56 protein-coding genes and 1 tRNA gene (1 of these 57 cut by a window edge) are annotated in these 55,819 nt (G+C 65.8%); 44 read left to right on the top strand and 13 right to left on the bottom strand.

Going from position 1 to position 55,819, the window contains the following annotated elements:
* The 5 genes from trpE to moaC all read left to right on the top strand — a co-directional run.
* A protein-coding gene (gene trpE, locus HLH29_RS02835; protein ID WP_338030161.1) for an anthranilate synthase component I crosses the window boundary here: on the top strand, positions 1-1,181 show its 3' portion. The gene continues 388 nt to the left of window position 1, outside the view; 1,181 of the gene's 1,569 nt are visible here — the last part of the coding sequence; its start codon lies off the left edge, out of view; its stop codon occupies positions 1,179-1,181.
* 144 nt (positions 1,182-1,325) lie between these two features.
* The gene (locus HLH29_RS02830) at positions 1,326-1,922 is read left to right on the top strand and encodes an anthranilate synthase component II (protein ID WP_182964505.1); all 597 of its coding nucleotides are present in this window, start codon (positions 1,326-1,328) and stop codon (positions 1,920-1,922) included.
* Between the two features lie 6 nt (positions 1,923-1,928).
* Complete coding sequence (gene trpD / locus HLH29_RS02825) at positions 1,929-3,044, top strand: anthranilate phosphoribosyltransferase (protein ID WP_182964504.1); 1,116 nt, start codon at positions 1,929-1,931, stop codon at positions 3,042-3,044.
* A gap of 2 nt (positions 3,045-3,046) precedes the next feature.
* A complete protein-coding gene (gene trpC / locus HLH29_RS02820) occupies positions 3,047-3,907 on the top strand; it encodes an indole-3-glycerol phosphate synthase TrpC (protein WP_182964503.1) in 861 nt (286 codons plus the stop codon).
* Between the two features lie 3 nt (positions 3,908-3,910).
* A complete protein-coding gene (gene moaC / locus HLH29_RS02815) occupies positions 3,911-4,432 on the top strand; it encodes a cyclic pyranopterin monophosphate synthase MoaC (RefSeq protein ID WP_182964502.1) in 522 nt (173 codons plus the stop codon).
* Here moaC and HLH29_RS02810 read toward each other — a convergent pair.
* Positions 4,411-5,829, bottom strand: a complete 1,419-nt coding sequence (locus HLH29_RS02810) for a short-chain fatty acyl-CoA regulator family protein (RefSeq protein ID WP_182964501.1) — start codon at positions 5,827-5,829, stop codon at positions 4,411-4,413. The two genes, moaC and HLH29_RS02810, sit on opposite strands and share 22 nt — an antisense overlap.
* A gap of 274 nt (positions 5,830-6,103) precedes the next feature.
* Here HLH29_RS02810 and pdhA point away from each other — a divergent pair, with 274 nt between their 5' ends.
* The 7 genes from pdhA to HLH29_RS02775 all read left to right on the top strand — a co-directional run bounded on the left by pdhA (position 6,104) and on the right by HLH29_RS02775 (position 13,335).
* Positions 6,104-7,129 carry a pyruvate dehydrogenase (acetyl-transferring) E1 component subunit alpha gene (gene pdhA, locus HLH29_RS02805; protein WP_182964500.1) on the top strand — a complete coding sequence of 342 codons (1,026 nt, stop codon included), beginning with the start codon at positions 6,104-6,106 and terminating at the stop codon, positions 7,127-7,129.
* Positions 7,130-7,132: 3 nt separating this feature from the next.
* Positions 7,133-8,476, top strand: coding sequence for a pyruvate dehydrogenase complex E1 component subunit beta (locus HLH29_RS02800; RefSeq protein ID WP_182964499.1), 1,344 nt, complete (start codon positions 7,133-7,135; stop codon positions 8,474-8,476).
* 12 nt (positions 8,477-8,488) lie between these two features.
* The gene (locus tag HLH29_RS02795) at positions 8,489-9,757 is read left to right on the top strand and encodes a pyruvate dehydrogenase complex dihydrolipoamide acetyltransferase (protein ID WP_182964498.1); all 1,269 of its coding nucleotides are present in this window, start codon (positions 8,489-8,491) and stop codon (positions 9,755-9,757) included.
* 101 nt (positions 9,758-9,858) lie between these two features.
* Positions 9,859-11,268, top strand: a complete 1,410-nt coding sequence (lpdA, locus tag HLH29_RS02790) for a dihydrolipoyl dehydrogenase (RefSeq protein WP_182964497.1) — start codon at positions 9,859-9,861, stop codon at positions 11,266-11,268.
* Between the two features lie 127 nt (positions 11,269-11,395).
* Positions 11,396-12,385 carry a lipoyl synthase gene (lipA, locus tag HLH29_RS02785; RefSeq protein ID WP_182964496.1) on the top strand — a complete coding sequence of 330 codons (990 nt, stop codon included), beginning with the start codon at positions 11,396-11,398 and terminating at the stop codon, positions 12,383-12,385.
* Positions 12,385-12,879, top strand: a complete 495-nt coding sequence (locus HLH29_RS02780) for a type II toxin-antitoxin system RatA family toxin (protein ID WP_182964495.1) — start codon at positions 12,385-12,387, stop codon at positions 12,877-12,879. Before lipA ends, HLH29_RS02780 begins: the two co-directional genes overlap by 1 nt.
* 99 nt (positions 12,880-12,978) lie before the next feature.
* On the top strand, positions 12,979-13,335 hold the full coding sequence (locus tag HLH29_RS02775; RefSeq protein WP_182964494.1) for a hypothetical protein: 357 nt from the start codon (positions 12,979-12,981) through the stop codon (positions 13,333-13,335).
* 124 nt (positions 13,336-13,459) lie between these two features.
* On the opposite strand, the gene HLH29_RS02770 is transcribed toward HLH29_RS02775, so the two are convergent.
* From HLH29_RS02770 to HLH29_RS02755, 4 genes are all read right to left on the bottom strand, one after another.
* Positions 13,460-13,966 carry a CinA family protein gene (locus tag HLH29_RS02770; protein ID WP_182964675.1) on the bottom strand — a complete coding sequence of 169 codons (507 nt, stop codon included), beginning with the start codon at positions 13,964-13,966 and terminating at the stop codon, positions 13,460-13,462.
* A 27-nt stretch (positions 13,967-13,993) separates the two neighbouring features.
* On the bottom strand, positions 13,994-14,473 hold the full coding sequence (locus tag HLH29_RS02765) for a phosphatidylglycerophosphatase A family protein (RefSeq protein ID WP_182964493.1): 480 nt from the start codon (positions 14,471-14,473) through the stop codon (positions 13,994-13,996).
* Complete coding sequence (locus HLH29_RS02760; RefSeq protein ID WP_182964492.1) at positions 14,470-16,410, bottom strand: lytic transglycosylase domain-containing protein; 1,941 nt, start codon at positions 16,408-16,410, stop codon at positions 14,470-14,472. The genes HLH29_RS02765 and HLH29_RS02760 overlap by 4 nt, the downstream gene beginning before the upstream one ends.
* 111 nt (positions 16,411-16,521) lie before the next feature.
* Positions 16,522-17,112, bottom strand: a complete 591-nt coding sequence (locus HLH29_RS02755) for a YjbE family putative metal transport protein (RefSeq protein ID WP_182964674.1) — start codon at positions 17,110-17,112, stop codon at positions 16,522-16,524.
* A 236-nt stretch (positions 17,113-17,348) separates the two neighbouring features.
* Here HLH29_RS02755 and purB point away from each other — a divergent pair, with 236 nt between their 5' ends.
* From purB to HLH29_RS02705, 10 genes are all read left to right on the top strand, one after another.
* The gene (gene purB / locus HLH29_RS02750) at positions 17,349-18,701 is read left to right on the top strand and encodes an adenylosuccinate lyase (RefSeq protein ID WP_182964491.1); all 1,353 of its coding nucleotides are present in this window, start codon (positions 17,349-17,351) and stop codon (positions 18,699-18,701) included.
* Positions 18,702-18,726: 25 nt separating this feature from the next.
* On the top strand, positions 18,727-19,461 hold the full coding sequence (locus HLH29_RS02745) for an NRDE family protein (RefSeq protein ID WP_182964490.1): 735 nt from the start codon (positions 18,727-18,729) through the stop codon (positions 19,459-19,461).
* Between the two features lie 154 nt (positions 19,462-19,615).
* Entirely contained in the window at positions 19,616-20,380 is a 765-nt protein-coding gene (gene purC, locus HLH29_RS02740; protein ID WP_182964489.1) for a phosphoribosylaminoimidazolesuccinocarboxamide synthase, read from the top strand.
* Positions 20,377-20,619 carry a phosphoribosylformylglycinamidine synthase subunit PurS gene (gene purS, locus HLH29_RS02735; protein ID WP_114728364.1) on the top strand — a complete coding sequence of 81 codons (243 nt, stop codon included), beginning with the start codon at positions 20,377-20,379 and terminating at the stop codon, positions 20,617-20,619. The genes purC and purS overlap by 4 nt, the downstream gene beginning before the upstream one ends.
* A complete protein-coding gene (locus HLH29_RS02730; protein WP_182964488.1) occupies positions 20,616-20,993 on the top strand; it encodes a Rap1a/Tai family immunity protein in 378 nt (125 codons plus the stop codon). The genes purS and HLH29_RS02730 overlap by 4 nt, the downstream gene beginning before the upstream one ends.
* A complete protein-coding gene (gene purQ / locus HLH29_RS02725; RefSeq protein WP_182964487.1) occupies positions 20,990-21,691 on the top strand; it encodes a phosphoribosylformylglycinamidine synthase subunit PurQ in 702 nt (233 codons plus the stop codon). Before HLH29_RS02730 ends, purQ begins: the two co-directional genes overlap by 4 nt.
* A complete protein-coding gene (gene purL, locus HLH29_RS02720; protein ID WP_182964486.1) occupies positions 21,688-23,901 on the top strand; it encodes a phosphoribosylformylglycinamidine synthase subunit PurL in 2,214 nt (737 codons plus the stop codon). The genes purQ and purL overlap by 4 nt, the downstream gene beginning before the upstream one ends.
* A gap of 28 nt (positions 23,902-23,929) precedes the next feature.
* Positions 23,930-24,163 carry a BolA family protein gene (locus HLH29_RS02715; protein ID WP_182964485.1) on the top strand — a complete coding sequence of 78 codons (234 nt, stop codon included), beginning with the start codon at positions 23,930-23,932 and terminating at the stop codon, positions 24,161-24,163.
* Positions 24,164-24,219: 56 nt separating this feature from the next.
* Complete coding sequence (grxD, locus tag HLH29_RS02710) at positions 24,220-24,555, top strand: Grx4 family monothiol glutaredoxin (protein WP_182964484.1); 336 nt, start codon at positions 24,220-24,222, stop codon at positions 24,553-24,555.
* A 139-nt stretch (positions 24,556-24,694) separates the two neighbouring features.
* Positions 24,695-25,027, top strand: a complete 333-nt coding sequence (locus tag HLH29_RS02705) for a hypothetical protein (protein WP_182964483.1) — start codon at positions 24,695-24,697, stop codon at positions 25,025-25,027.
* Positions 25,028-25,065: 38 nt separating this feature from the next.
* Here the strand turns inward: HLH29_RS02705 and HLH29_RS02700 are convergent, their stop codons facing one another.
* Entirely contained in the window at positions 25,066-25,485 is a 420-nt protein-coding gene (locus HLH29_RS02700) for a YraN family protein (RefSeq protein WP_246373702.1), read from the bottom strand.
* 98 nt (positions 25,486-25,583) lie between these two features.
* Between HLH29_RS02700 and cls the strand changes: the two genes are divergently transcribed.
* Positions 25,584-27,002, top strand: a complete 1,419-nt coding sequence (cls, locus tag HLH29_RS02695) for a cardiolipin synthase (protein ID WP_182964482.1) — start codon at positions 25,584-25,586, stop codon at positions 27,000-27,002.
* Here the strand turns inward: cls and HLH29_RS02690 are convergent.
* Positions 26,993-27,694 (bottom strand): endonuclease/exonuclease/phosphatase family protein, encoded by a 702-nt coding sequence (locus HLH29_RS02690; RefSeq protein ID WP_182964481.1) that lies wholly within the window; start codon positions 27,692-27,694, stop codon positions 26,993-26,995. The two genes, cls and HLH29_RS02690, sit on opposite strands and share 10 nt — an antisense overlap.
* Entirely contained in the window at positions 27,691-28,761 is a 1,071-nt protein-coding gene (locus tag HLH29_RS02685; protein WP_182964480.1) for an AI-2E family transporter, read from the bottom strand. The genes HLH29_RS02690 and HLH29_RS02685 overlap by 4 nt, the downstream gene beginning before the upstream one ends.
* Positions 28,762-28,974: 213 nt before the next feature.
* Here HLH29_RS02685 and HLH29_RS02680 point away from each other — a divergent pair, with 213 nt between their 5' ends.
* From HLH29_RS02680 to HLH29_RS02655, 6 genes are all read left to right on the top strand, one after another.
* Complete coding sequence (locus HLH29_RS02680) at positions 28,975-29,835, top strand: sulfurtransferase (protein ID WP_182964672.1); 861 nt, start codon at positions 28,975-28,977, stop codon at positions 29,833-29,835.
* A 47-nt stretch (positions 29,836-29,882) separates the two neighbouring features.
* Positions 29,883-31,064, top strand: coding sequence for a cystathionine beta-lyase (gene metC / locus HLH29_RS02675; protein ID WP_246373727.1), 1,182 nt, complete (start codon positions 29,883-29,885; stop codon positions 31,062-31,064).
* Between the two features lie 128 nt (positions 31,065-31,192).
* The gene (surE, locus tag HLH29_RS02670) at positions 31,193-31,978 is read left to right on the top strand and encodes a 5'/3'-nucleotidase SurE (protein ID WP_182964478.1); all 786 of its coding nucleotides are present in this window, start codon (positions 31,193-31,195) and stop codon (positions 31,976-31,978) included.
* Between the two features lie 208 nt (positions 31,979-32,186).
* Positions 32,187-32,522 (top strand): helix-turn-helix transcriptional regulator, encoded by a 336-nt coding sequence (locus HLH29_RS02665; protein ID WP_182964477.1) that lies wholly within the window; start codon positions 32,187-32,189, stop codon positions 32,520-32,522.
* Positions 32,519-33,103, top strand: coding sequence for a DUF1700 domain-containing protein (locus HLH29_RS02660; protein WP_182964476.1), 585 nt, complete (start codon positions 32,519-32,521; stop codon positions 33,101-33,103). The genes HLH29_RS02665 and HLH29_RS02660 overlap by 4 nt, the downstream gene beginning before the upstream one ends.
* 75 nt (positions 33,104-33,178) lie before the next feature.
* Positions 33,179-33,964, top strand: coding sequence for a GIN domain-containing protein (locus HLH29_RS02655; RefSeq protein ID WP_182964475.1), 786 nt, complete (start codon positions 33,179-33,181; stop codon positions 33,962-33,964).
* A gap of 57 nt (positions 33,965-34,021) precedes the next feature.
* On the opposite strand, the gene HLH29_RS02650 is transcribed toward HLH29_RS02655, so the two are convergent.
* Both HLH29_RS02650 and HLH29_RS02645 read right to left on the bottom strand, forming a co-directional pair.
* Positions 34,022-34,498 carry a phosphate-starvation-inducible PsiE family protein gene (locus HLH29_RS02650; RefSeq protein ID WP_182964474.1) on the bottom strand — a complete coding sequence of 159 codons (477 nt, stop codon included), beginning with the start codon at positions 34,496-34,498 and terminating at the stop codon, positions 34,022-34,024.
* Positions 34,499-34,584: 86 nt separating this feature from the next.
* Entirely contained in the window at positions 34,585-35,763 is a 1,179-nt protein-coding gene (locus HLH29_RS02645) for an outer membrane beta-barrel protein (protein WP_246373725.1), read from the bottom strand.
* A gap of 405 nt (positions 35,764-36,168) precedes the next feature.
* Between HLH29_RS02645 and HLH29_RS02640 the strand changes: the two genes are divergently transcribed.
* The 6 genes from HLH29_RS02640 to HLH29_RS02615 are packed head-to-tail and all read left to right on the top strand — an operon-like array spanning position 36,169 to position 44,066.
* A complete protein-coding gene (locus tag HLH29_RS02640) occupies positions 36,169-36,258 on the top strand; it encodes a potassium-transporting ATPase subunit F (RefSeq protein ID WP_182964472.1) in 90 nt (29 codons plus the stop codon).
* A gap of 4 nt (positions 36,259-36,262) precedes the next feature.
* A complete protein-coding gene (gene kdpA / locus HLH29_RS02635; protein WP_182964471.1) occupies positions 36,263-37,969 on the top strand; it encodes a potassium-transporting ATPase subunit KdpA in 1,707 nt (568 codons plus the stop codon).
* 17 nt (positions 37,970-37,986) lie between these two features.
* Complete coding sequence (kdpB, locus tag HLH29_RS02630; RefSeq protein WP_182964470.1) at positions 37,987-40,062, top strand: potassium-transporting ATPase subunit KdpB; 2,076 nt, start codon at positions 37,987-37,989, stop codon at positions 40,060-40,062.
* Between the two features lie 13 nt (positions 40,063-40,075).
* Positions 40,076-40,690 (top strand): potassium-transporting ATPase subunit KdpC, encoded by a 615-nt coding sequence (kdpC, locus tag HLH29_RS02625; protein WP_182964469.1) that lies wholly within the window; start codon positions 40,076-40,078, stop codon positions 40,688-40,690.
* 2 nt (positions 40,691-40,692) lie between these two features.
* Positions 40,693-43,380, top strand: a complete 2,688-nt coding sequence (locus HLH29_RS02620; protein WP_182964468.1) for a sensor histidine kinase — start codon at positions 40,693-40,695, stop codon at positions 43,378-43,380.
* Positions 43,377-44,066 carry a response regulator gene (locus HLH29_RS02615; protein ID WP_182964467.1) on the top strand — a complete coding sequence of 230 codons (690 nt, stop codon included), beginning with the start codon at positions 43,377-43,379 and terminating at the stop codon, positions 44,064-44,066. The genes HLH29_RS02620 and HLH29_RS02615 overlap by 4 nt, the downstream gene beginning before the upstream one ends.
* Here the strand turns inward: HLH29_RS02615 and HLH29_RS02610 are convergent.
* Positions 44,039-45,325 (bottom strand): cation:proton antiporter, encoded by a 1,287-nt coding sequence (locus HLH29_RS02610; RefSeq protein WP_182964466.1) that lies wholly within the window; start codon positions 45,323-45,325, stop codon positions 44,039-44,041. The genes HLH29_RS02615 and HLH29_RS02610 overlap by 28 nt on opposite strands.
* Positions 45,326-45,470: 145 nt before the next feature.
* Here HLH29_RS02610 and HLH29_RS02605 point away from each other — a divergent pair, with 145 nt between their 5' ends.
* From HLH29_RS02605 to HLH29_RS02595, 3 genes are all read left to right on the top strand, one after another.
* Complete coding sequence (locus HLH29_RS02605) at positions 45,471-46,316, top strand: aldo/keto reductase (protein WP_182964465.1); 846 nt, start codon at positions 45,471-45,473, stop codon at positions 46,314-46,316.
* A 142-nt stretch (positions 46,317-46,458) separates the two neighbouring features.
* Entirely contained in the window at positions 46,459-47,961 is a 1,503-nt protein-coding gene (gene sthA, locus HLH29_RS02600) for a Si-specific NAD(P)(+) transhydrogenase (RefSeq protein WP_182964464.1), read from the top strand.
* Positions 47,962-48,131: 170 nt separating this feature from the next.
* A complete protein-coding gene (locus HLH29_RS02595) occupies positions 48,132-49,643 on the top strand; it encodes a YifB family Mg chelatase-like AAA ATPase (protein WP_182964463.1) in 1,512 nt (503 codons plus the stop codon).
* A gap of 508 nt (positions 49,644-50,151) precedes the next feature.
* Here HLH29_RS02595 and HLH29_RS02590 read toward each other — a convergent pair.
* Positions 50,152-50,225: transfer RNA gene (locus HLH29_RS02590), tRNA-Gln, on the bottom strand.
* Between the two features lie 249 nt (positions 50,226-50,474).
* Here HLH29_RS02590 and HLH29_RS02585 point away from each other — a divergent pair.
* On the top strand, positions 50,475-51,527 hold the full coding sequence (locus HLH29_RS02585; protein WP_246373700.1) for a Ppx/GppA phosphatase family protein: 1,053 nt from the start codon (positions 50,475-50,477) through the stop codon (positions 51,525-51,527).
* Positions 51,524-52,315 (top strand): RlmE family RNA methyltransferase, encoded by a 792-nt coding sequence (locus HLH29_RS02580; protein WP_182964461.1) that lies wholly within the window; start codon positions 51,524-51,526, stop codon positions 52,313-52,315. The genes HLH29_RS02585 and HLH29_RS02580 overlap by 4 nt, the downstream gene beginning before the upstream one ends.
* Positions 52,316-52,520: 205 nt before the next feature.
* Here the strand turns inward: HLH29_RS02580 and HLH29_RS02575 are convergent, their stop codons facing one another.
* Positions 52,521-53,435 carry an ROK family protein gene (locus HLH29_RS02575; RefSeq protein WP_182964671.1) on the bottom strand — a complete coding sequence of 305 codons (915 nt, stop codon included), beginning with the start codon at positions 53,433-53,435 and terminating at the stop codon, positions 52,521-52,523.
* 125 nt (positions 53,436-53,560) lie between these two features.
* Between HLH29_RS02575 and HLH29_RS02570 the strand changes: the two genes are divergently transcribed.
* From HLH29_RS02570 to HLH29_RS02555, 4 genes are all read left to right on the top strand, one after another.
* The gene (locus tag HLH29_RS02570) at positions 53,561-53,806 is read left to right on the top strand and encodes a sulfurtransferase TusA family protein (RefSeq protein ID WP_182964460.1); all 246 of its coding nucleotides are present in this window, start codon (positions 53,561-53,563) and stop codon (positions 53,804-53,806) included.
* Positions 53,807-53,947: 141 nt separating this feature from the next.
* Positions 53,948-54,178 (top strand): exodeoxyribonuclease VII small subunit, encoded by a 231-nt coding sequence (locus tag HLH29_RS02565; protein ID WP_114728417.1) that lies wholly within the window; start codon positions 53,948-53,950, stop codon positions 54,176-54,178.
* A gap of 7 nt (positions 54,179-54,185) precedes the next feature.
* Positions 54,186-55,121 carry a polyprenyl synthetase family protein gene (locus tag HLH29_RS02560; protein WP_182964459.1) on the top strand — a complete coding sequence of 312 codons (936 nt, stop codon included), beginning with the start codon at positions 54,186-54,188 and terminating at the stop codon, positions 55,119-55,121.
* A gap of 5 nt (positions 55,122-55,126) precedes the next feature.
* Positions 55,127-55,819, top strand: a 693-nt coding sequence (locus HLH29_RS02555; RefSeq protein ID WP_275944132.1) for a 1-deoxy-D-xylulose-5-phosphate synthase N-terminal domain-containing protein, incomplete at its 3' end; no start/stop codon positions are given.

Here is a 55,819-nt window from a genome sequence, read left to right as displayed (position 1 = left end):
GGATGACCCTGCCGGCGGGGCTGCCGCCGATGACGGCCGGCCTGTTCGGCTATCTGGGATACGACATGGTGCGGCAGATGGAGCATCTGCCGAATACGCCGCCCGACGATCTCGGCCTGCCCGAGGGGGTAATGATCCGCCCCGGCCTGTTCGCCATCTTCGACACCGTGCGGGACGAGCTGATCCTGGCGGCGCCGGTGCGGCCGAGCCCGGATCGTACGGCCGAGCAGGTGTGGCAGGCGGCGGAGGACCTGATCGCGCTGGCGCGGCGCACCCTGTCGGAACCATTGGCGCTGCACGAGATCCGGCCGGACTATACCGGCCCGCTGGAGCCTCCGCGTTCGAACTTCACGCGCGAGGCGTTCTGCGACATGGTCCGGCGCATCCAGGAATATATCGCCGCCGGCGATGCCTTCCAGGTCGTGCCCAGCCAGCGCTTCTCGACCCCATTCACCCTGCCGCCGCTGGCGCTGTATCGGTCCCTGCGCCGCATCAATCCGGCGCCGTTCCTGTTTCATCTGGCCTTCGACGGGTTCACCCTCGTCGGCTCCTCGCCCGAGATCCTGGTGCGCCTGCGTGACGGGCGGATGACGGTGCGCCCCCTGGCCGGTACCCGGCCGCGTGGCCGAACGGCGGAAGAGGATCTGGCACTGGAGCGGGACCTGCTGGCCGACCCGAAGGAACTGGCCGAGCATCTGATGCTGATCGACCTGGGCCGCAACGATGTCGGGCGGGTCTGCGCGATCGGCAGCGTCAAGGTCACGGAGAAATTCGTGATCGAGCGGTTCAGCCACGTCATGCATATCTCGTCGAATGTCGAGGGGGAATTGCGGCCGGGGCTGGAGGCGCTGGATGCGCTGGTCGCGGGGTTCCCGGCCGGCACGCTGACCGGGGCGCCGAAGATCCGGGCGATGGAGATCATCGACGAGGTCGAGCCGACCCGGCGCGCGACCTATGCCGGGTGTATCGGTTATTTCGGCGCGAATGGCGAGATGGATACCTGCATCGGCCTGCGGATGGCCGTGGTCAAGGACGGGCAGATGCATGTGCAGGCCGGCTGCGGCGTGGTGGCCGACAGTGTGCCCGATGCGGAGTACGAGGAAACGCAGCACAAGGCCCGCGCCCTGTTCCGCGCGGCCGAGGCGGCGGTGCGGTTCGCGCGCGGCGGCAATGCGGACTGACCGCTTCGTCCAGTCAGGTCATAAAATTACACGCTCCGCACTTGTTTTCGTAACAAACGACCCATTTTAAGACAGCATGTATTATTTCGATGAAATTTTGAACTGTTGTTTGACCGGGCTGGAACAGAAGGCCATCATGTCGCCATGATCCTGCTGATCGATAATTACGACAGTTTCACCTTCAATCTCGTCCATTATCTGGGTGATCTGGGGGAGGAAAGCGACGTACGCCGCAACGATGCGCTGACGGTCGATGAGGCGATGGCGCTGAAACCCGAGGCGATCGTGCTGTCGCCGGGCCCCTGTTCGCCCAACGAGGCCGGGATCTGCTGCGACCTGATCCGCCGCGCGGCGGGGCATGTGCCCATTTTCGGCGTCTGCCTGGGCCACCAGGCCATCGGGCAGGTGTTCGGCGGCACGGTGGTCCGGGCGCCTGTTCCCATGCATGGCAAGGTCAGCCCGGTCTTTCATGATGGCAGCGGCGTGTTCGAGGGGCTGCCCAGCCCCTTCCAGGCGACCCGCTATCACAGCTTGACGGTCGATCCTGCCACGCTTCCGTCCGATCTCGTGCCCGTTGCGCACACCGAGGACGGCGTCATCATGGGGCTTCGCCATCGCAGCCTGCCAGTGTTCGGGGTCCAGTTTCATCCGGAGAGCATCGCGTCGGAGCACGGGCACGCCATCCTGGCCAATTTCCTGGCGATCGCGCGCGGGCTCAATACGCCGCGAAAGGCGGCCTGACCCAAGATGGATGGCACGCCGTCCCTGCCTGTCGCCCCGGCCGACGCCTTTCGGGCCCTTCTGAGCCGACTGGCGCGCGGCGAGACCCTGAACGAGGCCGACGCCGAACAGGCTTTCGGCCTGATCATGGATGGCGGCGTGCCCGACATGCTGATCGCGGCATTCCTGATGGCGCTGCGGGTGCGGGGAGAGCAGCGCGCCGAACTGCTGGGGGCGGTGCGTGCCGTGCGTGCGCGCATGCGGCGGGTGGCCCCGGTGCCGGCGGGCACGATCGATGTCTGCGGAACCGGCGGCGACGGGCTGGGCACGCTGAATATCTCCACTGCCGTTGCCTTCGTGCTGGCAGCGCTGGGCGTGCCGGTGGCCAAGCACGGCAACAAGGCCCTGTCGTCACGGTCGGGCGCGACCGATGTGCTGGGGGCGCTGGGCGTTCTGTTGTCGGACGATCCGGCCGTGATCGCCGCACGGCTGAACGATAACGGACTGGCCTTCATGGCGGCGCCGTCGCACCATCCGGCCATGCGCTATGCCGCACCCGCGCGTACGGCGCTGGGGGTGCGGACGCTGTTCAACCTGATCGGTCCCCTGAGCAATCCGGCGGGTGTTACGCGTCAGCTGGTGGGGGTGTTCGATCGGTCGTGGCTGCGCCCGGTCGTCGAGACCTTGCAGCTTCTGGGGGCGGAGCGCGCATGGGCCGTCCATGGAACATGCGGCGTGGACCAGGGTGTGGACGAGCTGACGCTGGCCGGCCCCACCGCGATCGTGGCGTTGCAGGACGGGGTTCTGTATGATTTCACGCTGGAACCCGCCGATGCCGGCCTGAAGCCGGCACCGATTTCGGCGATTACCGGAGGAGGGCCGGTGGAAAACGCGGCAGCCCTGGAGGCTTTGCTGGCCGGGGCCCACGGGGCCTATCGGGACACCGTTCTGCTGAACGCGGCGGCGGCGCTGCATGTCGCCGGCCGTGCAGACATTCTGAAAGAGGGAAAAGTGCAGCCCGCATCGCTGCGGGCATTGGTCGCTGACGCGGCCCGTGTTCTGGATGACGGATCTGCACTGGCTGTTTTGAAATCCGCGCGCGGCGGCCGGCCGTCCGCGCGGGACGAAGTCATACAGGGTTGATCATGAACGATACCGCGACGAATCCCGCTCAGAACGAGTGCGGCACCGCCTCGGACCCGGATGGGCTTCCGGATGTCCTGGCGCGCATCTGCGCCCGGACCAGGGTCGATGTCGCGCAGCGAGCGACTGTTACCCCTCTGAAAGAGATTACGGCCCGGGCCCGCGAGGTCACCACGCCGACCCGTGGTTTCGGCCAGGCGCTGAAGCAGCGGACGGCGGACCGTCAGATCGGGCTGATCGCGGAAATCAAGAAGGCCTCGCCCTCGGCCGGTATTCTGCGTCCTGACTACGACCCTGCCGGCATCGCCGCCGAGTATGAAAAGGCCGGCGCCGCCTGTATCTCGGTCCTGACCGAGGGGGCATGCTTTCATGGCTGCGCGGAAGATCTGCAGCGGGCGCGCGATGCCTGTTCGCTGCCGATCCTGCGCAAGGATTTCATCCTCGATCCCTGGCAGGTGCATGAAAGCCGCCTGATCGGCGCGGATTGTATCCTGCTGATCCTGACGGCCCTGACCGACAGCGAGGCGGCGGAACTGCTGGATATCGCGCGCGGGCTGGACATGGACGTTCTGGTCGAGGTGCATGATGAGGCCGAACTGAACCGGGCCCTGGCGCTGGATACGTCGTTGATCGGAATCAATAACCGCAATCTCAAGACGTTGAAGACGGATCTTGAGACGACGCTTCGGCTTGCACCGCTGGTTCCGCCGGACCGGATCGTGGTTTCGGAAAGCGGGATCGGCACGCACGAGGATGTCGTCCGGCTCAACGATATCGGGGCCAGTGGTTTTCTGGTCGGCGAAAGCCTGCTGCGCCACCCGTCGCCGGGTGAGGCGGCCCGCATTCTGCTGGGCGGCGCCTGAACCATGCCGGTTCAGGGCGGCCTGACCCATCTGGATGCAAATGGTCACGCCGTGATGGTGGATGTGGCCGACAAGGCGGTGACAGTGCGGCAGGCGGTCGCGCGCGGGCTGGTCATCATGCGGCGGGAAACGCTGGATCTGATCCTGTCGGGTGGCATGAAGAAGGGCGATGTTCTGGCTGTCGCGCGTATCGCGGGCATCATGGCGGCCAAGAAGACGTCGGATCTGATTCCGCTTTGCCATCCGCTGGCTCTGAGTTCCGTGCGCGTGGAACTGACCCCGACCGAGGATGGAAGGGGGATCGAGATCGAGGCAAGTGTCGGGACGGCCGCGCAGACAGGGGTGGAAATGGAGGCCCTGACGGCGGTCAGCGTCTGCGCCCTGACCCTTTACGATATGTGCAAGGCTGTCGACCGCGATCTGACGATCGAGCATATCCGCCTGATCACGAAATCCGGTGGACGCTCGGGGCTCTATCAGCGCGCGGAAGCGGAGGCGCCGGGTCAGGCGCCTGCCGCCGGCTGAAAGAAGAAACCGCTCTGCGGCATCGCGCGATGCTCGCAATCGGCGCGGACGCATGACCGGCAGCCGGGGCCGATCGAGATGAATGTGCGCGGATCATGCAGGTTCAGCATCGACGAATAGACGACCTCGTCCGCATGGGCGACGGAGCAGCCCAGCACGATCGCGCGTTTCGGCTGGCGGTCGAAGAATGACTGAGGGTGGGAGACGACAGCCCGCGCCACGCTGATGAAGAGGCCGCCTTCAGTGTCCTGCGAAATCTGGATGATCAGCTTTCCTGCGGCCGAGAAGCTTTCGAAGACGTTCCAGCGTGGGCACAGTGCCCCGAAGCGGGCGCGGCTGAAGCGGTTGGCGCTGTAGCTTTTCAGGACGTTGCCCGCCACATCCGCCTTGATGAAATAGAATGGAACGCCCTCCGCGCCCGGACGCTGGAGGGATGAGAGCCGCTGGCATACCTGCTCGAAACTGGCCGAGAAGGTCGTTTGCAGGCGATCGAGATCGTGTTTGAAGGCCTTGGCTTTTGCCGCGAACAATTCGTACGGCATGATAAGTCCGCCCGCGAAGTAATTGGCCATGGCCGCGCGGGCGATCGAGCGCGTGTTCTCGTCGGACAGGAGCGGGTGGCGTGCGGCCTCGTCGATCAGCGTGCAATATCCCAGATGGGCGACCAGCCGCGCCATGCAGAATGTCCGGGTGGGGCCGGGCAGGCCGGGCACGAAATGGGCGGTTTTTTCAGTGGTGTCGAAATGGCATGGGCTGCTGTTGGCGACGGTGGGTTCGGCCGGCGTGGTGGAGACCGTGACGCCGAAGCGGTCACGCAGGTGGCGCTCCAGTCCGGTTCCGATCGTATCCGTGTCCAGCCGCGCGGTTTCGTACAATTGTTCGGCCGCGCGGTCGAGCGTGTCGAAATAGTTCCGTTCCGCCTGCACCCAGTCGCCGACGATCTCGTAGGCCGACGAGAGTTTGGACCATGCGGAGGCGCGCTCGGCTTCCGTCCGTTTGTCCGGCTGGGCCTCGCTCCCCTGCTCGTGCATGGTCCTGGCCGAGCGATAGAGTTCCAGAAACATCTTCACGAAGGCGGGATTGTCCCTAATGGCGCCATGGATCTCGCGTTCCGGTAGCGAGGAGCGGAACATCGGGTCGCTGGATGCCTCCCGCAGAAGGCGGAGCATCCGGATCTCGCCGTCATCACCGAAATAGCTCGGGGCGACGGAGAACATGTCGCACAGTGTCACCAGCAATCGCGTCGGGACCGGCTTGGCGTTGTTTTCGATCTGATTGAGGTAACTCGCGGAAATGGCCAGGCGCTGGGCCATCATCCTCTGCGAGATCGCATTCGCGATCCGCAATGCACGCACGCGGTTGCCGCAAAACATCTTTCGACCGCTGGTGTCGCTCACGTTCACTCCGTTTACCATACTCGTCCGGTTTGTTTCCGACCTTACACCTCTTTCCGCCTTTGAGGACGGGTCTCCGCACGGTAAATAAGGTAGCGAATATCGTAAATCTGCCGTCGGATTCCGCCATCGCCGTCGCATGTCGGCCTATCGGGAAAATCTGCATTCCCGATCCGTAAACACGGCAAATTGAGTGAACATCACCAGACCGGAGCGCCAGAGGGTGGGACAATCATCCTTCTCTGGCGCCGCGGTGCGCGAAAAAGGGAGAGAAACCATGGGCGATAAAAAACCGTCCGGCACTGGCGCGGGCGTCTCCAATCCCGACCGGAACAATGCGATCTTCACCACGGACGAGCTGAAGCACGCCTTTTACGACATGGTGCTGATCCGCCGGTTCGAAGAGCGCGCGGGCCAGTTGTATGGCATGGGTCTGATCGGCGGCTTCTGCCACCTGTATATCGGCCAGGAAGCCGTGGTCGTCGGCGTTCAGATGGAACTGAAGCAGGGCGACAAGCTGATCACCTCCTATCGCGACCATGGGCAGATGCTGGCCGCCGGCATGGACCCGCGCGGCGTCATGGCCGAGCTGACGGGGCGCGAGGGCGGCTATTCCCGCGGCAAGGGCGGGTCGATGCACATGTTCTCGCGCGAGAAGAATTTCTATGGCGGCCACGGGATCGTCGGTGCCCAGGTTGCGCTGGGGATCGGTCTGGCCTTCGCGAACAAATATCGCGGCACGGACGAGGTCTCGATCGCCTATTTCGGCGAGGGGGCGTCCAACCAGGGCCAGGTCTATGAGAGCTTCAACCTGGCGGCCCTGCACAAGCTGCCCTGCGTGTTCGTGATCGAGAACAATCATTACGGCATGGGCACCAGCGTCGAGCGCGCCTCGGCGTCCAAGGAACTGTGGCGCAATGGCGAGCCCTGGGGGATTCCGGGGCGCAAGGTCGACGGCATGGATGTCGAGGCCGTGCGTCAGGCCGCGCGCGAGGCCGTGGAATATTGCCGTGAGGGCAAGGGGCCGTTCCTGCTGGAAATGGCGACCTATCGCTATCGCGGCCATTCCATGTCCGACCCCGCGAAATATCGTCCGCGCAGCGAAGTGGACGAGATGCGCAAGAACCATGACCCGATCGACCGGGTGCGTCGTGAACTGCTGACGCTCGGTGTCGAGGAGGCGGAACTGAAAGCTCTTGAGGACAAGGTGAAGGCGATTGTGGCGGATGCAGCCGATTTTGCGCAGAGCAGCCCGGAACCCGATCCGTCGGAACTGTGGACCGACGTGCTGGTGGAGGGCTGAACGATGACCACCCAGATCCTGATGCCCGCTTTGTCGCCGACCATGACAGAAGGCAAGCTGGCCCGCTGGCTGAAGACGCCTGGCGACCATATCGCCGCCGGCGACGTGATTGCCGAGATCGAGACCGACAAGGCGACCATGGAAGTCGAGGCCGTCGATGAGGGCACGCTGGCCGACATCCTGGTGCCGGAAGGCACCGAGCATGTGGCGGTGAACACGCCGATCGCGAACCTGCAATCGGAAGGCGCGGATGCCGCGCCGGCGGCGGCGCCAAAAGCGGCTGTCCCGGCCGCGGCGCAGACCGCACCGGCAGCTCCGGCCCAGGCGGCACCGGCAGCACCGACGGTCGCGCCCGACAAGGAGTGGGGCGAGACGGTCGAGATCACGGTGCGCGAAGCGTTGCGCGACGCGATGGCCGCCGAGTTGCGGCGGGACGAGGATGTGTTCCTGATCGGCGAGGAAGTCGCGCAGTACCAGGGGGCCTACAAGGTCTCGCAGGGCCTGCTGGACGAATTCGGCGAGAAGCGCGTGATCGACACGCCGATCACCGAACATGGCTTCACCGGCATGGCGGTCGGTGCCGCGCTGACGGGGCTGAAGCCGATCGTGGAATTCATGACCATGAATTTCGCGATGCAGGCGATCGACCACATCATCAATTCGGCGGCCAAGACGCGCTACATGTCGGGCGGCCAGATTTCCTGCCCGATCGTCTTCCGTGGCCCGAACGGCGCCGCCGCCCGCGTGGGCGCCCAGCATTCGCAGTGCTATGCGAGCTGGTATGGCCATGTGCCCGGCCTGAAGGTGGTGGCGCCCTGGTCCTCGGCCGATGCCAAGGGGCTGCTGCGGGCGGCGATCCGCGATCCGAACCCGGTGATCGTGCTGGAAAACGAGATCCTCTACGGCCAGAAGTTTCCGTGCCCGATCGATGACGATTTCATCCTGCCGATCGGCCGCGCGAAGATCGAGCGCGAGGGGACGGACGTGACCATCGTCGCCTTCTCGATCATGGTCGGCACGGCGCTGGAAGCCGCCGCGATCCTGGCCGAGCAGGGGATTTCGGCCGAGGTGATCAATCTGCGGACCATCCGTCCGCTCGACACCGAGACGATCGTGGCCAGCGTGAAGAAGACCAGCCGTCTGGTCTGTGTCGAGGAAGGCTGGCCCTTCGCCGGTATCGGCGCGGAAGTGGCGATGCAGGTTATCGAACATGCGTTCGATTATCTCGACGCGCCGCCGGCGCGGGTTGCCGGCGCCGACGTGCCGATGCCCTTTGCCGCCAATCTGGAAAAGCTGGCCCTCCCGAACCCGACCTGGGTGGTGGATGCGGTCCGCAAGCTGGTCTGAGGAGCACGCGCCATGTCCGTGAACATCCTGATGCCGGCTTTGTCGCCGACCATGACCGAGGGCAAGCTGGCCCGCTGGCTGAAGAAGGAAGGCGAAGCCATCGCCTCCGGCGACGTGATCGCCGAGATCGAGACCGACAAGGCGACGATGGAGGTCGAGGCCGTCGATGAAGGCACGCTGGGGCGCATCCTGGTCGAGGCCGGCACCGAAGGCGTGAAGGTGAATGCACCGATCGCCATTCTGGTGGCGGAAGGCGAGGCGGTGCCGGATGCGGCGCCGGCTGCTGCCGCGCCTGAGGCGGCCCCGGCCGCCCCTGTGGCGACGCCGGTTGCGACGCCTGCCGCGTCGGTCGCCGTTCCGGCCCCGGTCGCCGAGGTTGCACTGAAAGCAGGGCGGGTCTTCGCCTCGCCGCTCGCCCGGCGTATCGCGGCCCAGAAGGGCGTCGACCTGGCCCAGGTGAAGGGTAGCGGGCCAAATGGGCGCATCGTGCGCCGTGACGTCGAAGCGGCCGTGGCCGCGCCGGCTGCCGTGCCCGCCGCTCCGAAGGCCGCGCCGCGACCGACGCCGGCGGTGGCGATCGACGTACCGCATACCCTCGTGCCGAATTCTTCGGTGCGCAAGGTCATCGCGCGCCGGCTGACCGAGGCGAAATCGACCATTCCGCATTTCTACGTCGCCATGGACGTGGAACTGGATGCGCTGCTGGCCCTGCGTGCGCAGCTCAATGCGTCCTCGCCGGCCGAAGGGGCGGGGGCGTTCAAGCTGTCGGTCAACGATCTGCTGATCAAGGCCGTCGCCGTCACGCTGCGGCGGGTGCCGAAGGTCAACGCGTCCTACACCGAGGATGCGACCATCCTGTATGACGATGTCGATATCTCGGTCGCGGTGTCGGTGCCCGACGGGCTGATCACGCCGATCATCCGCAATGCCGACCGCAAGTCGCTGAGCCAGATCAGCAACGAGGCCAAGGAACTGATCGCCCGTGCCCGCGCCGGCAAGCTGAAGCCGCACGAATTCCAAGGCGGCTCGTTCTCGATCTCGAACATGGGCATGTACGGGGTCAAGGAGTTCTCGGCCATCATCAACCCGCCGCAGGCCGCCATCCTGGCCATCGCGGCGGGCGAGAAGCGGGCGGTGGTGAAGGGGGATTCCATTGCGATCGCCACCGTCATGACCGTGACGCTGTCGGTCGATCATCGCGTGGTCGACGGCGCGCTGGCGGCCGAATGGGTGGCCGCCTTCCGCTCGGTGGTCGAATCGCCGCTCAGCCTCGTGGTCTGAACCGAAGTGGCCCGGTTCGTCCGGGCCACGGATCTTTTCTGAACCGGCATCCTTGCGGCCGGCGCTTGTCCGGCCGCCACCTGCTCCGGGAACGTACATCAATGAACAAGACAGAATTCGATCTCGTCGTCGTCGGCGGCGGTCCCGGCGGGTATGTTGCCGCGATCCGGGCCGCGCAGCTTGGGCTCCAGACTGCGTTGGTCGAGGCCAATCATCTGGGCGGCATCTGCCTCAACTGGGGCTGCATCCCGACCAAGGCGTTGCTGCGCGCGTCCGAGATCAATCACCTGCTGCACCATCTGGGCGATTTCGGCTTCGCGGCCGACAATGTGCGTTTTGACCTGCAAAAGGTGGTCAAGCGCTCGCGCCAGGTTGCCGGGCAGCTTTCCTCCGGCGTCGGGCACCTGCTGAAGAAGAACAAGGTTGCGGTCTTCGACGGGTTCGGGGCGCTGGCGGGCAAGGATGGCAGTCGCCGCCTGCTGTCCGTCACCAAGGACGGCAAGCCGGTTGCGACGCTGAGTGCGAAGAACGTCATTCTGGCGACCGGTGCGCGTGCCCGCGTGCTGCCGGGGCTGGAGCCCGACGGCAAGCTGATCTGGTCCTATCGCGAGGCGATGGTGCCGACCGAAATGCCCAAATCGCTGCTGGTGATCGGCTCGGGCGCGATCGGCATCGAATTCGCCTCGTTCTACCGCAACATGGGCGCCGAGGTGACGGTCGTCGAAGTGCTGGACCGTATCCTGCCGGTCGAGGACGAGGAAATCAGCGCCCTGGCGCACAAGGCGTTCGTCAAGCAGGGCATGACCATCCTGACGGGTGCGAAGCTCGGGCCCATCACCAAGGGCGCCAACAATGTCAGCCTGGCGGTCGAAGCCGGGGGCAAGACGCACGCCATCACCGTCGATCGCGTGATCTCGGCCGTGGGTATTGTCGGCAATGTCGAGAAGCTGGGCCTGGAAGGCACCGCCGTTACCGTCGACCGGACGCATGTGAAGGTCGATGCGAAATGCTTCACCGGCGAGCCGGGCGTCTACGCCATCGGCGATCTGGCCGGGCCGCCCTGGCTGGCGCACAAGGCCAGCCATGAGGGCGTGATGTGCGTCGAGGCGATCGCCGGGAAGCATGTCCACCCGATCGACCCGCTGAACATTCCCGGCTGCACCTATTGCCGCCCGCAGATCGCCTCGGTCGGGCTGACCGAGGCCCGCGCGAAGGAAGCCGGGCACAAGGTGCGTGTCGGCCGCTTCCCCTTCATCGGCAATGGCAAGGCCATCGCGATGGGCGAGCCCGAAGGGCTGGTCAAAACGGTGTTCGATGCCGAAACCGGCGAGCTGCTGGGCGCGCACATGATCGGCGCCGAGGTGACGGAAATGATCCAGGGCTATGTCATTGCCCGGACATCGGAACTGACCGACGCTGAATTGAAGGAAACGGTCTTTCCGCATCCCACCATTTCGGAAGCGATGCACGAGGCGGTGCTGGCCGCCTATGACGGGGCATTGCATATCTGAATGGAGAGGCCGGGAGGCAGCTCCTGAGCTTTTGATCGCGGGTGCGCGGGCAGGGGGGATGTTTGCTTGACGCGCCCCCCGCGACGTTCCACTTCTGGCTGTCCGTTTGCTTTATGGGTTCTGCCGTATGTCCACGCGTCTGGTGATCGACCACAGAAAAGGCGGTGCGCTGCTCCGCCATCCCGAGAAGGCGCATCGCCCGGACAATCCCATCGCCCGCAAGCCGGAGTGGATCCGCGTCAAGGCGCCGAATCACCCCGTCTATCACGAGACCCGTGCCCTGATGCGCGAGCAGAAGCTGGTGACGGTGTGCGAGGAAGCGGCCTGCCCGAATATCGGCGAGTGCTGGTCGCAGCGTCATGCCACCATGATGATCATGGGCGAGATCTGCACCCGCGCCTGTTCCTTCTGCAATGTCACCACCGGCATGCCCAACCCGCTGGATGACGGCGAGCCCGAGCGCGTGGGCGAGGCCGTGGCCAAGCTTGGTCTGCGCCATGTCGTCATCACCTCGGTCGATCGCGATGACCTGCCCGATGGCGGGGCCACGCATTTCGCCCGCGTCATCGGCGCGGTGCGCGCGGCGTCGCCCACCACCACGATCGAGATCCTGACCCCCGATTTCCTGCGCAAGCCCGCTTCGCTGGAAGTGGTGGTGGCGGCGCGCCCCGACGTGTTCAACCACAATCTGGAAACCGTGCCGCGGCTGTACACCTCCATCCGCCCCGGTGCGCGCTATTATCAGTCCCTGCGGCTGCTGGATGACGTGAAGCGCCATGATCCGTCGATCTTCACCAAATCCGGCCTGATGGTCGGGCTGGGCGAGGAGAGGCCCGAGATCCTGCAGGTGATGGATGACCTGCGGGTGGCGGATGTCGATTTCATCACGCTGGGCCAGTATCTGCAGCCGACGGTGAAGCATGCGCCGGTGAAGCATTTCGTCACCCCGGACGAATTCGCCGATTATGCGGCGATGGCGCGGGCCAAGGGCTTCCTGCAGGTCAGCGCCTCGCCGCTGACCCGTTCGTCCTACCATGCCGATTCCGACTTCGCCGAACTGCGCGCCGCGCGCGAGGCGAAGCTGGTGGCGGGGCGGAGCGGGGCGGAGCGCGCCTGATGCCGACGCATGCGGAACGTCGCCTGATTGCCTACGCGCCGGAGCAATTGTTCGACCTTGTGGCCGATGTCGACAAATATCCGCAGTTCCTGCCCTGGTGCGCCGCAGCCCGCGTGCGCACCCGCACCGCGACCGAACTGGTGGCGGACCTGACGATCGGCTTCGGCCCGTTTCGCGAGACCTTTACCAGCCGGGTGGACCTGGAGCACCCGACACGCATTCGCGTCCGCTACGAAAAAGGGCCGTTTCGGTACCTGAACAATGTCTGGACCTTCATGCCGGATGCGCGGGGCTGCCAGGTCGATTTCTTCGTCGATTTCGAGTTCCGTTCGCGTCTGCTCCAGGCCGCGATCGGGGTGGTGTTCAACGAGGCGGTCCGGCTGATGGTCTCCGCCTTCATCCGGCGCGCGCGCGATATCTATGGGGCCCCCGTGACCGACAAGACATTGGCGCAGCCCACCAATGCGCAGCCGGCCGGAACCGGAGGCGCCTGAGGAGCGTTGGCGTTCCGTCAGGCGAATGATGGCCCTGGGCCGTCATGATGCCGCGTGCCCGAATATGGGCGCGTTCCAGCCTTTGGAGGAACGATCGTGATGAAATTGTCTTTCGGTCCGATGATTGTCGCCACGGCCCTGGTCGCCGGCACACCGGCCCTCGCGGAACCCCATCACCATCATCATCACCATAAAGACCATCACCACCAGGAAGCGGTCATGGGCTCGCCCACGACCGAAGACCTGAATGCCAAGAGCCTCGCCAATGCCCGCGCCGGCACCCCGCCGGCCCCTGAGGCGTCGGTTCCGCCGGGCAGCATGCCGGCCGCCCCCATGATGTCGACCCCCATGATGTCGACGCCCACCGAGCCCACCGCGACAGTCCCGTCCGGAACCGGCGCCGTCGCGCCGCCGATGCCTCCGGCCCCCTCAATGCCGGAAAGCTCGCCCCAGTAAGCTCGATAATCCCGGTAACCCGTTCATCCCGGACAGCCACAGGTCCGGCCCAGCCGTTATAGCCGGGTGGGAGAGGGGACTGGCTGGAAACGTGCGCCGGATCTGCGCCGGCGCACGGTTTCAGTCAGATGTGCATGTGGGCATCCGTCAGATCGGCCAGCAGATCGAGTGCCTGCGCGACCGCCTGACTGCGGACGGCTTCCCGGTCGCCTGCGAACTGGCGCGATATCGTGCTGCCTTCGCCGTCGCGCCGTATGGCACCGAACCAGACCAGCCCGACCGGTTTTTCCGCCGAGCCGCCGCCGGGACCGGCTATGCCGGTAATGGCGACTGCGAGGTCGGCGTCCGGCGCATGGGCCAGCGCGCCCCGTGCCATGGAGGCCGCGACTTCGGCGCTGACCGCGCCGTGATGGGCCAGCAATGCGGGCGGAACGCCCAGCAGCGCGGTCTTCATCGCGTTCGAATAGGTGACGAACCCGCCCTCGACCATGTCGGATGATCCGGCGTGGTGTGTCAGCGCGGCGGCGACCAGGCCGCCGGTGCAGCTTTCGGCGGTGACGGCGCGCAATCCCGCATCGCGCATCCGCCCCAGTATCTCGGCCGCGCGGGCCAGTATCGGTTCGTTCAGCATGGACGTCATGGGTACCCCGCTATGCGTTCAGGCCAGGAGGATCAGCATCCGCGCGCCGGCCAGGATGATCGCCGCGATCAGCCCTGCAACGATGTCGTCGCCCATGATGCCCACCGCGTCATGCCGCCGGTCGAACCAGCCGACGGGGCCGGGCTTGGTGATATCGAGCAGCCTGAACAGTGCGAACGCCAGCAGCAGCCACAGGATGCCGAGCCGATCGGGCCAGAGCGGGTCCACCTGCATGGGGCCGAACGTCAGGGGAAACATGGCGATCCACATGCCCGCGACCTCGTCGATCACGATCCACTGATGGTCATCGCCGTCGCTGACCCGTGCCGTGGCCGCATATCCGACGACACAGCACAGCAGGATCGCAACAGCCAGGACAAGAGGGTGGGGCAGGAACAGCAGGCCGCAGACGAGAGCCGCCAGCGACCCGACCGTTCCGGGAGCGACGGGAGAAAAACCGCATCCGCCGAAGCTGGCGACAAGGCGGGCAGGATTCATGGGGGCGCCTCCGATCGGGATTCGGAGGCCAGAGCCTGGTAAATGGCCAGGTTTTCCTCCACGCGCTGGATATAGCTTCGGGTTTCGGCAAACGGAATGCTCTCGATCCAGTCGAGCATCGCCGTGGGCGTGGGATCGGCATGCGCCGGATCGCCGACCGAGGCCAGCCATTCGTCGGCCCGGTGCGGCCCGGCATTATAGGCCGCCAACACATAGGGAATCGCCCCGTCGAACTTGCGCATCAGCCGTGACAGATAGGCCGTGCCGATTCGCATGTTCAGCGTCGGATCGGTCAGGCTGGCGCCGGTCAGCGTGCCGGTCGCAAGCCCGGCCCAGCGCGAGACGTCGCGCGCCGCCGCCGGCAGAAGCTGCATCAGGCCATAGGCGCCGGCCGGGCTGACAATGCCGGGATCGAAGCTGCTTTCCTGCCGGATCACGGCCATGACGAAGCCCGTGGGCAATCCCTGTTCGATGGCCGGGAACGGCCTGGGCCAGCCCAGCGGCAGCAGGGCGATACCATCGCGGCCCGCGCGGCGGGTGATCGCCACCGCCACGTCGGGCATGCCCAGCCGCACGGCGAGCATCGCGGCGAGGGCATGGCCGGCCGCATTGTCCCAACGCGTATCCTGCAACAGCACGAAATCACGCGCATGGGGCAGATCGCCCCGGGCCGCCAGCAGCCGGGCCGCCTGGACCAGGTCGCTGGCCTCGAAGCGGCTCATGTCCTCGTTGCTCCAGGCCGGCATGGGCACGCTGCCCAGCCGGGCGCGGACCAGCGCGCCGGACCGTTCGGGAAACAGCAGGGGGCTGGCCGCGTCTCCGTCCAGCCGCGACAGCGCCATCTGGCCGTAGAAGGTTCCGGGCATGGCGGCGGCCTGTTCCCATTCCCTGCGGGCCCCCGGGTTGTCGCCTGCTTCCTCCAGCGCGCGGCCGGTCCAGTACAGGCCACGGCTGCGCGTGATCAGCGAGCGGGAGGCGCAGAGCGACCGGAAGCGGTCGGCCGCCTGCCTGGGATCATGCAGGCGGCGCAGCAGGACCCAGCCGGCCAGGAAATCGGCATCATTGCGGGCGGCCGGGCTCATGTCGCCGGTCGGGACCGCCAGGGCCAGCGCTTCCTGGTCCCGGCCGGCCAGGAGCATGTCGTGGGCCAGCGTGTCCCGCTCGCTCCAGAAGGCGGGCAGGGGCAGGCGCCGTTCGGCCGCGAGGCCCGATTGCGGCCAGAGTGACGCGGCTTCGTCAACCTGGCCGGTCCGCCGCAGCCAGCGCAGCCGGTCCAGCACCAGCACCGGATCATCGGCCAGGGCGGGCGGAACCGTCGCCAGCGCGGACGCTCCGGCACCCGGTCCGGAATCCGGCCGCGCCGTCCGCAGGGCCAGCCGGGCGAGTGCCAGGGCCCGGCGCGGGGACGGCAATCGCCCGGCCTGCCTGCGGGCGGCGTCCGGATGGCCGTCCAGTTCCTGGCGGTTGAACCGCCGCCACTGGTCGTCTGCCGTCAGGGCGGCACCGAAGACCGCGAGGAAGGGCTCCTCATCTGCTGCCCGGTCTATCCCCGCGATCCAGGCCTGCCGGGCACGGTCCACCAGGCCGGGCGGTGGGGCGGGCAGGTGGGCACAGGCCAGCAGGGCGGGGGCGGACGTCAGCGAAAGCGTGGTGCAGGCCCGGGCCAGCCCGCTGTCATGCGCCGGCGCCTGGACCATCAGCGTCTGGACGCGCGCCAGCATGACCGGACGGCGCGGCCAGGACGGTTGCCGGTCGAGGAAGGTCAGATATTCGTCGATACTGCCGCCTTCGGGGGAAAGCAGCCGCAGATAGGTCTCGACCCGCGCCGCCACGTCGCCCGAGGCCGGAGACAATGTCGGCGCCGCGTTGATATCACTGGCGATATCGCGGGCGGCAGCGGGAAATGCCAGGCCCAAAAGGGCCGCCAGCGCCGCCATTCCCACCCTATGTCCCCTGGGGCGCGACGGGAGGCGACGCGGGGCAGTCGAAATGGCGAATGGCGGCATGGCGGGCCTCATGTCAGCAGGCGCGACGGGCGGGGCGCGCCATCATGACACGACATGCCAGATTTCGCCGCCGCCCTTGACGATCAGTTCGATCGCCACGGCCAGCACGATCAGCAACCCGACCCAGGCGATCCACCGGAACCGTTCCAGCAGCCGCGCGATCAGCGAGGCCGCGACGGCCATCATCAGCACCGAAACCGCCAGCCCGGTGATCAGCACCCAGAGATGCTTGCCCGCCGCCCCGGCCACGGCCAGCACGTTATCCAGGCTCATCGACAGGTCGGCGACGATGATGCGGATGATGGCGGTGCGCAATGCGCCGGGCGGGACGGTGTCGGATGGCGCGGGTTCCTCCTGGTGGCGCAGTTCGCGGAACATGCGCCAGCAGACCCATAGCAGGAGAATGCCGCCGGCCAGGGTCAGGCCAATGATGGCCAGCAACTGGACGGCGACGATCGCCAGGCCGACGCGAATCAGCGCCGCCGCCGCGACGCCGGCCAGGATGGCCCGCCCCCGCAGGGGGTGGGGCAGGCCGCGCACGGCCAGGCCGATCACCACGGCATTGTCGCCGGCCAGAGTCAGATCGATCAGAATGACCTGCAGAAGCGAGGCCAGGGCGGATAGGGTGAGGATGGTCGCGCTCCCGCTGGAAATGTCCGTCGGCCCGTCTCGTCGGCCGACGCCGCGCGATGTTGATCATTCCCGCCGCAACCGGGCAAGAGGCACCCGCTTTCGAAGGAAGACGCGGCGCGGGAAATCGGCTAAAGGGGCAGCCCCGTCCCCCGGGCAGATCGTCCTTGCCCGGGATTGCCGCATGACGTGACGATGCTGCCGAACAGCATCTGGTCGAAGAGAGAAAGCCGAGCACGATGGTCCCGCGTTATACCCGTCCCGCCATGGCCGCCATTTGGGCCCCCGAGAACCGGTATCGGATCTGGTTCGAAATCGAGGCTTTGGCATGCGAGGCCATGGCGCAGTACGGCGGCGTGCCGGCCGAGGCCGCGCGCGTGGTGCGCGAGAAGGGCGACGCCGCGATGGCCGCGTTCTCGCAGGCCGATCTGGACCGTATCGACGAGATCGAGGCCGAAACGCGCCACGACGTCATCGCCTTCCTGACCTGGCTGGCCGAAAAGATCGGCCCGGAAAGCCGCTTCGTGCATCTGGGCATGACGTCGTCGGACGTGCTGGATACCTGCCTGTCGGTGCAACTGGTCCAGGCGACCGACATGCTGCTGGCGGATCTGGACGCCGTGCTGGAGGCGCTGAAGCGCCGGGCGTTCGAGCATAAATATACGCTGACCATCGGGCGCAGCCACGCGATCCATGCCGAGCCGACCTCGTTCGGCCTGAAGCTGGCGGGCCATTACGCCGAATTCGCCCGCAATCGCGAGCGGCTGGTGCGCGCCCGCGCCGAAATCGCCACCTGCGCCATTTCGGGCGCCGTGGGCACCTATGCGCATGTCGATCCGCGCGTCGAGACCTTCGTGGCCGAGAAGCTGGGGCTGGAGCCCGAGGGCGTTTCGACCCAGGTGATCCCCCGCGACCGCCATGCCGCCTATTTCTGCACGCTCGCAGTCATCGCCAGCGGCATCGAACGCCTGGCGGTCGAAGTGCGTCATCTGCAGCGCTCCGAAGTGCGGGAGGCCGAGGAATTCTTCCACCCGGGCCAGAAGGGCTCGTCGGCGATGCCGCACAAGCGCAACCCGGTGCTGTCGGAAAACCTGACCGGCCTGGCGCGGCTGGTGCGCGCCCATGTCATCCCGGCGCTGGAGAATGTGGCGCTGTGGCACGAGCGCGACATCAGCCATTCGTCGGTCGAGCGGAATATCTGCCCCGACGGCACGATCGGGCTGGATTTCGCGCTGGCCCGTCTGGCCGGCATGATGGACAAGCTGGTGGTCTATCCGGACCGCATGCTGGCCAACCTGGAGAGCCTGGGCGGGGTCGTGCATTCCGGCGAGGTTCTGCTGGCTCTGGCACGCGCGGGCATCCTGCGCGAGGACGCGTACCGGATCGTCCAGCGCAACGCCATGGCGACCTGGACCCGGCTGGGCGAGCCGGATGGCCGCACCTTCCGCGAGAATCTGGACGCCGACCCCGAGGTGGCGGGCCGCGTGCCGGCCGAGGTGCTGGATGCGGCGATGAACAGCGATGCCCATCTGGGCGCGCTGGATCACAGCTTTACCCGCGTCTTCGGCGAAGCCGGCCCGGCGCGCGGCTGAGGTTCGGGAGGAGGCAGAGACCCGAATGTGTACGATCGTCCTGTCCTTTTCCCCCGGTTCCGCCTGGCCTCTGCTGTTCGGCGCCAACCGTGACGAACGGCTGGACCGCTTGTGGGACGCACCCGGCCGCCATTGGCCGGATCGCCCCGCGGTGGTCGGGGGGCGGGACAGGCTGGCCGGCGGGTCGTGGCTGGCCCTGAATGATTCGGGCGTCGTTGCCGGCGTGATGAATCGCGTGGGCAGCCTGGGGCCGGCGCCGGGCAAGCGTTCGCGCGGCGAACTGCCCCTGCTTGCGCTGGAACACGCCACGGCCGCCGAGGCCGCGCGGGCGATCGGCAATCTGGATGCCGGCGCGTGGCGGTCGTTCAACATGGTGGTTGCCGATCGCAACGATGCCTATTTCATCTCCGGCCTCGGCTATGCCACGCCGGAGGTCAGGGCGCTGGAACCGGGCACCCACATGGCCGCCACGACCGAGCCCGACGACATGTCCATTCCCCGGATCGGACGGCACCTGCCGCGCTTCCGCGAGGCCGGGCGCCCGGTGCCACCGGACTGGACCAGTTGGACGCGCCTGATGTCCGACCGTTCGCTGCCCGCCGGCAGCGAACTGAACATTCCGCCGCGCGCGGGATTCGGCACATGCAGCTCATCGCTCATCGGCCTGCCGGCCGATCCGGCCGGTGCGCCGTCCTGGTATTTCGCCGCCGGCGCGCCGGATCGTGTGGGCTATGCGGCGGTGGATCTGCCAGCCGCCTGAGCGACCGGCGACGCCGTCATGGCGCGCCATCAAGGGAATGGTATCTTCCGCGATCAATCATTGCTATGAGGCAGTCGCATTCCAGGGGCCCTGACCGGGCCCCATATCGGACGGCATGCAGGACATGCCTCCATCAGCCGCATGAAGGACGAGTATGGCCCGCCGTCGTCAGCTCTACGAAGGAAAAGCCAAGATCCTCTTCGAGGGTCCGGAACCCGGGACGCTGGTCCAGTATTTCAAGGACGACGCCACGGCCGGAAACGGGGCGAAGAAGGGGATCATCACCGGCAAAGGCGTGCTGAACAACCGCATCAGCGAACATCTGATGCTGCGTCTGCACGATATCGGCATCCCGACCCATTTTATCCGCCGCCTGAACATGCGCGAGCAGCTGATCCGCGAGGTCGAGATCATCCCGCTGGAAGTCGTGGTGCGCAATGTCGCCGCCGGCAGCCTGGCGAAGCGGCTGGGCATTCCCGAGGGCACGCGCCTGCCGCGCACGATCATCGAATATTACTACAAGAACGACAGCCTGAACGACCCGATGGTCAGCGAAGAGCATATCACGGCCTTCGACTGGGCCTGCACCCATGATCTGGACGACATGGTTGCGCTGACCATGCGCACGAACGATTTCCTGACCGGACTGTTCGTCGGCATCGGCATCACGCTGGTCGATTTCAAGCTGGAGTTCGGCCGGCTGTGGGAAGGCGACGAGATGCGCATCGTCCTGGCGGACGAGATCTCGCCCGACAATTGCCGCCTGTGGGACGCGAAGACCAGCGAGAAGCTGGACAAGGACCGCTTCCGGCGCGACCTGGGCCGTGTCGAGGAAGCATATCAGGAAGTGGCCTGGCGGCTCGGCATCCTGCCCGAGGCCACGAATTCCGACATGAAGGGGCCGGAGGTGATGCAATGAAAGTACGCGTGACGGTCATGCTGAAGGACGGCGTGCTGGACCCGCAGGGCAAGGCCGTGGGCCATGCGCTGCATGTGCTGGGCTTCGGCGGCGTGGGCGAGGTGCGGATCGGCCGCGTGATCGAGCTGGAGCTGGACGAGACCGATCCCGCCGCCGCGCGCGAGAAGGCCGATGCCATGGCGCGCGGCCTGCTGGCCAACCTGGTGATCGAGGATTTCGTGACCGAGGTGGTGGCATGAGCGCGCGTCGTTCCATCCTGCTGGTTGCCGCCCTGGCGGCCGGCCTGCCGGCCTCGGCCATGGCCCAGCGGGTCTCGACCCTGCAGGGCGGGCGGTTCCTGGAACTGTGCAGCCGGGCCCCCAGCGTTGCGATCTGCGACGCCTACCTGTCCGGCCTGGCCGATTCCGTCGCCCTGACGCATGTCTATGACCGCAACGAGGGCGACAAGGCCGCGCCGACGGGCTTCTGCGTCAAGTCCGGCGTGACCAGCGCCGAGATGCGCGGGCATGTCGTGTCGTGGCTGCGCGCCCATACCGACCAGTTGTCCAAGCCGGTCGGCGAACTGGCCTTTACCGCCCTGCATGAGTCCTATCCCTGCGGTGGCGGCAAATGAAGGCCGGAATCGTCGTCTTTCCGGGCACGAACCGGGAACGTGACATGGCGATCGCGCTGCGGGTCGTGACCGGGCGCGAGCCGGTGATGATCTGGCATGGCGAGACCGACCTGCCGGATCTGGACCTGGTCGTGCTGCCCGGCGGGTTCAGCTACGGCGATTACCTGCGCTGTGGCGCCATGGCGGCCCATGCCCCGATCATGCCCGCGATCCGCCGCTTCGCCGAAGCCGGCGGCCATATCCTGGGTGTGTGCAACGGCTTCCAGATCCTGACGGAAGCCGGTCTGCTGCCGGGGGCGCTGCTGCGCAACGGCGCGCTGCGCTTCCTGTCGCAGGATTGCCATCTGCGGGTCGAGCGCAACGATACGCCCTTTACCCGCCGCTGGAACGCGGGCGACGTGTTCCGCGCCCCCATGGCGCATGGTGACGGCAACTATATCGCCGATGACGCCACGATCCGCGAGCTGGAAGACAGCGGGCGCATCGCGTTCCGCTATTCGCGGCCCGACGGGCGTGTCGATGAAGGCGACCGGCAGACCAATCCCAATGGCAGCGTCAAGGCGATTGCCGGCGTGCTCAGCGCCAATCTGCGGATCTGCGGCATGATGCCGCACCCCGAAGACCTGGTGGACCCGCTGATGGGCGGCGAAGATGGAAAGCCCCTGTTCGAAGGGCTGGTGGAGGCTCTGGTCCGATGAGCAGCGCAACGGGGCAGAAGCCCGTGACCGAAGATCTGGCACGGGAATTCGGGCTGACGGCCGAAGAATACGGCAATGTGCTCTCGATCATGGGGCGCACGCCCAGCCTGACCGAGCTGGGCATCTTTTCCGTCATGTGGTCGGAACATTGTTCCTATAAATCCTCGCGCGTGTGGCTGCGCACGCTGCCGACCACGGCGCCGTGGGTCATCCACGGCCCTGGCGAAAACGCGGGCGTGGTCGATATCGGACAGGGGCTGGCCGCCATCTTCAAGATGGAAAGCCATAACCACCCGTCCTTCATCGAGCCCTATCAGGGTGCCGCGACCGGTGTGGGCGGCATCCTGCGTGACGTGTTCACCATGGGCGCGCGGCCGGTCGCCAACCTCAACGCGCTGCGGTTCGGCAGCCCGGAGAACCCGCAGACCCGCCGCATCGTCGACGGCGTGGTGCGCGGCATCGGCGGCTACGGCAATTGCGTCGGCGTGCCGACCGTGGGCGGGGAAATCAATTTCCATCCGGCCTATGACGGCAACCCGCTGGTCAATGCCATGACGGTGGGCATTGCCCGCCAGGATCGCATCTTCCTGTCCGCCGCGGCGGGGATCGGCAATCCGGTGGTCTATGTCGGCTCCAAGACCGGGCGCGACGGTATCCATGGCGCGACCATGTCGTCCTCCGAGTTCGACGAGGACGCGCTGGCCAAGCGCCCGACGGTGCAGGTCGGCGACCCGTTCGTGGAAAAGCTGCTGATCGAGGCGTGCCTGGAACTGATGGCCACCGACGCGATCGTGGCGATCCAGGACATGGGCGCCGCCGGCCTGACCTCCTCGTCGGTCGAGATGGCGGGCAAGGGCGGGGTGGGTATCGACCTCGACCTCGATGCCGTGCCGCAGCGCGAGCGCGGCATGACCGCCTATGAGATGATGCTCTCCGAAAGCCAGGAGCGCATGCTGATCGTCATTCACCCGGACCGGACCGAACTCGCGCGCGCGATCTTCGAGAAATGGGAACTGGATTTTGCGATCATCGGCCACCTGACCGATACCGGCCATATCGTCGTGCGCCATCAGGGGCGCGTCGAGGCCGATATTCCGCTGGACCCGCTGGCCGACCAGGCGCCGCTCTATCGCCGCCCGACCGCGCCTTCGCCCGAGCCGGCACCGCTGGGCCCGATCACCGACCCGGTCGGGATCGAACAGGCGCTGATCCGTCTGATCGGCTGCCCGGACCTGGCATCGCGCGCCTGGGTGTGGAACCAGTATGACAGCACCGTGGGCGGCCAGACCGTCAAGCGGCCGGGTGCGGCCGATGCCGCGATCGTCAAGGTCGAGGGCACGTCGCTGGGCCTGGCGCTGACCACGGACTGCACGCCCCGCTATTGCCGGGCCGATGCCCGCCAGGGCGGCGCGCAGGCCGTCGCCGAAGCGTGGCGCAACATCGTGGCGACCGGTGCCCGTCCGCTGGCGGTGACCGACAACCTGAATTTCGGCTCGCCGGAAAAGCCCGAGGTGATGGGGCAGTTCGTCGCCGCCATCGAGGGCATGGGCGAGGCCTGCCGCGCGCTGGACTTCCCGGTCGTCAGCGGCAATGTCTCGCTCTACAACGAGACCCGCGCGCCGGACGGATCGTCGGTTTCGATCCTGCCGACGCCGGCTATCGGCGGCCTGGGCGTGCTGGACGATGTGAATCGCGCCATCGGCCTGGCCATGCCGGACGAGGGCACGCTGGTCCTGGTCGGTGCCACCCGTGGCGAACTGGGCCAGTCGCTGTGGCTGCGCGAGATCCATGGGCGTGAAGACGGCGCCCCGCCCGCGATCGACCTGGCGGCGGAGCGCCGCAACGGCGATTTCGTCCGTCAGCAGATCGAAGGCGGCCATGTCCTGGCCTGCCACGACGTGTCCGATGGCGGGATTCTGGTTGCGCTGGCCGAGATGGCGATGGCGGGCGAGGCCGGGTGCATCCTGTCCGCCCCGCAATCGGGCATGCGGCCCGAGGCGTTCTGGTTCGGCGAAGACCAGTCACGATATGTTGTGGCGGTGCGTGACGCCGGGGCCTTTACCGTTGCTGCAACGGCGGCCGGGGTGGAAACGCGGGTCCTCGGCCAGGTGGGGGGCGACGGTTTGACTTTGCCCAGCGGCGCCACAATATCGAAGGCGCGGCTGAAAGCGGTCAATTCGGCGTTTTTCCCCGCCCTGATGGACGATTGAGCGACAACGTCGCGAAGGAGGAACGCCGATGGCGATGACGGCACAGGAGATCGAAACCTATATCCGCACCGCCCTGCCGGATGCCGCGATCAGTATCGAGGATCTGGCGGGCGACGGCGATCATTATGCTTGCACCGTCGTCAGCGAGGCCTTTCGGGGGTTGTCGCGCGTCCGCCAGCATCAGATCGTCTATGCGGCGCTTCAGGGGCATATGGGTGGCAAGCTGCATGCCCTGGCCCTGCAAACCACCGCCCCGGACTGAATAAACGCCCCCATTATGCGGCCGCCCCCGGCCGCCTACTGCACAGGACTGAACAAATGGCTGAAACCATCGCGCAGCGTATCCAGAACGATATCGATACCAACCCGGTCATGCTGTACATGAAGGGGAACGCCCTGTTCCCGCAATGCGGGTTCTCGGCCCGCGTGGTGCAGATCCTGAATCACACCGGCGTGCCGTTCCAGACCGCGAACGTGCTGGAAGATCCGGAACTGCGTCAGGGGGTCAAGGACTTCACGAACTGGCCGACCGTGCCGCAGCTCTATGTGAAGGGCGAGTTCATCGGTGGCTGCGATATCGTGACCGAAATGTTCCAGACCGGCGAACTGGAAAAGCTGTTCGCGGAAAAGGGGATCGTGTCGGCCTCGGCCTGATCCCTCGCACCTTACGATCTGAAGAACGGGCCGGTCGCCATGACTGGCCCGTTTTTTATATTGGGCCCGCGCCCTTTCTCTTGTCGCGCGCCCCGCCTTTCGTTTAGCTTTCCCTTATCGGGTTGGTGTGAGGTGATGGATGTTCCAGGCAGTATTCAGGAAGACCGCGTTCTGCGCACTTGGAGCCGGGCTGTTCCTGCTGGCCGCCACTCCCCACAGCGCACAGGCGCATGTGGTGACGAATGACGAAGCCAGGCGACTGACCCTGGATGCCTTGACCGCAATCCCCATGCCGGTCCGGCACGTTGCCTATCATCGTGACACGCGCGCCATGCATGTGGCTTCGATCAGCGACCTCCATTCGGCCCGTGCGACCGTCCGCTCACGCGGTTTGGTCCATAATGTCGTCTATCATCCCCATGCCGTGGCATCGGCCCGGCATACCGCCCGCAAGGGGCGCCACCGCACCTGATCCGTACCGCGCCCGCCCGGCACCGACGCCCCCGGAACCTATGCTTCCGGCCTGAAGGCGTCGGCGATGTGGTGTACGGACCCGTCAGCGGTGACCAGCAGAACATCGAAGCGCATTTGTCCGCACACCCAGTCGGGATGTGCGGCGCACAGCGCCGTCGCCGCATTCGCCAGACGGCGCATCTGGTGACGGGTCAGGGATTCCGCTGCCTCGACATAGGACGGGCGGCATTTGACCTCGCAGAACGCCAGCAGATCGTCGCGCCGCGCGACAAGGTCGATCTCGCCCCAACGTGTGCGGGCCCGATGGCCCAGGATCGTCCATCCACCCTGCCGCAGCCATGCCATGGCCGTCTGTTCGGCATGCAGCCCCCGGGCGTGAGAGGCCGCCCCGCGCACCTGCCGACGGGCGCGCAATCCGGCCGAGAGTTGATCCTTGCCCCATTCCGGCTGCACCATCGACCGTCCTGACCCTTCTCTTCGCGTCGGTTCGAACAGTGCCCCGCCGCGCCCGCTTCGACAATGCCGCCGCCCATCATCCTGGATCGAGCTGACGCATGCTGATCGTGTACTGGCAAACCGTGCTTCTGCTGGTGTTTCTGTTCCGCATTGCGGTTGCAGCCTTGGTGACGGGGCATGTCCTGCTGAACAAGAAGGATGTCGGCGCCGCGATCGGCTGGATCGGCATCACCATCCTGATGCCGTTCACCGGCGGGACATTGTACGCGATGTTCGGCATCAACCGGGTGCATCGCCGGGCGCGCAAGCTGATCGGGCGGGCCTCCTGGCACAGCCGCACGCTTTCCTCCCGCTGGAAGCGCGCCGAAGAGGGCAGCTTTGCCCCGCTGGCGCATATGGTCGGCAAGCTGACCGGCCGGCCGCTGATGGGCGGCAACCGTGTCGAGATGCTGCATAACGGCGACGAGGTCTATCCGCAGATGCTGGCGGCGATCGAGGGCGCCACCAGCAGCGTGCTGCTCTGCTCCTACATCTTTCGCGGCGACGCGGCGGGCCAGCGGTTCCTGGCCGCGCTGATCCAGGCCCATCGGCGCGGCATTGCGGTGCGGGTGCTGGTCGATGGGATCGGCAGCGGTTATTTCCGCTGCCAGATCGCATCCGCCCTGCGTCGGGCCGGGGTGCCGGTGGCCCGTTTCATGCACTCGATGCTGCCCTGGCGCATGCCCTTCATCAACATGCGCAACCACAGGAAGATCCTGGTGGTGGATGGCCATCTGGGCTTCATGGGCGGGCTGAATATCGGGGTGGAAAACCTGATGGCGACCCACCCCCGCCATCCGGTGGCGGATACGCATTTCCGGCTGGAAGGCCCGATCGTCCATCAATTGACCGAAGCCTTCGCCCAGGACTGGTCCTTTGCCTGGGGCGAAGACCTGCCGCCGGCCTCGATCTTTCCCGAGATGACGTCGAAGGGCGAGACGCTGGCGCGAATCGTGACGGCGGGACCGGATTCCGATCTGGAAAAGATCGAATATACCATGCTCCAGGCCATTACCCTGGCCCGACAGTCGGTACGGCTGATGACGCCCTATTTCCTGCCCGGCGATCGCTTCCTGAGCGAACTGGCCTTGGCGGCCCTGCGCGGGATCGAGGTCGATATCGTGGTGCCGCGACACAGTAATCACACGCTGATCGACTGGGCCCGTTCGGCCAACCTGCCGCGCTTTCTCGATTCCGGCTGTCGCGTCTGGCAGGCACGGCCGCCCTTCAACCATTCCAAGCTGATGGTGGTGGACCGGCACTGGACCTGCGTCGGCAGTTCCAACCTGGACGTGCGCAGCCTGCGCCTGAATTTCGAAATCAATCTGGAAGCCTATGACGATGCGCTGGCAGCGCGGATCGACGATTTCATCGTCATGCACCGGCAGGATCGCCTGACCCATTACGATCTGGACCGCAGGTCGCTGCCGATCCGCCTGCGGGATTCGGCGGCGCGGCTGTTCCTGCCTTACCTGTAGTCCGATCGCTCTAGTCGCACCGCGATCGGCCGGTGGTCCGACGCGTAACGGTTCAGCACCCGTGCCTGGGTGCAGATCAGGCCCCGCACCAGGCATCGGTCGATCCGGATCGGGAGCATGTCGACCATCCGGTGGGTTGGCGCGCGTGGTCCCACATCGCGGAAACTCGGCATCAGGGTTGGACCGACCAGGTTGAAATCCCCCAGCACGGCGGCATGGGACGGCAGGATCTGGACCAGCCGGCGCAACTGGCGGCGATTCATGATCTGGCCGTGCGACAGATGGACATTCGCCACCGAAAAACCGAAGGCCGCGCATTCGATCACCTGCGCGACCCGGCGCACCAGCGGGCCGGAGGGCAGGGTGCAGGCCAGGGGGGGGCGCCGGAACGGGCCGGGGCTCCAGCAGGCGACACCATGAATGCGGCCCGGCAGGGGCGAGCGGGCGTAATGACCGCCGATCAGATGGGGCAGGGCATCGAAATCCTCGGTCGTTTCCTGCATCAGCAGCAGGTCCGGCCGTTCCTCCTCGATCAGGTGAATCACGTCGCGCGGCGTGGCGCCGACGCGATGCAGCAGGTTCCAGCTGACGATCTTGCGCTCCGACCCGATGACGGGCGCCGGCAGATGGGCCGGGCGCGGGCGCTGCCCCGGGCGCGGAGGCAGCAGCGGGGAGGGGTGGGTAATGCTCATGATTCGATGAAGGTCTCCTCTATTCGGGCAGTTTTTCCCGCCCGGCCAGGCACGTTGGCAGCAAATTCGGCCGTGAGCGTGTAGCCCACGCCCAGCAGCACCGGGCCGAGGAAGATCCCCAGCGCGCCGAAGGTCCACACTCCGCCCAATACGCCCAGGACCGTCAGCAGATAAGGGAGTTGCGCGCCGCGCGAAATGAACATTGGCCGGATGACATGATCGACCCCCGAAATGATGAAGGTCCCGAACGCCACCAGGCAGATTCCGCGCCAGAGATGATGCGTCAGCATCAGGGCCAGCGCCCCCGGTATCCAGATCAGCGGTGCCCCGATCGGCAGCACCGCGACCCCGGCGGTAATCATGCCGAACAGCACCGGTTGCGGCAGGCCGGTCATGGCGAAACCCAGCCCCGTCAGCACGCCCTGGATGATCGCGGTGCCCAGGATACCATAGACCGTCCCGCGGATGGTCCGGCCGATGATGCCGATGATCCGGTCGGCATAGGCGCCGGCGATGCGCCGGATGACGGCCGCGAAGGTCGCGCCCAGCGCATCGCCGCCCAGCCAGAAGAAGAAGGCGATGAACAGCGCCATGCCCAGATGGACCAGCCCGCTGGCAACCAGCATCAGGCCGCTCAGCATCGATTGCGCGATATTGCCGGCATAGGGCAGCAGCATGTGTTCGACATGACCCAGATCGGTGGCCCATTGGGTCCATTTATTCGCCAGATCGGGGCCGACAAGGGGAATGCGCGACAGCCATGTGGGCGCGGGCAGGTGGAACGACGTCAGCGAGGTCGTCAGCCGCTCGAACGTGCCGGGGAGGTCCGCGATGCTGGAACTGACCACGATCACCAGCGGCACGGCGACGACCAGCGTCGTCAGCACCGTCATGATCACCGCACCCACTACCGGCCCCATGTTCCGTCGGATGCGGACATAGATCGGCCAGGTGGCGAAGGTCAGGATCGCCGCCCAGAGCAAGGCCGACATGAAGGGATAGAGGATGGCGCCGCACCCGAAGGCGACACCGCCCAGCAACAACCCCATCATGATGCGCTCGGTCATTGATTCCCGCCATGGCTTGCGACGCCGGAGCGCATCCGGCACCGCCTGATGATGTGGCAGCGCACCGGGATGGTAAAGGGCCGCGAGGCAGCGATGGTTGATCGGGAGCGAAGCACTCCGCTAAGGACGATCAGTGCTTCGGATACCCCGCCGCTTTGTCTGGGCCCGGAACAGCACCGAACCGTGATGGGGTCCCTATCGATGCATGCGTCCATTCATCCCCTGATCTCGCCCGCCCGGCTGCTGGAGATCCTCTCCGCGCCGGACCTCGTCCTGCTCGACGCCACGATGGCCCTGCCGGGTGAGACGTTCGATCCGGCGCAGCGTTTCGTCGAAGCCCGGCTGCCGGGGGCCCGCCGCTTCGACATCGAGCAGTTTTCCGACCCTGAAACCGTCTTGCCGCACATGATCCCGACCCAGGCGCGCTTCGCGGCGCTGGCGGGCGCGCTGGGTCTGTCCGACGCGGCGCATGTGGTCTTCTACGACCAGGGCAATGCGGCATCGGCGGCGCGGGGCTGGTGGCTGGCCGGGCTGTTCGGGCTGGAGCGTGTCCAGGTGCTGGATGGCGGCCTGCCGGCATGGCAGCGGGCCGGCGGCCCGGTCGAGAACGGCCCGCCACCGGCCGTGGCCGCGGCCACTTTCCGCCCGGCGCCCCGCTTTGTGCGGGTCGCGGGGCTGGGTGACATGCGTGACCATGTGAGGCGCGGGGACCGGCTGATTCTCGATGCCCGCGCCCACGGGCGCTTCACGGGCGAGGTGGCCGAGCCCCGGCCGGGTCTGGCGTCCGGCCACATGCCGGGTGCACACAACCTGCCGTTCGGCAGGCTGCTGGACGACAACCGCGCGTTCCTGCCGCCCGAGATCCTGCATGCGCGTTTTGCCGAGGCCGGTGTGACCGAAGACCGGCGCGTCATCACCAGTTGCGGGTCCGGCGTGACGGCGGCGGTGCTGTCGCTGGGACTGAGCATCTGCGGCCGCGCGGGCGATGCGCTGTATGACGGTTCCTGGGCCGAATGGGGATCGACACCCGGGGCGCCGGTGGAAACCGGGGCGGGGCGAGGCGCCGTTTCGTGACCGATCGCGAAACCCTGCATCAGGCCGTATCGCGCGGCTGGCGCGAGATGGGCACCCTGCTGGTCCATCTGGCCCGCGACCTGCCGCCCGATGCGCGCGGCACCCTGGTCAACCAGCCGCCGACGCGCGGTTCGACCGTGCTGTTTCCGACCGTTGCGGACATGAACCGCAACGGCACCAGGCGCTATGATCACGAGCTGATCTATGGCGCCATGGGGACGCCGATCCAGCACGAACTCGAAGCCGCGATCGCCGCCATCGAGGGCGCGCGCCATGCCCAGATCGTGTCCTCGGGCCTGGCTGCCTGCACCACGCCGCTGCTGGCATTCCTGGGCAAGAATGGCCATTGCCTGATTCCGGACTCGGTCTACGGCCCCACACGGCGCTTCGCCAACACGGTGCTGCGCCGTTTCGGGGTGGAGACCACCTATTATCCGCCGCTGATCGATGCCGAAGGGCTGCGGGCGATGATGCGGCCCAACACCCAGGTGGTGGTCGCCGAAAGCCCCGGCAGCCATACGTTCGAGGTCCAGGACATCCGCATGATCGCCGACCTCGCGCATGAGCATGGCGCACGGCTGATGCTGGACAATACCTGGGGTGTCGGCATCTTCCGTCCGTTCGACCATGGGGTCGATATTTCGGTGCAGGCCCTGACCAAATATCCCGCAGGTCATTCGGACAGCATCATCGGGGCGGTGTCGGTCGTGGACGAGCAGGACTGGCATGTGCTGCGCGATACCTGCATCCAGCTTGGCCAGGTGGCTGGCCCGGACGATTGCTGGCTGACCCTGCGCGGCCTGCGCACCATGGGGGCGCGGCTGGAGCGGCAGTCGCGCAGCGCGATCGACGTGGCGCTGTGGCTGCAGGCTCGGCCGGAAGTCGCACGCGTGCTGCATCCGGCCCTGCCGTCCTGCCCCGGACACGAGATATGGCGGCGCGATTTCAGTGGCGCTTCCGCCCTGTTCGGGGTGGTGTTCCGGCCGGACTACAGCCAGGAGGCGATGGTTGCCATGATCGACTCCCTGACCCTGTTCGGGATCGGGGCCTCGTGGGGCGGATATGAAAGCCTGGTCCTGCCCACGACCGGCGGCATCGTCCGCACCTGCGCGGCGGATTGCGGCCCCGCCTGCCGCCTGCATATCGGCCTGGAAAATCCCGAGGATCTGATTGCCGACCTGTCGGCAGGGCTCGAAGTACTGACAGGCGCTGCGTCCTACAGCGACTGACCACGCCGGCCCCGTTTCCGTCCTGCGCCTGCGGTGATACGCAGGCATGACGGGCGGGTGCTTCAACCCGGCAGGCAACAGACGCGCCATCGCCGCCTCGCGCGGCGGTCGCCGATCGGAAACGTGACATGGTGGATGGCGATTTTATCGCGCGGCGCATTCTTCTGACCAATGATGACGGCATCGATGCGCCGGGGTTGGCCATTTTGGTGGAGATCGCCGCCACGCTGGCGCCCGAAATCTGGGTGGTGGCGCCCGAGCGGGACCAGAGCGGCACCTCGCACGCGCTCAGCCTGCACGACCCGCTGCGGGTCGTGCAGCGGGGAGAGCGGCGTTATGGCGTTACCGGCACGCCGGGCGACTGCGTGGTGATGGGTGTGAGCCATCTGATGGCCGATCAGCCGCCCGACCTGATCCTGTCAGGCGTCAATCGCGGTGCCAATCTGGGCATGGAGACGGTGTTTTCGGGAACCGTCGGGGCGGCGATGACCGGATTGCTGCTGGGCATTCCCTCGATCGCGCTGAGCCAGCTCTTCACCCGCGACCAGCCGGTGCGGTGGGAGACGGCGCGGGCGCTGGCGCCTGCCGTCATTCGCGCCATGTCCCGGCTGGAATGGGCGCGCGACGCCTGCCTGAACATCAACTTCCCCGACCGTCCGCCCGAACTGGCAGGCGGCCCGGTGCTGACCAGCCAGGGGGCAGGATTGCTGGGCGGCGCCGCCATCACGGCGCGCACCGATCCGCGCAACGGCGCCTATCACTGGCTGAGCCTGACCCGGTCATCCACCACCGACGACGAGGGGACCGAAACGGAAGCCGTCTTGTCCGGAAAGGTGTCAGTCACACCGCTGCGCTTCGAGCGCACCGATCAGGGCGTGCTGGAGCGGATGCGCGCCGCGCAGGCCCGTGTCTGATCGGAATTCTCTATTATATGATTTAAAAATAAAGAGTTATAATATTTTCCTGCGCTGAGGCGCATCAGGATCAGCCGGCTTGTCCGGCTTTTTTTGCGTCCAATTTCTGGGCGACCGCAAAAAACTATTGCAAGGAACCGTCCAATGATGGCTACCTTGCATAAGAAGGTTCCGTGCAGTGCAGAGCCCATTCAAGGATCGAGACGTCGTGGACAGCAATCTCGTCCAATTCAAGAAAGGGGTGCTGGAACTCTGTGTTCTCGCACTCCTCGCGCGGTCGGACTCATACGGCTACGACATCGCCAGCCGTCTGTCCGCCGCCATCGATATGGGTGAGGGAACGATCTACCCCCTGATGCGCCGGATGCAGAAGGACGGATTGGTCTCCACCTATCTGGTCGAATCATCGTCCGGCCCCCCGCGAAAATATTATCGCCTGACCGAAGGCGGCCGAAACAACCTCAATGCCCAGAAAGCGGCCTGGACCGACTTCACGCGTGCCGTTGCCGCCATTCTGGAACTCGATCTGGAGAAGACATCATGAATGAGCGGGATTCGTTTCTCCGGAGGCTGAGGAGTGGCCTGTGGGGCCTGCCGCGGCCGGCCATCGACGACATCATCGCCGATTACGAGGGGCATTTCGATGCCGGGCGTGCGGCCGGGCGCAGCGATGCCGATGTCGCTACGGCCCTGGGCGACCCGTCGCGTCTGGCCCGCGAACTCCGCGCCGAAGCCGGCCTGCGCCGGTGGGAGGACGAGCGGAGCCTTGCCTCGGCCCTGGGCGTGATCGTGGGGGTGATCGGCCTGGCGGCACTGGACCTGTTCGTGATCATGCCGGTCCTGATCGGCATCGTGACCACTTTGTTCGCCTTCCTGCTCGTCGGGCTGGTGGCATGCCTGGGCGGGGGCTTCGCGCTGCCGTTCGCGCTGGTCACGAACTTCCCGGGTTTCATGGGCGACCGGTTGCAGGCCGCGTTGCTGAGCCTGGGCGTGCTGGGTGGCGGGGCCTCGCTGACGGCGTTCTGCGTCCTGTTCACGATCGGGCTGGTCAATCTGCTGGTCCGTTACGGACGGGCCCATTACCGGCTGATCACCGCGGGATCGAACAGCCGGTTGCGCGACTGATCGCGGATTCCGACTCAAACGATTTGATATCAGAAAGTTAGTCACGATTGCGCCCGATCGGGCGAGGAGATTCCAATGATACGTGGACTCATTTTGGTGGCGGTGGGGGGCGCGGCCCTGTCCATGGCCTGTTTCGGGGTGGCGGCGGTACGCGGCCCGACCAACTGGCATTTTTCCACCTTCGACCTGCTCCATTACGATGACGATGACGACGCGCCGGCAGGGCCGACGGTCTCGCACAAGCTCGACTGGAAGGGCGGCGAGGCGCTGACCTTCGAGCTCCCGGCCAGCATCGTCTATACGCAGGGGCCGGCCCCCGGCATCACCGTCAGCGGGGCAAGCGATATCGTCGACCGGGTGACGCTGAACGGCGACGTGCTCGCCCTGGACCATGTCTCGCACCATCACTGGCACAATGGCCATCTGCGGATCGTCGTCACCGCGCCGGCCCTCAAGACACTGACCCTGCGCTCCGCCGGATCGCTGACGCTGAACGACGTGGCGGTGGATCATCTGTCCCTGACCGTGGAAGGGGCCGGCAGCGTGACCGGGCACGGCAAGGCGGACATGGTGATGCTGAGGGTCGCGGGAGCGGCGCAGGCCGACCTGTCGGACATGGTGGTGCGCGACGCGGATGTCGGGATCTCCGGTGCCGGGCATGTCAGCATCGGGCCCAGCGGGCATGCCTCCGTCCGCCTCAGCGGCGTCGGGGCGGTGGAGCTGACCCGCAAGCCGGCGTCGCTGACGAAGGAGATCAGCGGCATCGGCTCCATAACGGTCGATGACGGTGATCAAGACGATCACGACAGCGATCATGACAAACCGGCCGTGAGGGAAAAAGAGGGCGACGTTCAGCTCTGACCTGGGCAATGCGGGGGAAGTGAGTGGTGCTCCTTCTTCCCCCCAGTGCGTTGTGGCTCAGGGCTCGTGTGACTGGGGTTCCGCTTCGCCTGGCGTGACGGATTTCGAACGCACCAGCCAGTAGACGCCCCCCAGGGCCAGCACAGCCGCCGACAGCGCCAGCATTTCCATGACGTTCACGCCACTGAGGTCGAGAACGATGAATTTGCGGACGGTCGCCATCATGCCGATCAACAGTACCGACCGCATACGGACCAGGCTGTGCGACTGTGCCTCCGGCAGGACCAGAATGGAGTGCTTGAATTCCAGCGCGATCAGGACGGTAAAGAACAGGCCGAAAATGCCCTGGAGGACAGACGGGTCGGTCGGCTGCAACCCGGTGGTGAGCAGCAGATGGATGACGGCCACCACCACATGCAGCAGGCCGACGCAGGCGACCGCCGCGATGCAGAGGGTCAGGACCAGCATCGCGATTTCCTCGAACAGGTCGAAAAGCGTGCCGACCCTGATGAAACCCGGTATGCGCTCGATCATGAATACTCCCTTTACCGTCGCCACGAAGACGGAACCGCGACCGACCTGACTTTAATTGCGCCTATATAGCAAATTTCCGTGATGTGTCAGAAGCCCAACACCGCATCCCCGCCGAACGTGAACATGCCGGCGTTGCGCAGATCGTTGAACGGGGTCGTACCGCTCAGCGAGCGGTCGAAGCGGATTTCCGGACGGATCTCGAACAGGCTGACGCCATGACCGGGTGAAGGGTGCCAGGTCAGGCCCAGCGTCAGCGCGCCATAGGTCGTCGGCGGGGCGGATTGCGTGTCCGCCGGCTTGCCGAGCGTCGCGCGCATATAGGCGTCGTTGCCCAGGAAACTGGTCACGACCAGCCCGGTATTGTCGCGGTAGATCTCGCCACGATAATTGAACGTGAGCGACGGCGTGACCTGATAGCTCAGGAAGCTGACGAAACTGTAGGTATCGGCACGTATGCCCTCGTCATGCAGGGCGTTGAATTCGCCGGTCACCGACAGGCGGTCGCTGATCTTGTAGGTTGCGTTCAGGTCGTTCCAGAACCGCTGCGCGCTGCTGGCACGGTTCCCCAGCGCGCGCACGGCATTTTCCGGCCCCACGCGGCCCAGATAGATGAAGGACAGGCGCCCGTCCGCGAAGCCGGTGCCCGAAAGACCGAAATAGCCGGCGGCGGCGGCGTTGTTGTCGGCTCGGCCGAACGAGACCTGGTTGCCGGTATCGACCCCGAACAGCACATCGAACCGGTCGGTGGCATGCCACTGGAACATTGCCCCGACATGCTCGAAGGGCGTCGAATACTGGGTGGTGTAGGCCAGTGTGTAGAAAGGGCGGGTGGCGGGGTCCAGCGTTTCCACCCCCATCGGCGAGCCCAGGATGCCGGCCTGCATGTCCAGCCCGTGCCGCGTCAGCCAGGGCAGATGCATGTCCAGATGGGCCTCGGCGGGTATGAACTGGTATCGCCCGCTCATCATCCGGTCAGTGATGCCGGCGATTTCGTAATATCGGGCATCGGCACCATACAGGGCCTTGACCTTGAAGCCGATCTGATAGGTGGGCGCGTTCTGGTCCACGGCGCGCGCCACGGCCATGGTGATTTGATCGAGTTGCGCCTGATTGGCATGATCGCCGATGAATTCACCAAAATTATTGCCGTTCGCCGGCCGGGCGGGGTTGGCGTTGATGCCACCCTCGATTTGTCCGTGCAGCGTCACGTCGCTCCACCAGTCCTGGATTGTCCCGGCGTGAGCGTCGGTCAGATGGCCGATCATAAATACGATGCCTGTCAGGGCCGGCAGCAGCCTGTCCCGCGTCGCAGGGCGACGGAGAGTGGCATGAATGGATTTCATCATTGTCCTGTTCTCGAATGAACGGGGGTACGTCTCTTCGCCCGATTGAACGGGCGGCAGCCGGCCGGTGCCGTGCAGAGCTAGGCCAGCCGATCAGGCCGTTGCAAGGCCATGAGGCGCGACGCAGGGGCGATTTGGCCGAATTCCTATGAGTTTCCTATGGGATCGCGCCGATCCCCCTCTCTCATCCCTATGACGATCGGATGGATAATCCCGCTGTTTCCAAGGGAGATGTCCCATGCTCGATTTTTTCTATTTCACCCTGGGTCTGGCCGGGTTCGCCGTATGCATCGGCTTCGTGGCAGCGTGTGCGAGGATCTGAAGGCAATGAACCTCGATCTCATTCTGGGAGCCATGGTGACGGTTGGACTTCTGGCCTACGTCACCGCGGTTCTCGTCCGTCCGGAAAGGTTCTGATGCCATGTCCGTGACCGGCTGGACCACCATCTTGGTCTTTTTCCTGACGATCGTCGTGCTGGCACGACCGGTCGGCGGCGTGCTGACACGGGTGCTGGCGGGCGAGCGCACGCTGCCCAGCCGTATCCTCGGGCCGCTGGAGCGCGCGTTCTATCGCCTGTCCGGCGTCAACCCGGACGAGGAACAATCCTGGAGCCAGTATGCCCTTGCGGTTCTGGCCTTCAAGCTTGTGTGCTTCGTCGCGGTCTATCTGATCCTGCGGCTACAGGCGCACCTGCCCCTGAATCCGGCTGGACAGGCGGCGGTGGCGCCGGACCTGGCCTACAACACCGCCATCAGCTTTCTGACCAACACCAACTGGCAGAGCTATGCGGGCGAGACGACGATGAGTCATCTCAGCCAGATGCTGGCGCTGACAGTACAGAATTTCGTCTCGGCCGCCGCCGGCATCGCCGTCGCGGCGGCTGTCATCCGCGGCTTCACCCGTCGCGAGGTGGGGACGATCGGCAATTTCTGGGCCGATCTGACGCGGCTTACGCTCTATGTCCTGTTGCCTGCCTGCCTCGTGCTGGCTCTGTTCTTCGTCTGGCAGGGCGTGCCGCAGAGCCTGTCGGGCGTGGTCGACGCGACAACATTGGAAGGCGCACACCAGACCATCGCCCTGGGGCCTGTGGCATCGCAGGAAGCGATCAAGATGCTTGGCACCAATGGGGGCGGGTTCTTCAACACCAATTCCGCCCATCCGTTCGAGAACCCCGATGCCCTGACCAATTTCGTGCAGATGGTCTGCATCTTCGCGCTCGGTGCCGGGCTGACCAATATGTTCGGCCGCATGGTGGGCAACGAACGGCAGGGCTGGGCAATCTTCGCGGCGATGTCAGTCCTGTTCATGGTGGGGGCCGGCATTCTCTACTGGTCTGAGTCCCATGCCAATCCGGCCTTTGCCGCGCTGGGGGTCGATCCGATCCAGGGCAATATGGAAGGCAAGGAGGTCCGTTTCGGTATCGTGGGTTCCGCGCTGTTCGCCGCCGTGACCACGGATGCGTCATGCGGCGCGGTGAACGCGATGCATGAAAGCTTCCTGCCGCTGGGCGGGATGGTGCCTCTGGTCAACATGATGCTGGGCGAAATCATCTTCGGCGGCGTGGGGTCCGGGCTCTACGGCTTTATCCTGTTCGCGATCATTGCCGTGTTCATGGCCGGCCTGATGGTGGGGCGGACGCCGGAATATCTCGGCAAGAAGATCGAGGCGCGCGAGTTGAAGATGACGATGCTGGCCGTGCTGTGCCTGCCGTTGGTCATGCTCGGCTTTACCGCCCTGGCGGTGGTGGTGAGTCCCGGCACTTCGGCTCTGTCGGCTGCCGGACCGCATGGATTTTCGGAGGCGCTCTACGCCTATACTTCCGCCGCCGCCAACAATGGCAGCGCCTTTTCGGGCCTGACGGCCAACCCGTTCTGGAATGTCACGCTGGGCATCGGGATGATGATCGGCCGGTTCTTCGTGATCGTGCCCGTCCTTGCGATTGCCGGCGCCATGGCGGTCAAGAAGAACGTTCCCACGACATCGGGCACGTTTCCCACCGATGGCGGCCTGTTCATCGGGCTGGTCACCGGAGTGATCCTGATTGTCGGCGGCCTGACCTTCCTGCCGGCGCTGGCGCTGGGCCCGATCGTCGAACATCTCTCGATGCTGCGCGGCATCTTCTCGTGACTGGTGGATTTCCTGCGATGAACACCCATTCCTCCCATTCGTCGGCGCGGCAGGGCAGCCTGAGGCGGACTGACCTGATCCTGCCTGCGATCGTCGAGAGCTTTCACAAACTCGACCCCCGAATCATGTGGCGCAATCCCGTGATGTTCGTGGTCGAGATCGTGACGATCCTGACTACGATCCTGCTGATACGCGACCTGCTGACCCATGCCCCGCAGCCCGGCTTCGCGATCCAGATCAATCTGTGGCTGTGGTTCACGCTGCTGTTCGCCAATTTCGCCGAAGCCATCGCCGAAGGGCGCGGCAAGGCGCAGGCCGACAGCCTGCGCCGTACCCGCACCGAAACACGGGCCAGGCGGCTCCTGGCCAATGACATGGGCGCCTATACGCGGCTGGGCCTGTACCAGCAGATTCCGGCGCCGGAACTGCAACCCGGTGATGTCGTACTGGTGGAAGCCGGCGATTTCGTCCCGAGCGACGGAGAGGTGATCGACGGCATCGCCTCGGTCGACGAATCCGCGATCACGGGCGAATCCGCGCCTGTGATTCGCGAGAGTGGCGGCGATCGTTCGGCGGTGACCGGAGGTACCCGCGTGCTGTCCGACTGGATCATCGTGCGGATCACCGCCGCCCAGGGATCGACGTTCCTGGACCGGATGATTGCGCTGGTCGAAGGGGCGCAGCGGCAGAAGACACCGAACGAGATCGCGCTGACGATCCTGCTGGCGGGCATGACGCTGATCTTCATCTTCGCGGTCGCGACCATCCCCAGCTTCGCCGCCTACGCGGGTGGGCATATCAGCGTGCTGATCCTGGTTGCGCTGTTTGTGACGCTTATTCCCACGACCATCGGCGGCCTTCTGTCCGCGATCGGCATTGCGGGCATGGACCGGTTGATCCGTTTCAACGTGCTGGCCATGTCAGGACGCGCGGTAGAGGCGGCGGGTGATGTCGATACGCTGCTGCTGGACAAGACCGGGACGATCACCATCGGCGATCGCCAGGCGGCCGATTTCATACCGGTGCCAGGGATCATGGCGCGGGAGCTGGCCGATACCGCGCAACTTGCCTCGCTGGCGGACGAGACGCCGGAGGGCCGGTCGATCGTCGTGCTGGCCAAGGAACGCTTCGACATTCGCGGTCGGGAGATGCATGCGCTGGACGCGCATTTCGTGCCCTTCACCGCGCAGACGCGTATGAGCGGCGTCGACATCGGGACCCGCCAGATCCGCAAGGGCGCGGTGGACAGCGTGCTGGCCACCGTGCCGCCTGGACCAGCCGAACGCGCGCTGCGCGACATCGCCGAAACGGTCGCCCGTGGCGGCGGTACCCCGCTGGCCGTGGTCGATGGCGGGCGCCTGCTGGGCGTGGTGCATCTGAAGGACGTGGTGAAGGGCGGCATCCGAGAGCGCTTCGCCGAACTGCGCCGGATGGGGATCCGCACCGTGATGATCACCGGCGACAACCCGCTGACGGCGGCGGCGATCGCGGCGGAAAGCGGGGTAGACGATTTCCTGGCCCAGGCGACACCCGAGGCGAAGCTGACGCTGATCCGCAGGGAACAGGCAGACGGCAAGCTGGTGGCGATGTGCGGCGACGGCACGAACGACGCGCCCGCCCTGGCCCAGGCCGATGTGGGCGTGGCGATGAATACCGGCACCATGGCGGCGCGCGAGGCAGGAAATATGGTCGATCTGGACAGCGACCCGACCAAGCTGATCGAGATCGTGGGGATCGGCAAGCAGCTGCTGATGACCCGGGGCGCGCTGACGACTTTCTCCATCGCCAATGATGTCGCGAAATATTTCGCGATCATCCCGGCGATGTTCATCGGCTTCTATCCGCAGTTGGGGGCGCTCAACATCATGCATCTGGTCACGCCGCAAAGCGCGATCCTGTCCGCGATCATCTTCAACGCGCTGATCATCGTCGCGCTGATTCCCCTGGCGCTGCGGGGCGTGCATTACCGGCCTGTGGGCGCCGAGGCGCTGCTGCGGCGCAATCTTCTCGTCTACGGCCTGGGTGGGCTGGTTGCCCCCTTCGTCGGCATCAAGCTGATCGACATGCTGGTCACCAGCTTTGGTCTTGTATGAGGATAACATGACCATGATACGTCATATCCGTCCCGCACTGGTCCTGTTCGCTCTTCTGTCGATCCTGACCGGGCTGGCCTATCCGCTTGGCCTGACGGCGGTCGCCAATCTGGTGTTTTCGCATCAGGCTCAGGGCAGCATCATCATCCGCGACGGCCATCCGGTCGGCTCGGCCCTGATCGGCCAGAACTTCACGTCCGACCGCTATTTCCATCCACGCCCCTCGGCGACCAGCGGCGTTGACCCGGCCGATCCATCGAAATCGGTGCCGACGCCCTATAACGCGGCGGTGTCCGTGGGCTCCAATCTCGGGCCGACCTCCCGATCCCTTGTCGCGCGGGTCAGCGCCGGCGCGGTGGCGATCGGGGCCGACAATCCCGATGCGATCCGCGAGGGGTGGAAGATCCCGGCCGACCTCGTGACGACATCGGCCAGCGGGCTGGACCCCGACATCTCGCCCGAGGCCGCGTTCTTCCAGGTGCGTCGTGTGGCCCTGGCCCGCCATCTGCCCGAGATGCGCGTGCATGACCTGGTGGTGCAGATGATCCGGCAACCGATGATGGGCTGGTTGGGCGAGCCCCATGTCAACGTGCTGGCGCTCAACCTCGCCCTTGATGCGGTACAGTAGATATGGATGACCGGACTGACCGCCCCGATCCGGACGCCCTGTTGCGGCAGACGGAAAAACTGACCGGGACGCGGCAGCGCGGTCATCTGAAGATATTCCTCGGCGCGGCACCGGGGGTGGGCAAGACGTTCGAGATGCTGACCGTTGCGCACCAGATGGCGCGCGACGGAAGCGATGTCGTGGTGGGGCTGGTGGAAACACACGACCGCCCGGAAACCGCCGCTCTGCTTGAAGGGCTGGAAAGCGTTCCCCGCCGCGCGGTGCCTTATCGTGGCCAAACATTATGGGAAATGGACCTGGACGCGATCCTGGCGCGCCATCCACGGATCGTCCTGGTTGACGAACTGGCGCATACAAACGTGCCGGGATCGCGCCACCCCAAACGCTGGATGGATGTCGAGGAATTGCTGGAGGCGGGGATCGACGTTCTCAGCACGGTCAATATCCAGCATCTGGAAAGCCTGAATGACGTCGTCGCCAGCATCACCCATGTCCGGGTGCGCGAGACCGTGCCCGACATAGTGCTGAACCGCGCGGACGAGATCGAACTGATCGACCTGACTCCCACCGACCTGTTGCAACGTATGCGGGACGGCAAGATCTATGCCCCGCAGACCGCCGGGCGGGCGGTACTGCATTATTTCTCGCCGGGAAACCTGACGGCGCTGCGCGAACTGGCCTTGCGCCAGACTGCCCAGCAGGTCGATGCTCAACTGGTCGACCATATGAAGGCCAATGCGATCGCCGGGCCTTGGGCGGCCGGCGAACGCATCATGGTTTGCCTGACGCTGCAGGACCGTGACGCCAGCCTGCTGCGCTATGCCAAGCGGCTGGCCGATCGCTTCCATGCTCCATGGATCGTGCTGCATGTCGAAACCAACCGCGATATCGGTAACGACGCCCGCGCCGGCATGGCCGCGCGCATGCATCTGGCACAGTCGATGGGGGCTGAAACCGTCACGATCCCAGGACAGGATGTGGCGACTGATGCCCTGGCCTATGCGCGGACGCATAACGTCACGCAGATCATTGCCGGACGCCCCACGCCTCTTCCGTGGCTCGACTGGGTCTTTCCCTGGGCATGGCGTTCGACGACCGGTCAGTTGATCCAGTCGGACGGACAGATCCCGATCCATGTGGTGCGCGCCGCATCGGACGATGAGGCCGAGCTGGGCGCGGCCCGCCCGCGGGCAAAGCGCAGTATCGGGCCATTCCTGTCCGGTTCCGGCATCATCGCCATGGCCCTGGGGGTGGCGATGGCGCTGCGGCAGGGGCTGGCGGTGAACAATGTCTCGCTGGTGTTCCTGACGGGCATCCTCTGGGTGGCGGTGGCGCACGGGTTATGGCCCTCGCTCTGGGCTTCCGTCCTGGCGATGCTCTGCTTCAATTTCTTCTTCCTGCCGCCGCTCTATACGTTCACCATCGTGGCACCGGATAATGTCGTTGCCCTGGTCTTCTTCTTCGCCACGTCGGTCATCGCCAGCCATCTGGGCGCGCGCGTGCGCAGCCAGGCCGTCGTCGCCCGCCATCGGGCCGAGATCACCGAGGCGCTGTACCAGTTCAGCCGCAAGCTGGCCGGTATCGTCACGATGGACGAGCTGCTGTGGACCACCTGCCACCAGATTGCGACGATGCTGGATATGAACGCGGTCATCCTGCTGCCAGGTGGCGACGCGCTGCATGTCACAGCGTCCTACACACCGGGCGAGGCGTTGGGCCCGTCTGATCTGGCGGCGGCGACCTGGGCCTGGCGCCACGATCGCACGGCGGGGCGGGATTCCGATAATCTTCCCGGCGCGCGCCGGCTGTTCGTACCGCTGCGTACCGGGCACGGGCCCGTCGCGGTGATCGGTCTGGATGCCGACCGGTCTGGCCCGCTGCTGGACCCCGAACAGCAGAGACTGCTCGATGCGCTGGGCGATCAGGCAGCGGTGGCGATCGAGCGCATCACACTGGCCGAGGATCTGGACCGCGCACGCCTGCATGCGGAAACCGAAAAGCTGCGCGGCGCCCTGCTGACCTCGATCTCGCATGATCTGCGTACGCCGTTGGCCTCGATCCTGGGGGCGGCATCCAGCCTTGACAGCTATGACGCATTGCTGTCGGCCGGAGACCGCCACGATCTGATCGCCACCATCCGCGACGAGGCGGAACGCCTGAACCGTTTTGTAGCTAACCTGCTGGACATGACGCGGCTGGAAGCCGGGGGGCTGGCGCCACGAAAAGAGCAGGTCGATCTCGGCGAGGTCGTGGGCAGCGCGCTGGCGCGCGCGGCACGGATGCTCGTCCGGCATACGGTCACGCTTCAGATCGATCGGGACCTGCCACTGCTGCTGCTGGACGATGTGCTTCTGGAACAGGCCCTGTTCAACCTGCTGGACAATGCCGCGAAATACACACCGCCGGGCACACGGATCGAGATCGACGTCGCCCGTGTGGATGGTCGCCTGCATATATGCTTGCGCGACGAGGGGCCCGGACTGCCCGTACAGGACCCCGACCGGGTCTTCAGCAAATTCGCCCGCCTGCACGCCGCCGACCGGTCGCGGCCGGGAACCGGGCTGGGGCTGGCGATCGCGCGCGGTTTCATCGAGGCGATGGGGGGCACGATCGGCGCCGGCAACCGTCACGATCGGAGCGGCGCCGAATTCATGATATCTTTCTCCCTGACGGAGGAAAAAGCCCCATGAGCGACCCATGCGTGCTGATCGTGGATGACGAGCCCGCGATCCGGCGCCTGCTGCGGACCAGTCTGGGCGCGCAATCCTGGCGGACCATGGAGGCCGAAACCGGTGCGTCGGGATTGGAACAGGCGCGGGAGGGCAGGGCGGACATCATGCTGCTGGATCTGGGTCTGCCGGACATGGACGGGATGGAGGTCATCCGCCGCCTGCGCGGCGGCGGTTCTAGCCTGCCGATCGTCGTGCTGTCGGTGCGCGGGGACGAACGCGGCAAAGTGGCCGCGCTGGAACTCGGGGCGGACGATTATGTCACCAAGCCATTCAGCATGGCCGAACTGGTCGCCCGGCTGCGCACGGCGCTGCGTCACGGGTTACAAAAGGAGGGGACAACGCCGGTCTTCATCTCAGGAGATCTGAGCGTCGATCTTGTGCGGCGGCATATATTCCGCGATGGGCAGGAAATCAGGCTGTCGCCGCGCGAATGGGACATCATGCGACTGCTGGTGCAGCATGCCGGCCGCGTGCTGACCCACCGGCATATCCTGGGCCAGCTCTGGGGGGCGGGCGGCGACGTGCAGCAATTGCGGGTCTATATCCGCCAGATCAGACAGAAGCTGGAAGCCGATCCCGAACGGCCGGCCCATATCGTGACGGAAACCGGGATCGGCTATCGTCTGGTCGTCACTGATCCGTGATCATCCTGTTCCGCCGCGGCGGGATACAGGCGTCCGACCACACGTTCCATCGTCAATCCCTGGACGAGGATGGTGAACATCACCACCCCATAACAGACCGGCAGCAGCGTGTCGCGCAACGCCCCGGCCGGCAGGCCGAGCGCCAGCGAGACCGAAATCCCGCCCCGCAAGCCGCCCCATGTCAGAACGACCAGTGCCCGCCAGCGATCGCGGTTGCGGAGATAGACCGGCAGCGTCGCGCCCAGCACGCTGAGTCCGCGCGCGGCAATCGACAGCGGAATGATGGCCAGTGTCGCCAGCAGGGAGGAAAGGTGCGGCGTGATCTCGAGGATTTCGAAACCGATCAGCAGGAAGAGCAGGACGTTCAGCATCTCGTCGACCATGGACCAGAATGCCAGAAGCTCGGTGCGCGAATGGTCCTGTATCGCAGCGTGGCCGTAACGCGTGCCCAGGCTCATGCCGGCCACGACCACGGCGATCGGCCCGGACAGGTGCAGGTGATTGGCCAGCGCGAATGTGCCCGAGGCCAGGGCAAGCGTGGCCAGAAGGTCGATATGCGCATCATCGACGCCCCGGACCAGGCGTAGCGCGATCCAGCCCGTCAGCGCACCCAGCAGGCCGCCACCGACGGCCTGAAACAGGAAGCGGGTCGCGATATCGGCTGCCGACAGGGAAGTGGTGTCGCCAGTCGCCAGCCCGATCATGACACCGAAGATCACCACCCCGACGCCGTCGTTGAACAGGCTTTCTCCGGCGAAGATTGCCTGTAGCGGCGCAGGCAGCCCCAGCCGCCGCAGCATGCTCACGACCGATACCGGGTCGGTCGGCGCCAGGATCGCACCCAGCACCACGCACCACACGAACGGCACCGGCGGCCCGAACAGCGGGAAGACACACCAGGCGGACACGGCCAGCAGACCGACCGCAAAGACCGTGCCCAGCACCGCCAAGGCAGTGACGGACGCGGTGCGCGAAAACATATGGTGCAGATCGACCTGCATCGCTCCGGCGAACAGCAGCAACGACAGTGCGCCGTCCAGCAATGTCCTGGGCAGGTCGATCGCCCCCAGCAGCGAACGGGGAATCAGGTGGAGGTCATGGGAGGGGATCAACGGGTCCAGCACCATGATCGCCAGCGATACGGCCAGCGAGATCACCAGCACCCCGATCGTCATCGGCAGGCGCAGCGTCCGATGGTTGACAACGCTGAACAGCGTGGACAGCGTCGCGAGGAGGGCAAAAAGGCCGAGGGCGTTCATGAATCATGCCTTCCGGGTGATCGTGCGCCTGTCAAGCTGTTCAGCGGCCCTGCGGGGGGGGGAACAGCCCTTCCGCTCCCTCGTTGGGAATGGAAAGGCTGAATGCCGCCCACCTGGTGAACTGATACGCGCAAGGAGTTTCCGAATGAGCAAGATCGCTGTTCCCGAGCTGAAATTGAACGATGGTGGCGCCATTCCGGCCATCGGCTTCGGGACCTACATGCTGAACGGCTCATCCGGCGTCGAAGGGATGGTCTCGGCCATCCGCAATGGGTACAGGCTGCTGGATTCCGCCTTCAATTACGAAAATGAGGGCGCGGTCGGCGCTGCAATCCGCAAGGCCGGCGTGCCGCGCCATGAACTGGTCGTCACCTCGAAACTGCCGGGCCGCCACCACCGTTTCGACGAGGCCATCGCGACGGTCGAAGAATCGCTCTACCGGGCACAGCTCGATTATTATGACCTTTACCTGATCCACTGGCCGAACCCCAGCAAGGACCTGTATTCCGAAGCCTGGAGCGCGCTGGTCGAGGCGCGGAAACGCGGGCTGGTGCGCGCGATCGGCGTCTGCAACTTCCTGCCGGAGCATCTGAAGCGGATCATCGGGGACAGCGGCGTGATCCCAGTCATCAACCAGATCGAACTGCACCCCTATTTCCCGCAGCATGAGCAATTGGCATTCGACCGGTCGCTGGGTATCGTGACCGAAGCCTGGAGCCCGCTTGGCCGTGCCAACCACCTGATGCAGGACCCGGTTATCCAGAAAATTGCCGGCAGGGTCGGGCGGACGGCGGCGCAGGTGATCCTGCGCTGGCATGTCCAGCTCGGTGCCGTATCGTTGCCAAAGGCGGCCAGCCCGGCACGGCAGATTGAAAATCTCTCGGTGTTCAATTTCGAATTGAGCGCCGAAGACATGGCGGACATCGCGACGCTCGCACGGCCCGACGGCCGGACCTTCGATCAGGACCCCACCCGTTACGAGGAGTTCTGAGTATCCGATACCGATGCGGGGCAGGGCGGCCGGCGGGTGGATCTTGCCGTCACATGATGAATGACAAGGCAACCTGGCAGGCGATGCCGGCGTCATGCCCATGTCAGGTGCCCCGTGGCGGGTACGTTTGGGGCCGAGCGTCATGACAATCGCGTATGATTACGATCTGATGGTCATCGGTTCCGGCCCGTCGGGGCGGCGGGCGGCGGTCCAGGCATCGAAGTTCGGGCGCTCCGTGCTGGTGATCGAACGGCAAGACCAGGTGGGCGGGGTGTCGGTTCATACTGGGACCATCCCGTCCAAGACGTTGCGCGAGACGATCCTGAACCTGACCGGCTGGCGGGAACGCGGCATCTACGGGCACAATTACTGCGTAAAGAAATCCATCGACGCACAGGATTTGAGTACGCGGCTGATCAAGACGATCCAGGGAGAGGTCGAGGTGCTGGAGCACCAGTTCGCCCGCAACGACATCGTCGTGGTCCACGGGGTGGCACGCTTTCTCGATCGCCACACGCTGTCGATCAGCGGGGAAGAGGGCACGGAGCAACGGGTGCGGGGGCGTGCCATCGTCATTGCCGTGGGCTCGGTGCCGCACCGGCCTGCCTATGTACCTTTCGATGATGCCCATATCATCGATAGCGACGGCATGACCCGCCTGACATGCCTGCCACGTTCGCTGACCGTGATCGGCGGGGGCGTCATCGGCATTGAATACGCAACGATCTTCAGCGCGCTGGGTGTGCGCGTGACGATCGTGGACCAGCGCGAGCATGTGCTGGAATTCATCGACCATGAGACCGTAGAGGAATTCGTGCATCAACTGCGCGATCGCGGTGTCAATTTCCGCCTTGGCAGCACGGTGGAATCGATCGTGATCGAAGCGGAGCAGCCCGTGGCCATCCTGGAGGGCGGGCGGCGCGTGCGTGCGGATCTGCTGCTTTATACAGGCGGCCGACAGGGCGCCACGGATGCCCTGAACCTGGAGGCCGCCGGACTGACGTCCGACGCGCGCGGGCGCCTGACGGTTGATCCGATCACGTTCCAGACCGAAATTCCGAATATTTACGCCGCCGGAGACGTTATCGGCTTTCCCGCACTGGCCTCCACCTCGATGGAACAGGGACGCATCGCCGCCTGCCATGCCTGCGGTCAGCCTGTGCCGCCCGCGCCGAAATTCTTTCCCTACGGCATCTATGCGGTGCCCGAAATCTCCACCGTCGGCCTGTCGGAGGAGGAAACCCGGGCGCGGAAGATCCCTTACGAGACCGGTATCGCCCGGTTCCGCGAGACCTCGCGCGGCGTCATCATGGGCAAGACGGAGGGATTCCTGAAGCTCGTCGTCGCGCTGGAGGGGCACCGGCTTCTGGGCGTGCATATTGTGGGGGAAGGGGCGACCGAACTGATCCATATCGGTCAGGCGGTCCTGAATTTTGCCGGCAGCGTCGAATATTTCATCGAAGCGACGTTCAACTATCCGACCTTTGCTGAGGCTTACAAGATCGCCGCGCTGGATGTGTGGAACCGGATCACGCCACGCGATCCCGTTGAAGGGATATCACCAGCGGTCTCACCACCAGAATCAGCACCTCGACGCGCAACACGCCGACCGAACGGGCATGGAACGCGGAAGAAGGCTTCCTGAAGCGCGAGCTCGCGGCGCAGCGTTCCCATCCGGCGCTGACTGCCGAAAGTCGTATAATATATATTATGCCAACTTATATCCGTGCCACGGTCGGCGCGGCCATGGGGTTTCGCGGGCGGCTTTCTGCGCTACAACATCATCATAGAGGATTTTCCGGCGATTGGAGCCGCATGACCATTTCTTCCGTGCTGGGCTTCGCCCTGTCGGGCATCGACGCCATTCCCGTGCGGGTCGAAGTGCAGCTTGCGTCGGGCCTGCCATCCTTCCTGATCGTCGGCCTGGCCGACAAGGCTGTGGCCGAGGCGCGCGAGCGTGTGCGTGCGGCGCTGGCGGCCATGGGCCTGGCGCTGCCGGCCAAGCGGATCGTGGTCAATCTCGCACCCGCGAATATCGTCAAGGAAGGATCGCATTTCGACCTGCCGATCGCGCTGGCCCTGCTGACGGCAATGGCGGTCGTTCCACCCGAGGAAAGCGGACGCTATGGGGCGATCGGCGAATTGTCGCTCGATGGCCGGATCAATCCGGTCCCGGGCGTATTGCCCGCGGCCCTGAGCGCGGTGGACCAGTCGCGCGGCCTGATCTGCGGTGCGCAGCAAGGGGCTGAGGCGCGCTGGGCTGGCGAAGGTCTGGACATCGTTGCGGCGGACTGCCTGCTGGCGCTGGTGAACCATCTGACCGGCGAACAGGTCCTGCCGTCGGTCGAAATGCCGGCCCGCCTGCCGTTCGACCTGGCAAGCGGGCCGGACCTGGCAGATGTGCGCGGCATGGAAACGGCGCGACGGGCGTTGGAAATCGCGGCGGCGGGCGCGCATTCGCTGTTGATGACTGGCCCGCCAGGTGCCGGCAAATCGATGCTGGCGGCGCGCCTCCCCTCGCTGTTGCCCGACCTGACGAGTGCTGAGATTCTGGAGATCAGCCGGATTCACAGCATTTCCGGCCAGCTCCCCATGGGGTTGCCCATTTTTCGGCCGCCCTTTCGCGATCCGCATCATTCGACCAGCCAGGTTGCGCTGGTGGGTGGCGGCAGCCGGATAAAGCCTGGCGAAGTCAGCCTGGCCCATCGCGGCGTGCTGTTTCTGGACGAGCTGCCGGAATTTTCCCGCCCGGCACTGGAGGCCCTACGCCAACCGATCGAAACCGGGACCATCACGGTGGCCCGGGCGTCGGGACACGTCACCTACCCTGCCCGGTTTCAACTGGTCGCGGCCATGAATCCGTGCCGTTGCGGCTATCTGGGAGATGCCACGCAGGAATGCCGCAAGGCGCCGCGTTGCGGCGAGGATTATACGGCCCGCATCTCCGGACCCATGCTGGACCGGATGGATATGACCGTGCATGTCGAACCGGTTTCGCCCGCCGAACTGGCGGGTCTGCCGACGGGCGAAAGCAGCGCCGTGGTGGCGCAGCGCGTTGCGGCCGCGCGCACGATCCAAGCCGCTCGCCAGGACGGGCTGACCAATGCCGAGGCCTCGCCCGACCTGTTCCCTATCAGCACGACCGCCCGCGATTATGCGGTGCGTGCCGCCGACCGGTTGCGCCTGTCGGCGCGCGGTTTCACGCGATTGCTGCGCGTGGCGCGCACTATCGCCGACCTGGCGGCGGAAACGGAAACGACCCAGCCACATGTTGCCGAAGCGCTGACCTACCGGCTGCGCCGTCCCGACCGGCGATCTCAAGGATAGTCAGTAATTTTGCGCAAATATTTTCTTTTTACTGCTCAAATCCATTGGGAATATCTCGTTTTTAAAGTATTAATTGGCATAATATATATTAAACGGCTTTCTTATTATGTAATTACTTTGATTTTTACTTTGTATTGGCGCGGTCGATTTATCGGAGCGTGAAAATCTCGGTTGGGTGGTCAGGCCATCCAGACGGCGCATTGTGCAGGCCAATCATATGATCCGATAGCCAATCTTTCAGTTCCAAAACCTGAAGCGCCGAAACCAGTCTTGGAATGCTCCTGCGCGGACGCGGTATCCGACTGCTTCCCGGCCGATCTGGAGCAGGGTTGCGCGCCGCCGCGATGGTAGGCCGTAAGGTCCCGAATTCCGTCGCTGAACGGCGAACGACGAGATCCGGTACAAGACCAGGCATGGCAGCAGGAACGTCTGCTCGGTCTCAATGAAATCCGTGCATGGGATTCCTGATCGAGCGGCGTAGTTTATCTGGCGATTTAAAGGAAAATATTGGCTGGGGGACCTGGATTCGAACCAGGGCTGACCGGGTCAGAGCCGGTAGTTCTACCGCTAAACTATCCCCCAACCGGGTGACCGGGCTTAGTGCCGTGCGGTGAGGGGCTGATAGCATCGGCCGTACGGCCTGACAAGCACCTTTCCGTGCTGTTTTTGCAATCTGACATATTTGTCTTGCCCTGCGTGCGGGTCAGCACACACTATATGCTATATACGGTGTGGCGAAGGGACCGTCCGATGGACAATACGATGTCCTGGCGCGATGGCCAGGAGGCAAGGCGACTCCCCCGTGATTCGGGATTCAGGGCGAATCGCAGCATGCCGGGCATGTTCGGGGCGATCGACCTAGGCACGAACAATTGCCGGCTGATGATCGCCGCCCCCCACGCCGATGGCTTTCGTGTCGTCGACAGCTTCAACCGCATCGTTCGTCTGGGCGAAGGCCTGCAACGGACTGGGGAACTCAGCCCGCATGCGATGGACCGCACCATCGAGGCATTGCGGGTCTGCGCCATGCGCATGGAGCGCCGCCGTCTGTACCGCTATCGCGCCGTCGCGACCGAGGCCTGCCGCCGTGCGGGCAACGGCGCCGCGTTCATCGAGCGCGCGCGGCGCGAGACCGGGCTGGACATTACCGTCATCTCGTCGCGCGAGGAAGCCGAACTGGCGATGGAAAGCTGTTCGGCGCTGCTGCACGACGACCGGGTATCCCCCACCCGCACCCGCGCGCTGCTGTTCGATATCGGCGGTGGTTCGACCGAAATCGCCTGGGTCCGCACCGACCGCCATACGCGCCGCCAGGATCTCAGCGGCTATCTCAGCCTGCCGGCGGGTGTGATCACCCAGGCGGAGCAGTTCGGCGAGAGCGCGTTCAGCGAACAGGGCTACCAGCGGATGGTCGAGCAGATCGCCAACCAGCTGCGTGCGTTCGAGGCGGTGCATTGCATCCGCCGCGAGATCAGCCGCGACAATGTCAGCCTGATCGGCACCAGCGGCACCGTCACGACCCTGGCCAGCATCGCCTTGTCGCTCACCCGCTACAGCAGGACAGCGGTGGACGGCACGATTCTGGAGGCCGGACCGGCCCTTGAGGCGATTCGCACCCTGGCCGCCATGGGGCCGGCCGGATTGAGCCAGCACCCGTGCGTCGGTCCGGACCGGGCCCAGTACGTCATGCCGGGCTGCGCGATCTTCGAGGCGATCCACCGCGTATGGCCGGTGCCGGAAATCATGGTGGCCGATCGCGGCCTGCGTGATGGTATGCTGCTGCGCATGATCAACGATTCGACCAGTATGGCCCTGTCGCCGTCACCAGGCCCCCTGCCCTTTGCTTCGTCCCGCCCGCCGGCAATGGGGGCACCGCTTCCATGAAGCGGCGTCCCCCGTCCGGCAACGGCAAGTCACGGGTTCCCGGCAAGGCCCTCAGCAGCAGTTCAAACCCCGGCGGCGGCAACGCGGCGGCGGATTCGGGCGCGGCGCGCGCTACCCGGAGCCAGGCCGTCTCCCTGCGCACCGCCCGTGGCCGGACGACGGCCCAGCAGCGCTGGCTCAACCGGCAATTGAACGATCCCTATGTGCAGGCCGCCCGCAAGCAGGGCTGGCGGTCGCGCGCGGCCTTCAAGCTGATCGAACTGGATGACCGCTTTCACCTGATCCGCCCCGGCATGCGGGTGGTCGATCTGGGTGCCGCCCCGGGCGGATGGACGCAGGTTGCCGTCAAGCGTGGCGCGAGCAATGTCGTCGGCGTCGACCTGCTGCCGGTCGATCCCGTGGCCGGCGCGACGATTCTCGAGGGCGATTTCAACGACCCAGACCTGCCGGACCGGCTGACGGAGCTGCTGGGCGGCCCGGCCGATCTGGTCCTGTCCGACATGGCGCCCAATACCACCGGGCATGCACCGACCGACCATCTGCGTATCCTCGGCCTGGCGGAGCTGGCCCTGGATTTTGCGCTGAAGGTGCTGGCGCCAGGCGGCACGTTCGTCGCCAAGGTCTTCCAGGGCGGGTCGGAGAAGCAGATGCTGGAACCGATGAAGCACGCCTTTGCGACCGTGCGCCATGCCAAGCCGCCGGCCAGCCGCAAGGAATCGAGCGAGCTATATGTGGTCGCGACCGGGTTCCGCCCCGAACGGGTTCTCCCCACCCAGTCCGACGATTGAGTTTGGGTCGGTAAACGCGCTGGTAGCGATCCGACGCGCGTTCGGCCTCGGGGCTCTCGGCCCATCAGGCCGCTCCGCTCCGATGGTTCGGAAACACACGACGGCGCGGCCCTCCGGGCCGCTCTCGCTCACCAGTGCGCGTTTGCTGTGTTTCGGCAGGCGGCCTTCACGGCCGCTCCGCCACCGCTGAGATACGTTGCGCCGATTACGATGTGGCCTCGTCCGCCGACCACAGCCAGGCGGCGCCGCGCACGCCGGAACTGTCGCCGTGCCGGTTGCGGATGACGGGCGTATTGCATTGCGGCGTGATGACGTAGCGCGGCATCAGCAGGGGCACCCGGGCATAGATCGACAGCAGGTTGGACACGCCGCCGCCCAGCACGATGACATCCGGGTCCAGGAAGTTGATCGCCATGGCGCAGGCCCGCGCCAAGCGGTCCACATAGCGGTCCAGCGCGCCGATGGCGGCGATGTCCCCTTCCTCGGCCGCTGCCTCGATTCCCGCGGTGTCGCGATGGCCCGGCCCCTTCCAGTCCTGTGCCAGGGACGGTCCACTCAGGAATCGTTCCAGGCAGCCCTCATTGCCGCAGAAACATTTGGGGAACGGCATTTCCGTGATTCGCGGCCAGGGCAGCGGAATATGCCCCCATTCGCCGGCGATATGGTGCGCGCCGGTCAGCAGCTTGCCGTCCACGACCAGTCCGCCGCCCATTCCTGTGCCGAGAATCACGCCCAGCACGACGCGGCGGCCGGCGCCGGCGCCATCCACGGCCTCGGACAGGGCAAAGCAATTGGCATCGTTTTCGACCCGGACCTCTCGGCCGACGGCTTCGGTCAGGTCGCGCCCGAAGGGCTGGTTGTTCAGCCAGGTCGCGTTCGCGTTCTTGATCAGGCCGCTTTCGGGACTGATCGAGCCCGGAATGCCGATCCCGACAGTGCCCGTGCTGCCCAGTTCGGCATCCATCCCGGCGACGAGGTCGCGGATGGCCGTCACCGCGCCGGCATAATGTCCTGGATTGGCGATGCGTCGCCGCACCAGCTCCCTGCCGTCCGCGCGGGCCAGTGCCGCGATTTCGATCTTCGTTCCGCCAAAATCGATTCCGATCCGATAGCCGGTCATACCCATCCCGTCAGCCGTGATATTTTCCATGGTCGCCATTTCTTCTATGGTGCGAGCTTCCGTGCCGTAAAGTCACCCCGAGGCAGAGGGTTCGCGATCCGCTGCCGCTTCCGGAGCCCGCTGCCATGAGCGAGACGCTGCTCGACGTCAAAGGGCTGAGCTGCCCCCTGCCCGTTCTCAAGGCCAACCGGGCGCTGCGTGGCATGCAGCCGGGCGACCGATTGCGCGTGATCGCGACCGACCGGGCCAGCGTCGCGGATTTCCAGGCATTCTGCCGGGAAACGGGTCATGCCCTGATCGCCTTTGGCGAGGATGGCGGCGTGCTGTCCTTCGTGATTCGACGCCGGCCCGAAGCGCCGGCAGCCAGTTAGGACGCGATACTTGCCTGTTCGTTCCAAAGACGTGCCCTAAATGCCACAGGTGGCACAAAATCCCCCTATCCGCCCTATGCCCTTGGCAGAAGCGGCCACCTGGGAGTAATTCCTGCGCCTCATGATGGAAGAACCGCACCCATGACGGAAGATCTGTCCCAGCTTTCCTTCGAGGATGCCCTCGCGCAGCTCGAGGACATCGTGCGCAAGCTCGAAGGCGGACAGCTTCGCCTCCAGGATGCCATCGCATCCTACGAGCGTGGGGCGGCCCTGAGACGACACTGCGAGAGCAAGCTGAACGAGGCCGATGCCCGCGTTCAGGCGATCATCCAGCGTGCCGATGGCGCGCTGGAGACGAAATCGATGGATTGACGTACCGATGAGCCACACAACAGCGACCGCCCGGACAGGGCAGACCGCGGACCGCGCCAGCCTGCTGCGGTCTTCCCTGTCGACACGGGCCACGGCCGTCGAAGCCGCGATCGACCGCCTGCTGCCCCCCGTACCGGGCGCCGAGGGCCGCGTTATCGACGCCATGCGTTACGCCACACTGGGTGGCGGCAAGCGCCTGCGCGGCTACCTGACGGCCGAAGTCGCCAGCCTGTTCGACGTGGACGACGCCCGGTCCTATCGCGTCGCGGCCTCGGTCGAGATGTTGCATGCCTATTCGCTGGTGCATGACGACCTGCCGGCGATGGATGACGACGATCTGCGCCGTGGCCAGCCCTCGACGCACCGCAAGTTCGACGAAGCGACCGCCATCCTGGCCGGCGACGCGCTGCAAACGATGGCGTTCGAGATCCTGGCCGACGAGGCGACCCACCCCGATGCGACCATTCGCATCCGCCTGGTGGCCGCCCTGGCCGCCGCATCCGGCGCTGCCGGCATGGTGGGCGGTCAGATGATCGACATGGAAGGCGAAGGCCGTTCGCTGTCCCTGCCGGAGGTCGAGCGCCTGCACGCGCTCAAGACCGGCTGCCTGATCCGCTACGCGGCCGAGGCCGGGGCGCTTCTCGGGCAGGCGGACCTGACGGTGCGCGCCCGTATTGCCGCCTATGGGCGTGACCTGGGCGCCGCCTTCCAGATCGCCGACGACGTGCTGGATGCGACGGCCAGCGCCGAGGAGCTGGGCAAGACCGCCGGCAAGGACCAGGCGGCGGGCAAATCCACCTATGTCGCCCTGCTGGGGGTCGATGGCGCGGCGCGCGAGGCGCGGCGTGTGGCCGAACAGGCGGAAGCCCATCTTGATATCTTCGGACCCGAAGCCGACCGCTTGCGGGACCTGATCCGTTACGTCGTCGATCGCAGGAGCTGAAGACCATGGCCGAAGACAAGACCAGCACCGAGCTCCCGGACGCGATTCCGACGATGGGCCGCTTTCCGCTTCTGGACCGGGTGAGCGCCCCGCGCGACCTGCGCAACCTGTCGGTGGACCAGCTCCGCCAACTGGCCGAGGAATTGCGGGCCGAGACGGTGGACGCGGTGTCGACCACCGGCGGCCATCTGGGTGCCTCGCTGGGCGTGGTGGAGCTGACGGTGGCACTGCACGCGGTGTTCGACACCCCCGACGACCGGATCATCTGGGATGTCGGCCACCAGGCCTATCCGCACAAGATCCTCACCGGCCGGCGCGAGCGCGTGCGCACCCTGCGCCAGCCCGGCGGCCTGTCGGGCTTCACCCGCCGCAGCGAGAGCGAATACGACCCGTTCGGCGCCGCCCATTCCTCCACCTCGATCTCGGCCGGGCTGGGCATGGCGGTGGCGCACCATCTGCGCGCCGAGCATGACCCGTCCTACCGCGAGCGCAACGTGGTGGCGGTGATCGGCGACGGCTCGATCTCGGCCGGCATGGCCTACGAGGCGATGAACAACGCCTCGGTCGCCGGCCCCGGCGCCGGGCGACTGATCGTGGTGCTGAACGACAACGAGATGTCGATCGCCCCCCCGGTCGGCGCCATGTCCAACTACCTGTCGCGGCTGATGTCCTCGCGCCAGTTCCTCGGCCTGCGCGAC

This window comes from Gluconacetobacter tumulicola, assembly GCF_014174215.1.
Taxonomy (GTDB): Bacteria; Pseudomonadota; Alphaproteobacteria; order Acetobacterales; family Acetobacteraceae; genus Gluconacetobacter; species Gluconacetobacter tumulicola.
This window is presented reverse-complemented; position numbering and strand designations above follow the sequence as displayed.

Excerpts from the sequence above, each read along its gene's own strand:
- HLH29_RS02830 (WP_182964505.1), top strand. The coding sequence starts at position 1,326 with ATGATCCTGCTGATCGATAATTACGACAGTTTCACCTTCAATCTCGTC.
- trpD (WP_182964504.1), top strand. The coding sequence starts at position 1,929 with ATGGATGGCACGCCGTCCCTGCCTGTCGCCCCGGCCGACGCCTTTCGG.
- trpC (WP_182964503.1), top strand. The coding sequence starts at position 3,047 with ATGAACGATACCGCGACGAATCCCGCTCAGAACGAGTGCGGCACCGCC.
- moaC (WP_182964502.1), top strand. The coding sequence starts at position 3,911 with ATGCCGGTTCAGGGCGGCCTGACCCATCTGGATGCAAATGGTCACGCC.
- pdhA (WP_182964500.1), top strand. The coding sequence starts at position 6,104 with ATGGGCGATAAAAAACCGTCCGGCACTGGCGCGGGCGTCTCCAATCCC.
- HLH29_RS02800 (WP_182964499.1), top strand. The coding sequence starts at position 7,133 with ATGACCACCCAGATCCTGATGCCCGCTTTGTCGCCGACCATGACAGAA.
- HLH29_RS02795 (WP_182964498.1), top strand. The coding sequence starts at position 8,489 with ATGTCCGTGAACATCCTGATGCCGGCTTTGTCGCCGACCATGACCGAG.
- lpdA (WP_182964497.1), top strand. The coding sequence starts at position 9,859 with ATGAACAAGACAGAATTCGATCTCGTCGTCGTCGGCGGCGGTCCCGGC.
- lipA (WP_182964496.1), top strand. The coding sequence starts at position 11,396 with ATGTCCACGCGTCTGGTGATCGACCACAGAAAAGGCGGTGCGCTGCTC.
- HLH29_RS02780 (WP_182964495.1), top strand. The coding sequence starts at position 12,385 with ATGCCGACGCATGCGGAACGTCGCCTGATTGCCTACGCGCCGGAGCAA.
- HLH29_RS02775 (WP_182964494.1), top strand. The coding sequence starts at position 12,979 with ATGAAATTGTCTTTCGGTCCGATGATTGTCGCCACGGCCCTGGTCGCC.
- HLH29_RS02770 (WP_182964675.1), bottom strand. The coding sequence starts at position 13,966 with ATGCTGAACGAACCGATACTGGCCCGCGCGGCCGAGATACTGGGGCGG.
- HLH29_RS02765 (WP_182964493.1), bottom strand. The coding sequence starts at position 14,473 with ATGAATCCTGCCCGCCTTGTCGCCAGCTTCGGCGGATGCGGTTTTTCT.
- HLH29_RS02760 (WP_182964492.1), bottom strand. The coding sequence starts at position 16,410 with ATGGCGGCGCTGGCGGCCCTTTTGGGCCTGGCATTTCCCGCTGCCGCC.
- purB (WP_182964491.1), top strand. The coding sequence starts at position 17,349 with ATGGTCCCGCGTTATACCCGTCCCGCCATGGCCGCCATTTGGGCCCCC.
- HLH29_RS02745 (WP_182964490.1), top strand. The coding sequence starts at position 18,727 with ATGTGTACGATCGTCCTGTCCTTTTCCCCCGGTTCCGCCTGGCCTCTG.
- purC (WP_182964489.1), top strand. The coding sequence starts at position 19,616 with ATGGCCCGCCGTCGTCAGCTCTACGAAGGAAAAGCCAAGATCCTCTTC.
- purS (WP_114728364.1), top strand. The coding sequence starts at position 20,377 with ATGAAAGTACGCGTGACGGTCATGCTGAAGGACGGCGTGCTGGACCCG.
- HLH29_RS02730 (WP_182964488.1), top strand. The coding sequence starts at position 20,616 with ATGAGCGCGCGTCGTTCCATCCTGCTGGTTGCCGCCCTGGCGGCCGGC.
- purQ (WP_182964487.1), top strand. The coding sequence starts at position 20,990 with ATGAAGGCCGGAATCGTCGTCTTTCCGGGCACGAACCGGGAACGTGAC.
- purL (WP_182964486.1), top strand. The coding sequence starts at position 21,688 with ATGAGCAGCGCAACGGGGCAGAAGCCCGTGACCGAAGATCTGGCACGG.
- HLH29_RS02715 (WP_182964485.1), top strand. The coding sequence starts at position 23,930 with ATGGCGATGACGGCACAGGAGATCGAAACCTATATCCGCACCGCCCTG.
- grxD (WP_182964484.1), top strand. The coding sequence starts at position 24,220 with ATGGCTGAAACCATCGCGCAGCGTATCCAGAACGATATCGATACCAAC.
- HLH29_RS02705 (WP_182964483.1), top strand. The coding sequence starts at position 24,695 with ATGTTCCAGGCAGTATTCAGGAAGACCGCGTTCTGCGCACTTGGAGCC.
- HLH29_RS02700 (WP_246373702.1), bottom strand. The coding sequence starts at position 25,485 with ATGGTGCAGCCGGAATGGGGCAAGGATCAACTCTCGGCCGGATTGCGC.
- cls (WP_182964482.1), top strand. The coding sequence starts at position 25,584 with ATGCTGATCGTGTACTGGCAAACCGTGCTTCTGCTGGTGTTTCTGTTC.
- HLH29_RS02690 (WP_182964481.1), bottom strand. The coding sequence starts at position 27,694 with ATGAGCATTACCCACCCCTCCCCGCTGCTGCCTCCGCGCCCGGGGCAG.
- HLH29_RS02685 (WP_182964480.1), bottom strand. The coding sequence starts at position 28,761 with ATGACCGAGCGCATCATGATGGGGTTGTTGCTGGGCGGTGTCGCCTTC.
- metC (WP_246373727.1), top strand. The coding sequence starts at position 29,883 with ATGGGCACCCTGCTGGTCCATCTGGCCCGCGACCTGCCGCCCGATGCG.
- surE (WP_182964478.1), top strand. The coding sequence starts at position 31,193 with ATGGTGGATGGCGATTTTATCGCGCGGCGCATTCTTCTGACCAATGAT.
- HLH29_RS02660 (WP_182964476.1), top strand. The coding sequence starts at position 32,519 with ATGAATGAGCGGGATTCGTTTCTCCGGAGGCTGAGGAGTGGCCTGTGG.
- HLH29_RS02655 (WP_182964475.1), top strand. The coding sequence starts at position 33,179 with ATGATACGTGGACTCATTTTGGTGGCGGTGGGGGGCGCGGCCCTGTCC.
- HLH29_RS02650 (WP_182964474.1), bottom strand. The coding sequence starts at position 34,498 with ATGATCGAGCGCATACCGGGTTTCATCAGGGTCGGCACGCTTTTCGAC.
- HLH29_RS02645 (WP_246373725.1), bottom strand. The coding sequence starts at position 35,763 with ATGATCGGCCATCTGACCGACGCTCACGCCGGGACAATCCAGGACTGG.
- HLH29_RS02640 (WP_182964472.1), top strand. The coding sequence starts at position 36,169 with ATGAACCTCGATCTCATTCTGGGAGCCATGGTGACGGTTGGACTTCTG.
- kdpA (WP_182964471.1), top strand. The coding sequence starts at position 36,263 with ATGTCCGTGACCGGCTGGACCACCATCTTGGTCTTTTTCCTGACGATC.
- kdpB (WP_182964470.1), top strand. The coding sequence starts at position 37,987 with ATGAACACCCATTCCTCCCATTCGTCGGCGCGGCAGGGCAGCCTGAGG.
- kdpC (WP_182964469.1), top strand. The coding sequence starts at position 40,076 with ATGATACGTCATATCCGTCCCGCACTGGTCCTGTTCGCTCTTCTGTCG.
- HLH29_RS02620 (WP_182964468.1), top strand. The coding sequence starts at position 40,693 with ATGGATGACCGGACTGACCGCCCCGATCCGGACGCCCTGTTGCGGCAG.
- HLH29_RS02615 (WP_182964467.1), top strand. The coding sequence starts at position 43,377 with ATGAGCGACCCATGCGTGCTGATCGTGGATGACGAGCCCGCGATCCGG.
- HLH29_RS02610 (WP_182964466.1), bottom strand. The coding sequence starts at position 45,325 with ATGAACGCCCTCGGCCTTTTTGCCCTCCTCGCGACGCTGTCCACGCTG.
- HLH29_RS02605 (WP_182964465.1), top strand. The coding sequence starts at position 45,471 with ATGAGCAAGATCGCTGTTCCCGAGCTGAAATTGAACGATGGTGGCGCC.
- sthA (WP_182964464.1), top strand. The coding sequence starts at position 46,459 with ATGACAATCGCGTATGATTACGATCTGATGGTCATCGGTTCCGGCCCG.
- HLH29_RS02595 (WP_182964463.1), top strand. The coding sequence starts at position 48,132 with ATGACCATTTCTTCCGTGCTGGGCTTCGCCCTGTCGGGCATCGACGCC.
- HLH29_RS02585 (WP_246373700.1), top strand. The coding sequence starts at position 50,475 with ATGCCGGGCATGTTCGGGGCGATCGACCTAGGCACGAACAATTGCCGG.
- HLH29_RS02580 (WP_182964461.1), top strand. The coding sequence starts at position 51,524 with ATGAAGCGGCGTCCCCCGTCCGGCAACGGCAAGTCACGGGTTCCCGGC.
- HLH29_RS02575 (WP_182964671.1), bottom strand. The coding sequence starts at position 53,435 with ATGACCGGCTATCGGATCGGAATCGATTTTGGCGGAACGAAGATCGAA.
- HLH29_RS02570 (WP_182964460.1), top strand. The coding sequence starts at position 53,561 with ATGAGCGAGACGCTGCTCGACGTCAAAGGGCTGAGCTGCCCCCTGCCC.
- HLH29_RS02565 (WP_114728417.1), top strand. The coding sequence starts at position 53,948 with ATGACGGAAGATCTGTCCCAGCTTTCCTTCGAGGATGCCCTCGCGCAG.
- HLH29_RS02560 (WP_182964459.1), top strand. The coding sequence starts at position 54,186 with ATGAGCCACACAACAGCGACCGCCCGGACAGGGCAGACCGCGGACCGC.